The 56,371-nt window shown below is 72.7% G+C and carries 47 protein-coding genes and 1 pseudogene (1 of these 48 only partly in view); 28 read left to right on the top strand and 20 right to left on the bottom strand.

Annotated features, from left to right (window positions below):
* Positions 1-407: 407 nt before the first annotated feature.
* A complete protein-coding gene (locus ACFYWM_RS09165) occupies positions 408-995 on the bottom strand; it encodes a TetR/AcrR family transcriptional regulator C-terminal domain-containing protein (RefSeq protein ID WP_389911024.1) in 588 nt (195 codons plus the stop codon).
* 166 nt (positions 996-1,161) lie between these two features.
* On the opposite strand from ACFYWM_RS09165, the gene ACFYWM_RS09160 reads away from it, so the two are divergent.
* On the top strand, positions 1,162-1,563 hold the full coding sequence (locus tag ACFYWM_RS09160) for a hypothetical protein (RefSeq protein ID WP_389911021.1): 402 nt from the start codon (positions 1,162-1,164) through the stop codon (positions 1,561-1,563).
* A 109-nt stretch (positions 1,564-1,672) separates the two neighbouring features.
* Here the strand turns inward: ACFYWM_RS09160 and ACFYWM_RS09155 are convergent, their stop codons facing one another.
* The 3 genes from ACFYWM_RS09155 to ACFYWM_RS09145 all read right to left on the bottom strand — a co-directional run bounded on the left by ACFYWM_RS09155 (position 1,673) and on the right by ACFYWM_RS09145 (position 4,457).
* A complete protein-coding gene (locus ACFYWM_RS09155) occupies positions 1,673-2,332 on the bottom strand; it encodes an isochorismatase family protein (protein WP_389911018.1) in 660 nt (219 codons plus the stop codon).
* Between the two features lie 68 nt (positions 2,333-2,400).
* On the bottom strand, positions 2,401-3,675 hold the full coding sequence (locus tag ACFYWM_RS09150) for an isochorismate synthase (RefSeq protein ID WP_389911015.1): 1,275 nt from the start codon (positions 3,673-3,675) through the stop codon (positions 2,401-2,403).
* 20 nt (positions 3,676-3,695) lie between these two features.
* Positions 3,696-4,457 (bottom strand): 2,3-dihydro-2,3-dihydroxybenzoate dehydrogenase, encoded by a 762-nt coding sequence (locus tag ACFYWM_RS09145; RefSeq protein WP_389911012.1) that lies wholly within the window; start codon positions 4,455-4,457, stop codon positions 3,696-3,698.
* A 415-nt stretch (positions 4,458-4,872) separates the two neighbouring features.
* Here ACFYWM_RS09145 and ACFYWM_RS09140 point away from each other — a divergent pair, with 415 nt between their 5' ends.
* On the top strand, positions 4,873-5,076 hold the full coding sequence (locus ACFYWM_RS09140; RefSeq protein WP_389911010.1) for an MbtH family protein: 204 nt from the start codon (positions 4,873-4,875) through the stop codon (positions 5,074-5,076).
* Positions 5,077-5,308: 232 nt separating this feature from the next.
* Here ACFYWM_RS09140 and ACFYWM_RS09135 read toward each other — a convergent pair whose 3' ends face one another.
* The 3 genes from ACFYWM_RS09135 to ACFYWM_RS09125 all read right to left on the bottom strand — a co-directional run bounded on the left by ACFYWM_RS09135 (position 5,309) and on the right by ACFYWM_RS09125 (position 8,496).
* On the bottom strand, positions 5,309-6,724 hold the full coding sequence (locus ACFYWM_RS09135) for an RNA polymerase sigma factor (RefSeq protein WP_389911008.1): 1,416 nt from the start codon (positions 6,722-6,724) through the stop codon (positions 5,309-5,311).
* A gap of 195 nt (positions 6,725-6,919) precedes the next feature.
* A complete protein-coding gene (locus ACFYWM_RS09130; RefSeq protein WP_389911005.1) occupies positions 6,920-7,294 on the bottom strand; it encodes a hypothetical protein in 375 nt (124 codons plus the stop codon).
* 50 nt (positions 7,295-7,344) lie between these two features.
* The gene (locus ACFYWM_RS09125; protein ID WP_389911002.1) at positions 7,345-8,496 is read right to left on the bottom strand and encodes an AMP-binding protein; all 1,152 of its coding nucleotides are present in this window, start codon (positions 8,494-8,496) and stop codon (positions 7,345-7,347) included.
* 150 nt (positions 8,497-8,646) lie between these two features.
* Between ACFYWM_RS09125 and menB the strand changes: the two genes are divergently transcribed.
* Complete coding sequence (gene menB, locus ACFYWM_RS09120) at positions 8,647-9,498, top strand: 1,4-dihydroxy-2-naphthoyl-CoA synthase (RefSeq protein WP_389911131.1); 852 nt, start codon at positions 8,647-8,649, stop codon at positions 9,496-9,498.
* Between the two features lie 213 nt (positions 9,499-9,711).
* Positions 9,712-11,355, top strand: a pseudogene (gene menD / locus ACFYWM_RS09115) (2-succinyl-5-enolpyruvyl-6-hydroxy-3-cyclohexene-1-carboxylic-acid synthase); the annotation flags it as partial.
* A gap of 17 nt (positions 11,356-11,372) precedes the next feature.
* Here menD and ACFYWM_RS09110 read toward each other — a convergent pair.
* Both ACFYWM_RS09110 and ACFYWM_RS09105 read right to left on the bottom strand, forming a co-directional pair.
* Positions 11,373-12,107 carry an ABC transporter permease subunit gene (locus ACFYWM_RS09110; protein WP_389911000.1) on the bottom strand — a complete coding sequence of 245 codons (735 nt, stop codon included), beginning with the start codon at positions 12,105-12,107 and terminating at the stop codon, positions 11,373-11,375.
* Positions 12,104-12,790 (bottom strand): ABC transporter ATP-binding protein, encoded by a 687-nt coding sequence (locus tag ACFYWM_RS09105; protein ID WP_389910997.1) that lies wholly within the window; start codon positions 12,788-12,790, stop codon positions 12,104-12,106. The genes ACFYWM_RS09110 and ACFYWM_RS09105 overlap by 4 nt, the downstream gene beginning before the upstream one ends.
* Positions 12,791-12,945: 155 nt before the next feature.
* Between ACFYWM_RS09105 and ACFYWM_RS09100 the strand changes: the two genes are divergently transcribed.
* The 8 genes from ACFYWM_RS09100 (at position 12,946) to clpB (ending at position 22,218) form a co-directional block, all read left to right on the top strand.
* Positions 12,946-14,109 carry a sensor histidine kinase gene (locus ACFYWM_RS09100; RefSeq protein ID WP_389910995.1) on the top strand — a complete coding sequence of 388 codons (1,164 nt, stop codon included), beginning with the start codon at positions 12,946-12,948 and terminating at the stop codon, positions 14,107-14,109.
* A 242-nt stretch (positions 14,110-14,351) separates the two neighbouring features.
* Positions 14,352-14,993 (top strand): response regulator, encoded by a 642-nt coding sequence (locus ACFYWM_RS09095; protein ID WP_389910992.1) that lies wholly within the window; start codon positions 14,352-14,354, stop codon positions 14,991-14,993.
* Between the two features lie 111 nt (positions 14,994-15,104).
* Positions 15,105-15,587, top strand: coding sequence for a general stress protein (locus ACFYWM_RS09090; RefSeq protein WP_389910989.1), 483 nt, complete (start codon positions 15,105-15,107; stop codon positions 15,585-15,587).
* A 138-nt stretch (positions 15,588-15,725) separates the two neighbouring features.
* Positions 15,726-17,639 carry a molecular chaperone DnaK gene (gene dnaK / locus ACFYWM_RS09085; protein ID WP_389910987.1) on the top strand — a complete coding sequence of 638 codons (1,914 nt, stop codon included), beginning with the start codon at positions 15,726-15,728 and terminating at the stop codon, positions 17,637-17,639.
* Positions 17,632-18,315 (top strand): nucleotide exchange factor GrpE, encoded by a 684-nt coding sequence (locus ACFYWM_RS09080; RefSeq protein ID WP_389910984.1) that lies wholly within the window; start codon positions 17,632-17,634, stop codon positions 18,313-18,315. Before dnaK ends, ACFYWM_RS09080 begins: the two co-directional genes overlap by 8 nt.
* Complete coding sequence (locus tag ACFYWM_RS09075) at positions 18,315-19,238, top strand: DnaJ C-terminal domain-containing protein (RefSeq protein WP_389910982.1); 924 nt, start codon at positions 18,315-18,317, stop codon at positions 19,236-19,238. Before ACFYWM_RS09080 ends, ACFYWM_RS09075 begins: the two co-directional genes overlap by 1 nt.
* On the top strand, positions 19,238-19,609 hold the full coding sequence (locus ACFYWM_RS09070) for a chaperone modulator CbpM (RefSeq protein WP_389910978.1): 372 nt from the start codon (positions 19,238-19,240) through the stop codon (positions 19,607-19,609). The genes ACFYWM_RS09075 and ACFYWM_RS09070 overlap by 1 nt, the downstream gene beginning before the upstream one ends.
* Entirely contained in the window at positions 19,600-22,218 is a 2,619-nt protein-coding gene (gene clpB, locus ACFYWM_RS09065; protein ID WP_389910975.1) for an ATP-dependent chaperone ClpB, read from the top strand. The genes ACFYWM_RS09070 and clpB overlap by 10 nt, the downstream gene beginning before the upstream one ends.
* Before the next feature lie 16 nt (positions 22,219-22,234).
* Here the strand turns inward: clpB and ACFYWM_RS09060 are convergent, their stop codons facing one another.
* Positions 22,235-24,595, bottom strand: coding sequence for an AAA family ATPase (locus ACFYWM_RS09060; RefSeq protein ID WP_389910973.1), 2,361 nt, complete (start codon positions 24,593-24,595; stop codon positions 22,235-22,237).
* A 273-nt stretch (positions 24,596-24,868) separates the two neighbouring features.
* Positions 24,869-25,609, bottom strand: a complete 741-nt coding sequence (locus ACFYWM_RS09055; RefSeq protein WP_389910970.1) for a GntR family transcriptional regulator — start codon at positions 25,607-25,609, stop codon at positions 24,869-24,871.
* A gap of 196 nt (positions 25,610-25,805) precedes the next feature.
* On the opposite strand from ACFYWM_RS09055, the gene ACFYWM_RS09050 reads away from it, so the two are divergent.
* From ACFYWM_RS09050 to ACFYWM_RS09040, 3 genes are all read left to right on the top strand, one after another.
* Positions 25,806-26,609, top strand: coding sequence for an inositol monophosphatase family protein (locus ACFYWM_RS09050; RefSeq protein WP_389910967.1), 804 nt, complete (start codon positions 25,806-25,808; stop codon positions 26,607-26,609).
* A 274-nt stretch (positions 26,610-26,883) separates the two neighbouring features.
* Positions 26,884-28,206 carry a lanthionine synthetase LanC family protein gene (locus ACFYWM_RS09045; protein WP_389910964.1) on the top strand — a complete coding sequence of 441 codons (1,323 nt, stop codon included), beginning with the start codon at positions 26,884-26,886 and terminating at the stop codon, positions 28,204-28,206.
* A gap of 451 nt (positions 28,207-28,657) precedes the next feature.
* Positions 28,658-29,548 (top strand): hypothetical protein, encoded by an 891-nt coding sequence (locus ACFYWM_RS09040; protein ID WP_389910961.1) that lies wholly within the window; start codon positions 28,658-28,660, stop codon positions 29,546-29,548.
* A gap of 154 nt (positions 29,549-29,702) precedes the next feature.
* Here ACFYWM_RS09040 and ACFYWM_RS09035 read toward each other — a convergent pair whose 3' ends face one another.
* Positions 29,703-30,689 carry a sulfotransferase family protein gene (locus ACFYWM_RS09035; protein WP_389910958.1) on the bottom strand — a complete coding sequence of 329 codons (987 nt, stop codon included), beginning with the start codon at positions 30,687-30,689 and terminating at the stop codon, positions 29,703-29,705.
* A gap of 642 nt (positions 30,690-31,331) precedes the next feature.
* Between ACFYWM_RS09035 and ACFYWM_RS09030 the strand changes: the two genes are divergently transcribed.
* From ACFYWM_RS09030 to ACFYWM_RS09020, 3 genes are all read left to right on the top strand, one after another.
* Entirely contained in the window at positions 31,332-32,327 is a 996-nt protein-coding gene (locus ACFYWM_RS09030; protein WP_389910955.1) for a sugar ABC transporter substrate-binding protein, read from the top strand.
* Positions 32,324-33,352, top strand: a complete 1,029-nt coding sequence (locus ACFYWM_RS09025) for an ABC transporter permease (protein ID WP_389910952.1) — start codon at positions 32,324-32,326, stop codon at positions 33,350-33,352. The genes ACFYWM_RS09030 and ACFYWM_RS09025 overlap by 4 nt, the downstream gene beginning before the upstream one ends.
* A 155-nt stretch (positions 33,353-33,507) precedes the next feature.
* A complete protein-coding gene (locus ACFYWM_RS09020) occupies positions 33,508-34,338 on the top strand; it encodes an ATP-binding cassette domain-containing protein (RefSeq protein WP_389911128.1) in 831 nt (276 codons plus the stop codon).
* A gap of 72 nt (positions 34,339-34,410) precedes the next feature.
* On the opposite strand, the gene ACFYWM_RS09015 is transcribed toward ACFYWM_RS09020, so the two are convergent.
* Together ACFYWM_RS09015 and ACFYWM_RS09010 are read right to left on the bottom strand one after the other, a co-directional pair.
* The gene (locus tag ACFYWM_RS09015) at positions 34,411-35,976 is read right to left on the bottom strand and encodes a ferric reductase-like transmembrane domain-containing protein (protein ID WP_389910949.1); all 1,566 of its coding nucleotides are present in this window, start codon (positions 35,974-35,976) and stop codon (positions 34,411-34,413) included.
* On the bottom strand, positions 35,973-36,572 hold the full coding sequence (locus tag ACFYWM_RS09010) for a DUF305 domain-containing protein (RefSeq protein ID WP_389910946.1): 600 nt from the start codon (positions 36,570-36,572) through the stop codon (positions 35,973-35,975). Before ACFYWM_RS09010 ends, ACFYWM_RS09015 begins: the two co-directional genes overlap by 4 nt.
* A 565-nt stretch (positions 36,573-37,137) precedes the next feature.
* On the opposite strand from ACFYWM_RS09010, the gene ACFYWM_RS09005 reads away from it, so the two are divergent.
* The 3 genes from ACFYWM_RS09005 (at position 37,138) to ACFYWM_RS08995 (ending at position 40,694) form a co-directional block, all read left to right on the top strand.
* Positions 37,138-39,018: a sigma-70 family RNA polymerase sigma factor gene (locus ACFYWM_RS09005; RefSeq protein WP_389910943.1), complete on the top strand. Its 1,881-nt coding sequence runs from the start codon at positions 37,138-37,140 to the stop codon at positions 39,016-39,018.
* 43 nt (positions 39,019-39,061) lie between these two features.
* Positions 39,062-39,691, top strand: coding sequence for a YigZ family protein (locus ACFYWM_RS09000; protein WP_389910941.1), 630 nt, complete (start codon positions 39,062-39,064; stop codon positions 39,689-39,691).
* 367 nt (positions 39,692-40,058) lie between these two features.
* On the top strand, positions 40,059-40,694 hold the full coding sequence (locus tag ACFYWM_RS08995; RefSeq protein ID WP_389910938.1) for a DedA family protein: 636 nt from the start codon (positions 40,059-40,061) through the stop codon (positions 40,692-40,694).
* A 246-nt stretch (positions 40,695-40,940) separates the two neighbouring features.
* Here the strand turns inward: ACFYWM_RS08995 and ACFYWM_RS08990 are convergent, their stop codons facing one another.
* Complete coding sequence (locus ACFYWM_RS08990) at positions 40,941-41,777, bottom strand: NAD(P)H-binding protein (RefSeq protein ID WP_389910935.1); 837 nt, start codon at positions 41,775-41,777, stop codon at positions 40,941-40,943.
* Positions 41,774-42,061: an antibiotic biosynthesis monooxygenase family protein gene (locus tag ACFYWM_RS08985; RefSeq protein ID WP_389910932.1), complete on the bottom strand. Its 288-nt coding sequence runs from the start codon at positions 42,059-42,061 to the stop codon at positions 41,774-41,776. Before ACFYWM_RS08985 ends, ACFYWM_RS08990 begins: the two co-directional genes overlap by 4 nt.
* Positions 42,062-42,123: 62 nt before the next feature.
* On the opposite strand from ACFYWM_RS08985, the gene ACFYWM_RS08980 reads away from it, so the two are divergent.
* The 3 genes from ACFYWM_RS08980 (at position 42,124) to ACFYWM_RS08970 (ending at position 44,888) form a co-directional block, all read left to right on the top strand.
* On the top strand, positions 42,124-42,576 hold the full coding sequence (locus ACFYWM_RS08980; RefSeq protein WP_389910929.1) for a MarR family winged helix-turn-helix transcriptional regulator: 453 nt from the start codon (positions 42,124-42,126) through the stop codon (positions 42,574-42,576).
* A gap of 268 nt (positions 42,577-42,844) precedes the next feature.
* The gene (locus ACFYWM_RS08975) at positions 42,845-44,230 is read left to right on the top strand and encodes an FAD-binding protein (protein WP_389910926.1); all 1,386 of its coding nucleotides are present in this window, start codon (positions 42,845-42,847) and stop codon (positions 44,228-44,230) included.
* A gap of 97 nt (positions 44,231-44,327) precedes the next feature.
* The gene (locus ACFYWM_RS08970) at positions 44,328-44,888 is read left to right on the top strand and encodes a TetR/AcrR family transcriptional regulator (RefSeq protein WP_389910923.1); all 561 of its coding nucleotides are present in this window, start codon (positions 44,328-44,330) and stop codon (positions 44,886-44,888) included.
* Positions 44,889-44,976: 88 nt separating this feature from the next.
* Here the strand turns inward: ACFYWM_RS08970 and ACFYWM_RS08965 are convergent, their stop codons facing one another.
* On the bottom strand, positions 44,977-45,453 hold the full coding sequence (locus ACFYWM_RS08965; RefSeq protein ID WP_389910920.1) for a DUF6194 family protein: 477 nt from the start codon (positions 45,451-45,453) through the stop codon (positions 44,977-44,979).
* 63 nt (positions 45,454-45,516) lie between these two features.
* Between ACFYWM_RS08965 and ACFYWM_RS08960 the strand changes: the two genes are divergently transcribed.
* From ACFYWM_RS08960 to ACFYWM_RS08950, 3 genes are all read left to right on the top strand, one after another.
* The gene (locus ACFYWM_RS08960) at positions 45,517-46,278 is read left to right on the top strand and encodes a MerR family transcriptional regulator (RefSeq protein ID WP_389910917.1); all 762 of its coding nucleotides are present in this window, start codon (positions 45,517-45,519) and stop codon (positions 46,276-46,278) included.
* Between the two features lie 169 nt (positions 46,279-46,447).
* Complete coding sequence (locus tag ACFYWM_RS08955) at positions 46,448-47,620, top strand: sensor histidine kinase (protein ID WP_389910913.1); 1,173 nt, start codon at positions 46,448-46,450, stop codon at positions 47,618-47,620.
* Positions 47,611-48,255 carry a response regulator gene (locus ACFYWM_RS08950; RefSeq protein ID WP_389910910.1) on the top strand — a complete coding sequence of 215 codons (645 nt, stop codon included), beginning with the start codon at positions 47,611-47,613 and terminating at the stop codon, positions 48,253-48,255. Before ACFYWM_RS08955 ends, ACFYWM_RS08950 begins: the two co-directional genes overlap by 10 nt.
* A gap of 15 nt (positions 48,256-48,270) precedes the next feature.
* On the opposite strand, the gene ACFYWM_RS08945 is transcribed toward ACFYWM_RS08950, so the two are convergent.
* From ACFYWM_RS08945 to ACFYWM_RS08935, 3 genes are all read right to left on the bottom strand, one after another.
* Complete coding sequence (locus ACFYWM_RS08945; protein WP_389910908.1) at positions 48,271-48,975, bottom strand: L,D-transpeptidase; 705 nt, start codon at positions 48,973-48,975, stop codon at positions 48,271-48,273.
* A 304-nt stretch (positions 48,976-49,279) separates the two neighbouring features.
* Positions 49,280-49,972, bottom strand: coding sequence for a M15 family metallopeptidase (locus tag ACFYWM_RS08940; RefSeq protein ID WP_389910905.1), 693 nt, complete (start codon positions 49,970-49,972; stop codon positions 49,280-49,282).
* Positions 49,973-50,152: 180 nt separating this feature from the next.
* Complete coding sequence (locus tag ACFYWM_RS08935; RefSeq protein ID WP_389910902.1) at positions 50,153-51,052, bottom strand: phosphotransferase family protein; 900 nt, start codon at positions 51,050-51,052, stop codon at positions 50,153-50,155.
* A gap of 490 nt (positions 51,053-51,542) precedes the next feature.
* Between ACFYWM_RS08935 and ACFYWM_RS08930 the strand changes: the two genes are divergently transcribed.
* Positions 51,543-56,371 carry the 5' end (the start) of a hemopexin repeat-containing protein gene (locus ACFYWM_RS08930; RefSeq protein ID WP_389910899.1) on the top strand. It continues 9,367 nt past the right edge of the window, so the window shows 4,829 of its 14,196 coding nt (coding positions 1-4,829); the start codon lies at positions 51,543-51,545; the stop codon falls past the right edge of the window.

Below are 56,371 nucleotides of genomic sequence, written 5' to 3'. Positions count from 1 at the left end.
TCTCGTGTCGGCTCGCCCGGTCACACCGGGCACGGGTGGGCATCGGACATCCGGCGGCACCGTCACCGATGGGTCTCCGTTCCCACGTATGACGGGGACGAGCATCTTAATGTTGATATATGGCCATGCGGCCCCTAACAGAACGGGGGCCGCACATCAAGCAGATCAAGTGTGCGATCGATCGCACCTCGGCGACATAGCCCGTTAGGACTGTTTGAGAACTGGTAGAGGGTCAGTCCGACAGGGCTTTATCAGGGGATGTGACCTATAACACAGCATGCCTCATATAAGGACATTCGACCAAGTGCGACACGCCACCGAGCGGGTAAACGATCGGTTACAAGTTTCTGACGTGGGCCGACGCCGGTTGCCGGACCCGTGACCGTCCGTTACCCGGTCCGATGCGCTCACCGCGTGCCCAGGCCGGCCAGGAGGGCGTCCAGGCCGTGCTCGAAGTCGGCGTCGGCGGCCGGGCTGCCGCCTCCCCTGGACGGGGGGCGCCAGGGCTCGTCCTCGTCGCCGGAGGGGTCGGCCCAGCCCGACTGCTGCACCTCCACCGCCACCGCGCCGAAGACGTAGGCCCGCAGGGCCCGCACCGCCCCAGCGGGGTCGGCCAGGCCCGCGTCGGCCAGCTGGTCGGTCTGCTCCCTGATCGCGATCGCCGCCCTGCCCCTCGGCGGCTTGGTCAGGGCCAGGGCGAGCACCCCGGGATGCTCCCTCAGCGCGGCCCGGCTCGCCCGGCACCAGGCCCTCGCGCTCTCCTGCCAGCTCTCGCCGGGCTCGGCGTGGACGGTGGTGACGTGCTCGGCCAGCGCGTCCATCAGGGCGTCCTTGCCGCGCGGAAGGTGGTGGTAGATGGCCATCGCCTCCACCTGGAGCGCGTCGCCCAGCCGGCGCATCGTCAGGCGCCGGAGCCCCTGGCCGTCGGCGATGTGGAGGGCGGCGTCGATGATGCGCTCCCGGGAGAGCGGGACGGGTGGTCGCTTGGCAGGCATGGGAGGCATCCTGTCACCGTTCACCTTACTGCGTAAAGGACGGCGCGCCGGGTCGCGCGAAGCGGGTCCGGTCCCTTCCCTGAGTGTGTGAGGCGGGGACGGACCGCGTAGGCTACGAGCGGTGATCCGCCGGGGGAGACCCGGCGACGGCGAGAGAGGGAAGAAGATGGCGTTTTTCCGACCGCGCGTGAGCCGGGAGGCGGAGGTTCGTCACCACGCTGACCAGGAGGTCGGGAAGAGCTTCCCCGAGCTTCTGGAGAGGGCGCGCCAGGCGGAGGCCGAGGTGCGCCGGGCGCAGGCCGCAGCCGCCCCCGTGCAGGAGCTGCGGGCCGCCGGGCTCGCCTTCGACAGTGCGCTCACCGAGGCCCTGCGCGCCGCCGAGGCCAACCAGCGCGCGACGTTCGGGATCAGGTCGTACGACGACCGGATCCGCCGCCGCAAGGGCCGGGCCACCCCCAGGGGCGCCGAGTGGACCGCCGAGGTCAACCGCCTGCGCACCCTTCGCGAGCAGAACCGGCTCACCGGCATCCCCCGGGTGCCGCGACCGGTCACCGCCACCGCCCGCTGATCCTCGTCCCCGTTCCTGCTCCCCGGTCCGCGCCGGGGTTCTCGCTCGCGTACGCCCGTGCGCGGGGTCCCCGCCCGCGCGGTCCGGCCTCCGGGTAGGCCGGTCCGGCTCAGCGGGTGGCGTGCGCGGCCGAGGCGGACAGCAGCCGCCGTACGCGCACGGCGGGCAGGACCGCCGCGCACCGCTCCGCCGCGTAGGTCTGGGCCATCCTGTGGTGCTCGGCGGAGAAGTCGGCCACCCCGTCGGCCACGAAGAACACCTCCACGTCGCCCATGAAGGCGTCGCAGGCCGTCATCAGGCAGCCGATGTGGGCGTAGATCCCGGTGACGATGAGCTGGTCGCGGCCGTGCTCGGCGAGCAGGTCGCGCAGCGGGGTGCGGTGGAAGGCGCTGTAGCGCCACTTGGTCAGCCGGATGTCGTCCGGGCCGGGGGCGAGCGGGGCGATGATCTCCTGGGCGCTCGGCTCGGCGCCGACCCCGGCCCCCCAGAAGTCCTCCAGCAGGCCGCGCTGGGCCGAGGTCTGCCCGCCGGGCTGGGCCGAGTACACGACCGGGACTCCGGCCTCCCTGGCCGTCTCGCGGAGCTCGGCGATCGCCGAGACCAGTTCCACGATCGGCGAGGTTCCCGGCGCGAACGCGTTCACGAAGTGGTTCTGCATGTCGTGGACGAGGAGCACCGCGCGGCGGGCGTCCGGGGTCCAGGAGACGCGGTTGGCGGGCATCTCGTCCTCGCGGGGCATGGGGTAGGGAGTGATCGCGGGTAAGGCCACGGCTGCCTCTCTTTCTGCTTTCTCTGGTGTCCTGACGTGCCGGGGGTCACCGGGTGCGGGGACGCCCGTCACGCGTCTTCTCTCAGGGGCTGCTCGCCGGCGACCGCGGCGGCCGGGCCGGGAACGGCGTCCAGGGCGGGAACGGCGTCCAGGGCGGGAACGGCGTCCAGGGCGGGAACGGCGTCCGGGCCCGAGCCCAGGTCCACGTCGAGGTCCGGGGCCAGCCCGAGGGCCTGCAGGAGGGTGCGGAACTTCGCGGAGGTCTCGGCCAGCTCCTCCTCGGGGACCGAGCCCGTGACGATCCCGCCACCGGCGAACAGCCGGATGCCGCCGCCGGTCACCTCGGCGCAGCGGATCGCCACCGCCCACTCGCCGTCCCCCGAGGCGTCGCACCAGCCGACCATGCCGGTGTAGAAGCCACGGTCGAAGGGTTCGATGCCGGCGATCGCGGCGCGCGCCGCGACGGTGGGCGTCCCGCAGACCGCGGGGGTGGGGTGCAGGGCGACCGCCAGGTCGAGCGAGGTGGTGCGCGGGTCGGCGAGCCTGCCGGTGATCCTGCTGGACAGGTGCCACATGGTGGAGGTGCAGATCAGGGACGGCTCGGCCGGGACGCTCAGCGCCCGGCAGTGCGGGGCGAGCGCGGCGGCCACGGCCTCGACCACGACCGCGTGCTCGTGCTGCTCCTTGGCCGAGCAGAGCAGCGCCGCCGCGCGGCGGCGGTCCTCGGCGCGGTCGGCGCTGCGCGCGGCGGAACCGGCCAGCGGGTTGGCGACGACGGCGGGTCCGTCCCTGGAGACCAGCAGTTCGGGGCTGGCGCCCACCAGGGTCCGCCCGCCGGGCAGGTCGACGGCGAAGACGTGGCCGTGCGGGTCGCGGACCGCCAGGCGCCGGACCATCGTGGCGATGTCGGCCGGCTCCGGGCTCGTCAGCTCCAGCGACCTGGCCAGCACCACCTTCTCCACCGCGCCCGTGGCGAGCAGCTCCAGCACCCGCCGTACGCCCTCCAGGTGCTCGGAGGGGGTGGGGACGGGGGTGATCCGCCATGGTCGCGCGCCCTGCCGGGGAGGGGCCTCGCCGGGGACGAAGGGGTCGGCCCAGCGGGCCCGCACCGGGGTGATCAGCCGGGCCGAGGCGGGGTCGTCGAACGGGATCGCGCCGAGGACCAGGTCGCGGTGTTCTCGTACGCGTTCGGCCAGCTCCCGCATGGTCCAGGCGGGCGCCACCACGTCGGCGACGCCCCCGGCCAGGAGGGTGTGCCGGGGAGAGGAGAAGATCGACGAGGAGCCCGGCCGGTACTCGTCGAGAAGCTCGGTGGCGCTGACCGCCTCGTATGCGATTGTCAAGGCTGACCTTTCGGGGGAGCTCAGGCCCTGAGCGTGGCACCGCCGTCCACGTACAGGTCTTGCATGGTGATGTGCCGGGCACGGTCCGAGGCCAGGAAGAGCACGGCCTCGGCGACGTCCTCGGGGGCGGCCAGCCGGCCCAGCGGGATGCCCACGCGGTAGGAGGAGGGGTCTCCGTCGAGAACCGCGCGGGGGTCGAACCCCGCCTGCATGGCGGTGTCGGTCGATCCGGGCGAGACCACGTTGCAGCGGATGCCGTGGCGGGCGAGTTCCAGCCCGGCGCACCGGGTGAACATGACCGCGGCGGCCTTGGACGCCGCGTACGCCGCCATGCCGACGCGCGGCACGCCCGCGGCGTTGGAGGCCACGGTCACGATCGTCCCGCCGCCGCGGGGGATCATGCGGCGGGCGACGGCCCGGACGGTGTGGAAGACCCCGCCGGTGTTCACCGCGAACACCCGGGCCCAGTCGTCGGCGCCGATCTCGGTCACCGCGCCGGTGCGCAGCACGCCCGCGACGTTGACCAGGACCCCGATCGGTCCCAGCTCGTCCTCGACCCTCGCGACGACCGCGTCCACCTGTCCGGGGTCGGTGACGTCGGCGCGATGGCGCGTCACCGGCTCCCCGCGGTCGTCCCAGGGGCCGTCGCGTACGTCGGCTCCGGCCACGACCGCCCCGGCGCGGGCGAGGGCCGCCGCGACGGCGGCCCCGATGCCCCCGGCGGCGCCCGTGACGAGGGCCACCGTCCCGGAGAGCCCGGGATGGTCCTGCCGATCGATCACACTCACCTCACTGATTGCTTAGGTTAGCCTTGCCTCACTTACCCGGACTGTCGGGAGTGTGGCGGGTAAGAGTCAAAAGGTGGTCAGGCCCCTGATGATTGGGCATCTTGACATTGCCGTCAATGGGGTGGATCTTAGGTTAGGCTTTCCTAATAAGACACTCCGCCCCAGTGGCCTCTCCGGCCACTCGTCCAACGTCGTGACCAGGCACTTCGCTGAGGTACACGCAGTTATGCCATTTTCGTCTGCCTTTTTCTCATGTCCGGACGACCCTCTCGTGGCCGGGCGGGGAGACGGCGGCCGCCGCCCCCTGGGCGCCGGTGGGAGACCGCCGCGCCGCCCGTCCGGGGACCGGCGCCGGGCGAAACCACGGAGCCGGGTCCGCCGCCCGGCACACCCACGCTGGAGGTAACCGATGACCAACCCCTTCGACGACGAGAACGCGTCCTTCGTGGTGCTGGTGAACGCCGAGGGTCAGCACTCGCTGTGGCCCGCGTTCGCCGACGTCCCCCCGGGTTGGGAGATCGTCCACGGCGAGGACTCCCGCGCGGCCTGCCTGGCCTACGTCGAGGGCGCCTGGACCGACATGCGCCCCAGGAGCCTCGTCGCCGAGATGTGAACCCAAGGATTTCCCAGACCTTCGAGGGCCGTACGGGGACCGTCGCCCCGGTTTCCGTACCGGACCCTCGGGGAGGGGCGCTCCGCGCTCCCGCCGGTCCCTCCGGGGGGCTCTCCCCGCCGGGGCCGGAACACGCGAAGGGCGCCACCGCGGACCGGGAGGTCTCGCGGTGGCGCCCTTCGGAATCTCAGGACCTACAGGACCTACAGGACTTCGGGACCGCCGGACGGGGTCAGCTGGCCCAGTCGAGCAGCGGGCGGGTGTTGCTGGGGTGGCGGAGCTTGGAGAGCGACTCCTTCTCCAGCTGGCGGATGCGCTCGCGCGTCAGGCCGAGATACTTGCCGATCTCGTCGAGTGTGTGGGGCTTGCCGTCGACGAGGCCGAAGCGCAGGGCCATGATCTTGGCCTCCCTGGGGGAGAGGTTGCCGAGCACGCCGCGCAGCTGCTCGCCCAGCAGCTGGCGGTCGACGACCTCCGACGCCTCGGGCGAGTCGACGTCCTCGATGAGGTCGCCGATGGTGGTCTCGCCGTCCTCGCCGATGGTGGCGTTGAGGCTGATCGGCTGGCGGCTGGTGCGCAGCAGCTCCTCGATCTGGTCGGGGGTCTTGTCCAGCTCGACGCCCAGCTCCTCCGGCGTGGGCTCGCGGCCCAGACGCTGGTGCATGTCGCGCTCGACGCGCGACAGCTTGGAGAGCATCTCCAGCACGTGCACCGGCAGCCTGATGGTGCGGGCCGAGTCGGCGAAGCCGCGCTGGATGGCCTGGCGGATCCACCACATGGCGTAGGTGGAGAACTTGTAACCCTTGGTGTAGTCGAACTTCTCCACCGCGCGGATCAGGCCCAGGTTGCCCTCCTGGACCACGTCGAGCAGGGCCATGCCCCGGTCGGTGTACTTCTTCGCCACGGAGACGACCAGGCGGAGGTTGGCCTCCAGCATGTGGTCCTTGGCCCGGCGGCCGTCCTCGGCGATCCACTCCAGGTCGTCGCGCGCGACCGCGGACAGGCCGGGCTCGGCCTCCAGCTTGGACTCGGCGTACAGGCCGGCCTCGATGCGCTTGGCCAGCTCGACCTCCTGCGCGGCGGTGAGCAGGGTGCGGCGGCCGATCGACTTCAGGTAGGTGTGCACCGAGTCGCCCATGACCGAGGACTGGTCGTCGAGGTCGAGGGTCGGCTCGGCCTCGACCTCGGCGACCTCGGCCTCCTCCGGCGGGTTCCACTCGTCGTCGAGCTCCGCCTGGGCGTCCTTGGCGTTCTTGACGTCCTTGGCGGTCGTGGTCTTCTTCGCGGCCCCGGCGGTCCTGAGACCGCCCGCGGGCTCGGTCTTGCTCGTGGCGGCGCCCTGGACGTCGGCGGCGGCCTCGGTCCTGGCCGTGCCCTTCCTCGCGGGCGCGGCCTTGGTCTTGCGGGCGGGGGTCTTGCGGGTGCTCTTGGCGCCGGACAGCGCGGGCTCGTTCTCGGCCGCCAGGCTGACGCCCGCCTCGGTCAGCTCTCGCAGGATCGACCTGCCCTCGGTGGGGCTGATGCCCGCCTCGGCGAAGGCGTGGCGCAGCTCCGCGAGGGAAAGGTGGCCCTGGACTCGCCCTCGGTCAAGGAGCTGGTCGAGGGTCGTCGGGGCCTCAGATGAGGTCGCCACGGCGGTTGGGGGCATGAGGACACCTCCTCCATCACGGAGTCTTCTGAATTTACGGTCTGCTGGTCTTGGGGTGGCGCGGTCTGGGGGCCGCTCGGCGCACCAGTACCAATAACCCCAGTCAAGAACTTTCTGTTCCCGAACCGGCTCGGAAAATATGAAGGGCGGACCGCCTTCCCGGCGATCCACCCACGTCCGGGCGCCCTGGAGGGCCTATTCGATCACTTCCGCGGGGCCCTCTTCCGCCGGGCCGGAGGAGCCGTCGACCAGGGGGCCGTCGACCATGGGCATCGGGAAGGGCTCGGCCTTCTCCAGGCGGTTCTCGCTCCAGTAGCCGATGACCTTCTCGGGGTCGGGGTTGACCTCCCTGGAGACCACGTAGTCCTCGGCGGGAGGGGTGGGCGCGGTCGGGGACGGCTCGTGCGAGGGCGGGCCCGGCTCGTTCGGGGCGACCGGCACCGGCTCGGCCGACGGTTTCTCCGACCTGCCGATCCCGCCCGACGCGGCGGCCGCCGTGACGGAGATGCCGCCGGCGAGGACCAGACTCACGATTCCAGCCGAGACCCATGTCTTCCGGGTGACGTTCATCGGGCTTGTCCTTCCTGCTTCGGCTGTCTCTTGGACGTTCCTCGGCACCTTCACGGTTCCCGATCACGACCATAACGGAGAGTTTCAAGATCTGGCTTGCCGTTGGCCAGAAGTGGTATTTCGGGCACAACGACCAGTTCGGCGGGGGCCGCGTAGGCGGGCAGCCGCTCCTTGGCGAAGGCGCGCAGCTCCGCCAGCGACGGCGGGCCTGGCGAGACGACGACGGCCACCACCCGCTCGCCCCACTCGGGGTCGGGACGGCCGACCACGACGGCGTCGGCGACCGCGGGATGCTCGGCCACCACGGCGGCCACCGCCGCGGCGACGACCTTCTCGCCCCCGGTGTTGATGACGTCGTCGGCCCGCCCCAGCACGCGCAGCCGCCCGCCCTCCAGGACGCCCAGGTCCGAGGTGAGGAACCGGTCGCCGTCGCGGGCGGCCTCGGTGAGGTCGGGGCGCAGCCGGTAGCCGGAGAACAGCACGGGCCCGCCCAGGCGGATCCGGCCGTCGCCGCCGACGCCGACCTCCACCCCGTCGAGGGGCTCGCCGTCGTAGACGCACCCGCCGCAGGTCTCGCTCATGCCGTACGTGGTGACCACCCGGGCCCCGGCCTCGCGAGCCGCGGCGAGCAGGCCGGGGGGAGCGGCGGCGCCGCCGAGCAGGATCGTCCTGAACGCCGGCAGACGGGCCGGATCCGCCTGGAGCAGCCGGCGCAGCTGGGTCGGCACCAGCGAGACGTGGTCCGCGCCGGAGGAGAGCACGGCCTCGGGGGAGAACCCGTCGTGCACGATCGGCTCGGTCCCGCCCAGCAGCGACCTCACCAGGACCTGCAGGCCGGACACGTGAGAGGGTGGCAGGCAGCACAGCCAGCGCTCGCCCGCCCCGGCGCCCAGGCGCCGCAGCGAGGCCGACGCCGAGGCGAACAGGGCCCCGGCCGACAGCTGCGCGCCCTTGGGGACACCGGTCGAGCCGCTGGTGGCGATCACCACCGCGACCCCGGGGGGCACGCCGACGCCGCCCTCGCGGCGGACCCCGTCGACGTGGGTCGGGCGCAGCGCGTCGAGCGTCGCCCGCAGCGCGGCGGCGGGCAGGGCGGGGGAGAGGGGCAGCACGGCGGGACCGCGGCCGTCCAGTGCCGAGCCGACGGCCCGGAACAGCTCCGGGCCCGGCGCCGAGACCACGGCGTGCAATTCCCGTTGCACGGAAAGCCACTCCTCATGCACAGGAATGGTCATCACAGTCGTAAGGTTAGTGCCGAATGCCGGACAACGGCCGGGCTGGTCCCGGCAAAGGGGAAGGGTGAGGCCATCGTGGGCACGGAGCGGGTCGAGCCGGGCGTGGGCGAGCAGGTGGTGTCGGAGGCGGCCTCCGAGCGCGACGACGCGGTCGACTGGAAGAGGTCCGGGCAGTACGAGGACATCATCTACGAGACCGGCGAGGGGATCGCCAAGATCACGATCAACCGTCCCGAGCGGCACAACGCGTTCCGCCCGACGACGCTCTTCGAGCTCAAGGACGCCTTCAACGTCGCCCAGGAGGACGCCGAGGTCGGTGTGATCATCTTCACCGGCGCGGGCGACCGGGCCTTCTGCTCCGGGGGCGACCAGAAGATCCGCGGCGACGACGGCTACGTCGACAAGTCCACCCCGCACGTCGGGCGGCTCAACGTGCTCGACTTGCAGGTCCAGATCCGCCGCTGTCCCAAGCCGGTCATCGCGATGATCGCCGGTTACGCCATCGGCGGCGGCCACGTGCTGCACGTGTGCTGCGACCTGTCCATCGCCGCCGACAACGCGGTCTTCGGCCAGACCGGCCCCAAGGTCGGCTCCTTCGACGGCGGCTACGGCTCCTGGCTGCTGGCCGAGACCGTCGGCCTCAAGCGGGCCCGCGAGATCTGGTACCTCTGCCGTCAGTACGACGCGCAGAAGGCCCTCGACTGGGGCCTGGTCAACGCGGTCGTGCCGCTCGCCGAGCTGGAGGCCGAGACGGTCAGGTGGGCCAGGGAGATGCTGGACAAGTCGCCGCTCGCCCTGCGCATGCTCAAGGGCGCGCTGAACGCGGTGACCGACGGCGCCGCGGGGATGCAGCAGTTCGCCGGTGACGCCACCCTGCTCTATTACATGAGCGAGGAGGCGCAGGAGGGCCGCAACGCCTTCAAGGAGAAGCGCGCCCCCGACTTCGGTAAGTTCCCGCGCCGCCCCTAGGGCGGCCAGGACAGGCCGCCGTCCTCAAGGGCGGCCGGAGAGAGGTTTCAGCGCGGTCGTGGGCGGCGAGGGCGGGTTCCCCCGCCGCTCCCGGGGGCAGCGGGGATCCGGACGGATCGGTCCCGAGGCGCGCGGTCCCGCGTAGGCGAGGTCGCTTCCGCGCGCCTCGAGACGGACTCACCCCCGGGGTGCGGAGATGAAGGAGGCGGTGCGGTGAATCCCGCGACCGCGCTCGCGACGGTGCTGGTCGACGAGCTCGCCCGCTGCGGTCTCACGGACGTGGTGCTCGCGCCCGGTTCGCGCTCGGCGCCGCTCGCCCTGGCCGTGCACGCCGACAGCCGCATCCGGCTGCACGTGCGGGTGGACGAGCGCTCGGCCTCCTACCTGGCGGTGGGCCTGGCCCGCCGCAGCGAGCGGCCGGTCGTGCTGATCTGCACCTCCGGCACCGCGGCGGCCAACTTCCACCCGGCCGTCATCGAGGCGCACGAGTCGGGGGTGCCGCTGCTGGTGCTCACCGCCGACCGCCCGCCCGAGCTGCGCGACACCGGCGCCAGCCAGACCGTCGACCAGGTCAAGCTGTACGGCACGTCCGTCCGCTGGTTCAGCGAGGTCGGCGTGCCCGAGGACCGCCCCGGCCAGGTCGCCTACTGGCGCTCGACGGCCTGCCGCGCCTACCAGCGCGCGATGGGCCCCCACGACCCGGGCCCGGTGCACCTCAACGTGGCCTTCCGCGAGCCGCTGATCCCCGACGACGACCCGTCCTGGTGCGAGTCCCTCGACGGTGGCACCGCGGGCCCGTGGGTCCGCGCCAGGGTGGCCTCCCCGTCGGTGGCGCTGCACCTGCCGCCGACCCGGCGGGGCGTGCTGGTCGTCGGCGAGGGCGCGACCAACACGCGCAGGTACGTCGCGGCGGCGGGCATGGCCGGGTGGCCGGTCCTGTCGGAGCCCAACGGCGGCGCCCGCTACGGCGACCACGCGATGTCGGCCTACCACTTCCTGCTCGGCACCCCGGAGTTCGCCGACCGGCACCGCCCCGACGTCGTGGTCACCCTGGGCCGCCCCGGCCTGTCCAAACCGCTGCTCAACTGGCTGAGGCACGCGGGCGAGCACATCGTGGTCGCCTCCGACATGACCCGCTGGCCCGACCCGACCCGCTCGGCCACCCAGGTCGCCCAGGTGGTGGAGATCCCGGTCGCCGCGGGCGACGACGCGTGGCTGCACTCCTGGCGCCGCGCCGACGCGGCGGCCAGGACCGCGATCGACGAGGTGCTGGACGGGGCCGGGCTCAGCGAGCCGCGCCTGGCCCGCGACCTGGTGGAGGCGCTGCCCAACGGGTCGCTGCTGTTCTCCGGGTCCTCCATGCCGATCCGCGACCTCGACCAGGCCATGCGCCCCCGGAGGGGCCTGCGGATCATGGCCAACCGGGGGGCGGCGGGGATCGACGGGGTGGTGTCGTCCGCGATGGGCGCCGCCCTCGCCCACAACGGCCCCGCCTACGCCCTGATGGGCGACCTCACCTTCCTGCACGACCAGAACGGGTTGCTCCTCGGCTCCCGCGAGCCGCGCCCCGACCTGTGCCTGGTCGTGGTGAACAACGACGGCGGCGGGATCTTCTCGCTGCTTCCCCAGGCCGCGCTGCGCGACCCCTTCGAGCGGGTCTTCGGCACCTCGCACGGGGTGGACCTGGGCTACGTGGCCGCGGCCACCGGCACGCCGTACACCTTCGTGGACGAGCCGGGCCAGCTGGTCAAGGCGCTGCGCGGCGACGGGCTGCGCGTGGTCGAGGTGCGCACCGACCGGGAGTCCAACGCGGTGCTGCACGCCATGATGCGCGACGCGGCCCAGGACGCCGTCCGCGACGCCGTGCGGCGAGGTCAGGTGACGTCGCGGCGGAGCGTCAGTGCGCGGGCGGCGAGCACGGTCACCGCGACGTAGCCCGCGAACAGCAGCCCGCCGCCCCAGACGGGCAGCAGCTCGCCGCCCAGGGGCATGCCGCCCAGAGCGCGGGCCGCCCCGGTCGGCAGCCACCTGCCCAGGTCGGGCAGGAAACTGACGAGCAGGTAGTCGGCGTACATGAACCAGGCCAGTGCCACCGCCACCGCCGCGACCTGGTTGCGGATCAGGGCCCCCAGTCCCACCCCGAGCAGGCCGTACAGGGCGACCGCGAGCGCCGAGCCGAGCAGGACCGCGGGCACCTCGGGGGTCCAGGTGGGATAACCGCCCAGGCCGAGCATGACCAGGCCCGCCACCATCGTGACCAGCGCCGAGACCGTGCCGACCAGCAGGCCGACGATCCCGTACGCGACCAGCTTCGCCCGCACCACCCGGTCCCGCCGGGGGGTGACCAGGAACTGCCAGGTGATCGTCTGGTGGCGGTTCTCCCCGGCCATGCCGAGCACGCCGAGCAGGAGGGTGAAGACGTAGGCCTGCTGGGTCATGCTGTAGACGTTCGCGATCTGCGCGTCGATCGGGATGCCGCCGCCCTGGCCCATCAGGAAGACCATCAGCCCCGCCCAGGCCACGCACAGCGGGGGCGCGAGGGCGGCCAGGATCCAGGTGGTGCGATTCGCGCGCGCCTTGAGCAGTTCGGCGCGGATCAGGTTGTTCATCGGGTCACCTCCAGGTAGAGCTCCTCCAGGTCGGTCTCCGGGCTGAGCGGGCCCTGCCAGGCGAGGCCTCCCGCCCGTACGACGACCGCCTGGTCGGCGATCTGCTGGATCTCGGCGAGGACGTGCGTGGAGACCAGGACCGTGCGTCCCTGGTGGGTGTAGGCCCGCAGGAAGCCCCGCAGCCAGCGCATGCCCTCCGGGTCCAGGCCGTTGGCGGGCTCGTCGAGGATGAGGATCTCCGGGTCCCCCAGCAGGGCGGAGGCCAGGGCGAGCCGCTGGCGCATGCCCAGGGAGAAGCCTCCGACCTTGCGGCCGGCGGCGGCGGTGAGGTCGACCTGTTCCAGCACGTGCTCCACGCGCCCGGCCTCCAGCCCGGCGGCGAGGCGGAGCGCCTCCAGGTGCGTGCGGGCGCTCAGGCCCGGGTGGAAGGCCGTGGCCTCCAGCACCGCGCCGACCGTGGAGACCGGGCGCTCCAGGTCGCGGTAGGGGCCGCCGCCGATGGTCGCGGTGCCCTCGGTGGGCGTGACCAGGCCGAGGATCATGCGCAGGGTGGTGGTCTTGCCCGCCCCGTTGGGGCCGATGAAGGCCGTGAGTGTTCCCCGTTCCACCGTGAACGACAGGTCGTCGACGGCTCGTACCCCGCCGAACGACTTGCCGAGGTGGCTGACGCTGATTGCTGACATGCCTCGACGATGGCCCCCGGGTGGGTGGGAGGGCACGGTCCCGGAGGTGGAACCCGCGAGGTCCACCCGGGGGGAGGCGGTGGTGGCCGGAGGTGGAGACGATCTCCACCCCGGGGCCCATGGTCCGCGGCCGGAGGCACGGATAATTTGTGGGCGTGACGTTCCTCCGCCGTCCCTCGGTGCGCTGCTTCCTTGTTGTCACGCTGGCGGTGTACCTGCTCTTCAGCCCATTGCTCGCCGTCTTCGAGATGGGCTGGCCGAACGTGCTCGCGCTGCTTCCCTTGAGCGTCACGGCCTTCGGCTGTTGCGTGTGGGTGCTGCGGGGCCGGGACGAGCGGCGCAACGCCTGGCTGCTCGCGGCCGTCCTGACCGGCGGGCTCGTCCTGCACGTGATCAGTCGCTACAGCGGCATGGGGTTCTTGTACTTCGTCGTCTTCGCCGCGCCGTTCAGGACCCGTTTCTGGCCGGCGGTGCTCCTGGTCACGGCCGACCTCGCCGGGACGGCCCTGTCCTCCCTGATGATCGGGATGCAGGGCTGGGAGGTGGGCGGCAACCTTCTGGGCCTCACCTACATCGCCGTCCTCGTCTTCCTGGTACGGCACGCGAGGACGACCAGGGAGCACGCCGCGGCGCTCGCCGAGGCGCGGGCGGGCGAGGCCGTGCTGGCCGAGCGGGCGCGGCTGGCCAGGGAGGTCCACGACATCCTGGCGCACTCGCAGTCGGCGCAGATCGTCCACCTGGAGGGGGCGCGGCTGCTGCTGGAGCGGGGCGAGGACCCGGCGGCGGCCCTCGACCGGGTCAACCGCGCCGTGCGGCTGGCGCGTGCCGGGCTGGAGGAGACCCGCCGGGCGCTCGACGCGCTGCGCGGCCAGGAGCTTCCGCTGGCCGAGCGGCTGGAGCTGCTGGCGGTGGAGTTCCGGTCGGTGACCGGCTCGTCCTGCGCGGTCTCGGTCACGGGGGATCTCGGCTCGCTGGAGGCGGGGGCCCGGCTGGCGGTGGCCAGGACCGCCCAGGAGGCGCTGACGAACGCGCGCAGGCACGCGCCGGGCGCCTCGGTGTCGGTGGTGCTGCGCCGGGTCGGCCGCTGGTGCGAGCTGGAGGTGCGCGACACGGGCGGCCCGCCGGGCCCGGCGATGTCAGCGGTGTCGCCAGTGTCGCCAGTGTCGCCAGTGTCGCCGGGGTCGCCGGGGTCGCCGGGATCGTCGGCAGGGGGGTACGGGCTGGTGGGGATGCGTGAGCGGGCCGAGCTGATCGGCGGTTCGCTGGCCGCCCGGCCGGGCGCGGAGGGCTTCGAGGTCCTGCTGCGGGTCCCGGCGTGAGCCGCCCGCGACGTCGTTCCGCCGCGGGGGCGGGAACGGCGCCGCGGCCCGGGGCCGGGTTTCGGGGGACTCCGGGACCCCGGGAGGGACCACGAAGGACTTCGAGGAACCGCGAAGGGCCGCGCGGGACCACGCGAGACTGCGGAAGACTTCAGGAAACTTCGGGGAGCTTCGAAGGGCTTCGGGAGTCTGTGAGGGACTTCGCGAAACTGTGAGGGCTTCGCGGGACGAGGAGGGCCGGTGTGACCGTGCGGGTGCTGGTGGCCGACGACCAGACGGTGGTGCGCGAGGGGCTGGTGCTGCTGCTGGGGCTGCTGCCCGGCATCGAGGTCGTGGGGGCCGCGGCCGACGGGCGGGAGGCTGTCGAGCTCACCGGTTCCCTGCGGCCCGACGTGGTCCTGATGGACCTGCGGATGCCCCGCATGGACGGGGTGGAGGCGACCCGCAGGATCAGGGCGGCCCACCCGGAGATCCACGTGGTGGTCCTGACGACGTACTCCGACGACGAGTCGGTCTTCGCCGCGCTGGGCGCGGGCGCGCGGGGCTACCTGACCAAGGACTCCGGCGCCGAGTCCCTGGCCTCGGCCATCGCCACCGTGGTCGGGGGCGAGGCCCAGTTCGACCCCGCCGTCCAGCGGCGGCTGGCCGAGGCGGTGGCCGGGGGCCGTCGCACACCCGAACCGCCGGACGGGCTCACCCGCCGCGAGAGCGAGGTGCTGCGGCTGATAGCGGCGGGCCGCTCGAACGCGGAGATCGCCGGGGAGCTGTTCATCTCCGAGGCGACGGTCAAGACGCACATCAACAACCTCTTCGCCAAGGCGGGACTGCGTGACCGGGCCCAGGCGGTGACCTACGCCTTCCGGCACGGCCTGGTCCCCGACTGACCTCGGCGCAACGGCGAGGACTGTCAGGTCTGGGGATGTGGGGACGCCCTCACGGGGTCAGGGTGGATCGGGTACGGATTCACCTCGCGGTGCCCGTTGGAGGGAAGTGCCATGCGACCTGACATCAGTTTGACCGGCCACGAGACGGTGGCGGGTTTCGGCAACTACGCCGAGGCCCAGCGCGCCGTGGACCAGCTGTCGGACCAGAAGTTCCCGGTCGAGCACACGATGATCGTCGGAGTGGGCCTCCGGCTCGTCGAGCAGGTGCTCGGGCGGCTGACCTATCTTCGCGCCGCCGGGATGGGCGCGGCGACCGGAGCCTGGTTCGGACTGCTGATCGGCCTGTTCTTCGCGATCTTCACGCCCGGACGGTTCCCCTTCATCCTGGTCCTGTGGGGCCTGATCTGGGGTGCCATCGCCGGAGCGATCTTCGGTCTGGTCGGCCACGCGCTCACCGGGGGCAAGCGCGACTTCCTCTCGTCGAGCGCGATCGTCGCCGACCGCTACGAGGTCCTGGTCGCCGCCCCGCACGCCGCCGAGGCGCGCAGGCTGCTCAACGTGGGCACGTCCCAGCAGATGCATCAGCAGATCTGACCGGCGCCTCCCGGGACGGAGCCCGCACGGACACGCGGCCCGGCCGGTCCCGCGCTGTCGCGCTGTCCGGCGGGCGCCGGGGCCGCGGTTCGGCTCGGGCCACAGCGCAGTTCGGGCCACAGCGCATAGGAGGGCAGCATGCCGAAAACAGTCGGAATCGACCTGGGTACCACCAACTCGGTGATCGCCACGATGGAGGGCGACAAGCCCACGGTGATCCCCAACGCAGAGGGGGCGCGGACGACACCCTCGGTCGTGGCGTTCACCGACAGCGGTGAGCGCCTGGTCGGCCAGCTGGCCCGCCGCCAGGCGATCCTGAACCCCAAGGGGACGATCTACTCGGCCAAGCGCTTCATCGGCCGCCGCCACGACGAGGTCGCCAGCGAGCTGACCGCCGTGTCGTTCGACGTCGTCCCCGGCCCCGACGGTGCCGTCCGCTTCAAGATCAATGAAAAGTTGTACGCGCCGGAGGAGATCGCCGCGGCCGTCCTGCGCAAGCTCGTGGACGACGCCTCGAAGTTCCTGGGGGAGAAGGTCACCGAGGCGGTCATCACCGTGCCCGCGTACTTCAACGACTCCCAGCGCCAGGCCACCAAGGACGCCGGGAAGATCGCCGGTCTGGAGGTCCTGCGGATAATCAACGAGCCGACCGCGGCGGCCCTCGCCTACGGGCTCGACCGCCAGGAGAGCGAGACCGTGCTCGTCTTCGACCTGGGCGGCGGCACCTTCGACGTCAGCGTCCTCGCCATCGGGGACGGCGTGGTGGAGGTACGGTCGACCGCGGGCGACACCCATCTGGGCGGCGACGACTTCGACCGGCGCATCGTCGACCACCTCGCCGACGAGTTCCAGCGGGACAACGGCATCGACCTGCGCGGGGACCCGCAGGCCCTGCAGCGGCTGTTCGAGGCCGCGGAGAAGGCCAAGGTCGAGCTGTCGGCGGTCACCCAGACGCAGGTCAGCCTGCCCTTCATCACCGCGGACGCCTCGGGCCCCAAGCACCTGAACACCACGCTCAGGCGCTCGACCTTCGAGGAGATCACCGCCGACCTGCTCGAACGGTGCCAGGGGCCCGTCCGGCAGGCCATGGCCGACGCCAAGCTCACCGCCGACGACATCGACGAGGTGATCCTGGTGGGCGGCTCGACCAGGATGCCCGCCGTGCAGAACCTGGTACGCCGCATGACGGGCGGCAAGGAACCGAACATGACGGTCAACCCGGACGAGGTCGTGGCGCTGGGGGCCGCGATCCAGGCCGCCGTCATCAAGGGAGAGCTGAAGGACGTCGTACTGCTCGACGTGATCCCGCTCTCCCTCGGCATCGAGACGCTCGGCGGGGTGATGACGAAGGTCATCGAGCGGAACACGACCATCCCGGCCCGCCGTTCCGAGACGTTCAGCACCGCCGAGGACAACCAGAGCGCCGTGGACGTCGTCGTGCTGCAGGGCGAGCGCGAGCGCGCCGCCGACAACCGTCCCCTGGGCCGGTTCCGGCTGGAGAACATCCGGCCCGCCCCGCGCGGCGTGCCGCAGGTCGAGGTGACCTTCGACGTGGACGCCAACGGGATCCTGAACGTCTCGGCCAAGGACAAGGACACCGGCGCCGAGCAGCGCATCACGATCAGCGAGAGCTCGAACCTGGACACGAGCGAGGTCGAGCGGATGGTCGCAGACTCCGAGCGGCACCGCGAGGAGGACCGGCGGATGCGGCAGGTGGTGGACGCGCGCAACGAGCTCGACAGTGCCGCCTACCAGGTGGAGCACCGCCTGGCGGAGCTGGGCGACTCGGTGCCCGTCCACGAGAGGGCGCGGGCCGACATGCTGGCGCACGACGCCCGCGACGCGATCAAGCAGGAGGCGACGCTCGACCGGGTCCGCTCGCTCACCGCCGAGCTCCAGCAGGTCTTCCACAGCCTCGGCGCGGCGGGCTCCGGCGCTCCCGGAGCCGGGGCGGGTGCCGGAGCCGGGGCCGCGAGTGGTCAGGGAGCGGCCGGCTCCCCGGGCGGCCGGGACGACGACGTCATCGACGCGGAGTTCACGACCGATGAGTGAGACACCCGGGCGTGACCGGCACGTCCCGCGCCGTGACGGGGATCCTCGCGGTGGGTACGACCCGCCCGGCCGGGAGCCGTACGACCAGGAGCGGGGCGAGGGCAGGGAGCGGGACACCGGCCGGGAGGGGCGGGCGGGCACCTCGGATGCCTCGATCACCCGTGACACCCCGGACGCTTCGGACACCTCGAACACCCCGGACGCTTCGGGTGTCTCGGACGGTCTCCAGGATCGCGTGCGGGAGCTCCAGGACCAGGTGGCCGATCTCCAGGACCGCTGGCGCCGTGCCCTCGCCGACCTCGACAACCTGCGCAAACGCGTCGGCAGGGACGCGGAGCGGACGCGGTCGGAGGAGCGGGCGCGGGCGGCGGGGGAGTGGCTGCCCGTGCTGGACAACCTGGACCGCGCGCTGGAGCACGCGGGGACCGATCCCGGCTCCATCGTCGACGGGATGCGGGCGATCCGCGACCAGGCGCAGGAGGTGCTGTCCCGCCTCGGCTACACGCGCCGCGACGACGAGGGGGCCGTGTTCGACCCGGCCAGGCACGAGGCGGTGGGCGTGCTCTCGCAGGAGGGCGTTCCCGACGGCACGGTCCTGCAGGTGGTGCGCCCCGGCTACGGGGACGGCGAACGGCAGCTGCGGCCCGCGCTGGTCGTGGTGGCCAAGGGGGCATGATGCCCCCCGACCGGGACTTCTACGAGATCCTCGGCGTGAGGCGGGGGGCGAGCCAGGAGGACGTCCAGCGCGCCTACCGCAAGCTGGCGCGGGCCAACCACCCCGACGTCAACAAGGACCCGTCCGCCGAGGACCGCTTCAAGGAGGTCTCCGAGGCCTACAGCGTGCTGTCCGACCCCGAGACCCGGCGCCGCTACGACGCGTTCGGGCCGGAGTTCCGCCAGGTGCCCGAGGACGTGGACCCGGAGACGTGGGCGCGAGCCGGGAGCCGGGGCAGGGCCGGTCCTCGGGGTGGGGGCGGGGGTTTCGGCGGCTTCCAGGAGGGGGTCGACCTCGACGACCTCTTCGAGGGGCTGTTCTCCGGCAGGCGGGGCCGGTCCGGCGCGAGCTGGGGGCCGATCCCCGGTGCCGACCAGGAGGCCGAGATCGTCCTGACCGTCGAGGAGGCCTACCGGGGCGGGCGCCGCTCCATCACCGTCGGCTCGCGCGGGCTGCGGGTCGACATCCCGCCGGGCGTCACCGACGGGCAGCGCGTCAGGCTGGCCGGGCAGGGCGGCAGGGGCGGCGACGGGGCGGCGGCGGGCGACCTCTACCTGATCGTCAGGATCGCCCCGCACCCCCGCTACCGGATCGAGGGGCGCGACATCCACGTCCTGCTCCCGGTCACCCCGTGGGAGGCGGCGCTCGGCGCCTCCGTCGTGGTCGACACCCCCGGGGGCGACACCAAGGTGAAGGTGCCGCCGGGGACGTCCGGCGGCAGGCGGCTGCGGCTGCGCGGCCGGGGGATGCCGAGCCGCGCGGACAGGCCGGGCGACCTGTACGCCGAGGTGCGGATCATGGTCCCGGAGCGGTTGTCGGAGGAGGAGCGGCGGCTGTTCGAGCAGCTCGCCGCGGTCTCGGCGTTCGACCCGAGGAGGCGGTGATGAACCACCCGTACCAGGAACGCGGGACACCCGGCCCGGAGGCTCCGCGGAGGACGGCCAGGGCCTACCAGCTGGTCAGGCCCGAGCGTCTGGATCTGGAGACGTTCGCCAGGGAGACGGGGACCCACCCCGAGCTGGTGCGGCGCCTCGTCGCGCTGGGGGTGCTCGACGCGTGGGCCGACGCCGCCGGGCGGCTGTGGTTCCCGCCCTCCCAGCTGCTCACCATGGCGCGGATCCGGCGGCTGCGGGCCGCGTTCTCGATCAACTACGCGGCGCTCGGCCTCGTACTGGACCTGCTGGACCGCATCGCCGACCTGGAGGCCGCCCAGCGCGGCCGTCCCCGACCCACCGGAGGCCCGCCGTGGACATGAACCGGCTGACGCAGAAGTCGCAGGAGGCGCTGCACGACGCGCAGACCAAGGCCCTGCGTTTCGGGCACACCGAGGTGGACGGCGAGCACCTGCTGCTGGCGCTGCTCGACCAGCCCGAGGGGCTGACACCTCGCCTGCTCTCGTACGCGAACGTCGACACCGACCGGCTCAGGAGCGACCTGGAGGCCGAGCTGGGCCGCCGCCCGCGGGTGAGCGGCCCCGGCGCCGCGCCCGGACAGGTCTACGTGACGCAGCGGCTCTCGCGCCTGCTGGAGACGGCCAAGCGGGAGGCCGACCGGCTGAAGGACGAGTACGTGTCGGTGGAGCACCTGATCGTCGCCCTGATCGAGGAGGGCAGCGCGTCCTCCGCCGGGCGGCTGCTGCACGAGCAGGGGCTGGTCAGGGACGGCTTCCTCAAGGCGCTCACCGCGATCCGCGGCAACCAGCGGGTGACGTCCGCGATGCCCGAGGTGGCGTACGAGGCGCTGGAGAAGTACGGGCGCGATCTGGTGGCGGACGCCGTGTCGGGCAGGCTCGACCCGGTCGTCGGGCGCGACGCCGAGATCCGCCGCGTCGTGCAGATCCTGTCCCGCAAGACGAAGAACAACCCGGTCCTCGTCGGCGACCCCGGCGTGGGCAAGACCGCCATCGTGGAGGGGCTCGCCCTGCGGATCAGCCACGGGGACGTGCCGGAGGGGCTCAAGGGCAAGACGGTCTTCAGCCTCGACATGGGCTCGCTGGTGGCCGGGGCCAAGTACCGGGGCGAGTTCGAGGAGCGGCTCAAGGCGGTGCTCAACGAGGTCAAAGCCGCCGAGGGGCGCATCCTGCTCTTCGTCGACGAGATGCACACCGTGGTGGGCGCCGGGGCCGCCGAGGGCGCGATGGACGCGGGCAACATGCTCAAGCCCATGCTGGCCCGGGGCGAACTGCACATGATCGGGGCCACGACCCTCGTCGAGTACCGCAAGCACGTCGAGAAGGACGCCGCCCTGGAGCGCCGCTTCCAGCCGGTGATGGTCGACGAGCCGTCGGTCGAGGACGCCGTGTCCATCCTGCGCGGCCTGCGCGAGCGCCTGGAGATCTTCCACGGGGTGAAGATCCAGGACAGCGCGCTGGTGGCGGCCGTCGTGCTGAGCCACCGCTACATCTCCGACCGTTTCCTGCCGGACAAGGCCATCGACCTGGTGGACGAGGCGTGCGCGATGCTCCGTACGGAGATCGACTCGATGCCCGCCGAGCTCGACGAGCTCACCCGCAGGGTGATGCGCCTGGAGATCGAGGAGGCCGCGCTCGCCAGGGAACTCACCAGGGAGGAGGACTCCGCGAGCGGGGCCCGGCTGGAGGAACTGCGCAGGGAGCTCGCCGACCTGCACGCCGAGGCCGACGCCATGCGGGCGCAGTGGGAGGCCGAGCGGCACGCCCTGCGCGCCGTCCAGGCCCTGCGCGCGGAGATCGAGCAGGTACGCGCGGACGCCGAGCGGGCCGAGCGCGACTACGACCTCAACCGCGCCGCGGAGCTGCGGCACGGCAGGCTGCCGGACCTGCTGCGGCGGCTGGAGTCCGAGGAGGAACGGCTGTCGGCCAAGCAGGGTACGTCGCGCCTGCTGCGCGAGGTCGTCACCGACGAGGAGATCTCGATGATCGTCTCCCGGTGGACGGGCATCCCGGTGAGCCGGCTGCGCGAGGGAGAGCGCGAGAAGCTCCTGCGGCTCGACCAGATCCTGCACGAGCGGGTGATCGGCCAGGACGAGGCGGTACGGCTGGTGGCCGACGCCGTCATCCGGGCCCGCTCCGGCATCAAGGACCCGCGCCGCCCGATCGGGTCGTTCGTCTTCCTGGGGCCCACGGGCGTCGGCAAGACGGAGCTGGCCAAGGCGCTCGCGGAGGCGCTCTTCGACACCGAGGACAACATGATCCGCATCGACATGAGCGAGTACCAGGAGCGGCACACGGTCAGCCGCCTCGTCGGCGCGCCCCCCGGCTACGTCGGGTACGAGGAGGGCGGCCAGCTGACCGAGGCGGTGCGGCGCAGGCCGTACTCCGTGGTGCTCTTCGACGAGGTGGAGAAGGCGCACGCCGACGTCTTCAACACGCTGCTGCAGGTGCTCGACGACGGGCGGCTCACCGACGCGCAGGGCAGGACCGTCGACTTCCGCAACACCGTCCTGATCATGACCTCCAACCTCGGGTCGGTGTACCTCCTCGACGGCGTCACGTCGAGCGGGGAGATCGAGCCCGAGGCGCAGCAGCGGGTGATGGCCGAGCTGCGCTCGCACTTCCGTCCCGAGTTCCTCAACCGCGTCGACGACATCGTGATCTTCAAGCCGCTCACCCCCGAGGAGATCGAGCGCATCGTCGGCCTGATGTTCGTCGAGCTGCGGACCCGCCTCGACCATCGGGGCATCCGGCTGGAGGTCACCGAGGCGGCGCTGCGGCACATCGCCGAGCGGGGCTACGACCCCGTGTACGGGGCCCGCCCGCTGCGCCGGTTCATCGCCAGGGAGGTCGAGACGCGCATCGGCCGCGCACTCCTGTCGGGGGAGGCGGACGAGGGAGCCGTGGTCCGGGTGGACCTGGCCGGGGACGAGCTCGCCGTCACCTACGGATGAGCCGCCATCGGTTGTCTCAGCGGAGGCGGGGGCGGTCCCTGCCGCCGTTCTCCTCCACCGCGAGCCTGGCCAGCTCGACCCGCGAGTGGATGCCCAGCTTGCGGAAGACCTGCCGCAGGTGGAAGGCGACGGTGTGCTCGCTGATGAACATCTGCTCGGCGGCGTGCCGGTTCGTCAGCCCTTTGGAGACCAGGTCGCAGACGGCCTGCTCGGTACCGGTCAGGCTGGCCCACCCCGACACGGGACGGTCGGTCCTGGCCCAGTGGCGGCACCGCTCGCCCAGGAGCCGCAGCCTGCCCCGTACCCGTGCCGCGTCCCGGGTGGCCTCCACGGCCCCGTAGCAGGTCAGCGCGGTCTTCAGGCTCTCCACGGCCAGGTCCCGGCGGTCGCCGTCCGCGCCGAGCAGCACGCCGAGGTCCTCCGCGGCCGATCCCCTGGCCCAGGGGTCGGCGTGCCCGGCCGCCGCGCGGCCCAGCGCCTCGGGATCGCCCTCCCGCAGGCCCCGCGCGTGGTCGGCGGACGCCGACGGGCCGGACAGGGCGGGGTTGCGCCGGGCGATGTCCTCGGCCGCGCCGATCACGGCGTCGGCCCTGTGCCGGTCCTCCGCCGCCATCGCCATCCGTACCAGCCACGCCGCGGCGGTGGGCTCGCCTGCCAGCGCCCCGAGGTGGCGGGGCAGCGCGTCGCAGATCCCGCCGAGCGAGCCCATGCCGCCCGCCGCGCCGTCGCGCGCCTCGCTGATCCGCCCGGCCACCAGTTCCGACCGCAGCCACGCGCGGGGCGGTACGCCGGGTGCCGACCTGACCGGGTCCCTCTCCATGTAACCGATGGCCCCCGGCAGGTCGCCCGCGCGCAGCGACGCGGTGCCGAGCACCGACAGGGCGGAGGAGGCCAGGAGCGGGGCGTCCAGGGTCCCGGCGGCGGTGAGGCCCGCCTCCCCGTGCTCGATCGCGCCGCCGAGCCGGCCCGCCGCCAGGTCCAGCCGGGCGCGCAGGACGGGGATCTCGGCGGCCCACCCGGGCTCGCCCTCGGCGTCGGCCTCCTCGGCGGCGCTCTCCGTCGTCAGTCTCGCCTCGTCCAGCAGCCACAGGTCGATCAGCATCGAGGCCAGCACCGCCCTCGGCTGCCGTCGCGGGCGCCGCCCTCGTTTTCTTTGCTCCACGGCCTCGCGCGCCAGGTCCAGCCCTTGTGAGAGCCCGCCCTCGTCCCACGCGAGCAGGGCCAGGTCCACGAGCCTGCCCGCCTCGCAGCCCTGGGACGAGGGGGACCGCGGGGCTCCGGAGGCGCGCTCGACCTGCTCGCGCAGCGCCCGCCGCACCGGTGACGGCACCTCCTCGACGATCGACCGCCACACCAGCTCGTGCCGGAACGTCAGCTCGTCGTGGTCGGTCACGAGCACCCCGGCCGCCAGCGCCTCCTCCAGCGGGGGAAGCAGCGCGGCGGGGGTCTCGCCGAGCATCTCGGCCACGTACGCCGGTGTGAAAGAGCGTCCCAGCACCGCGACGGCCTCCAGCAGGTACCTGGTCCTGACGCCGAGCTCGTCCAGGCGCCGCCGGACGGCGGTGTGCAGGCGCGGGGGCAGTGCCGTTTCGGTGGATGCGGTCCCGGCGGGCGCGGTCCCGGCCGGTGCGGTCCCGGTCAGCGCGGTCCCGGCCAGTCGGGCGACGCCGTCCTCGACCAGGACGGCGCCCTCCTCGCGCAGCCCGGTGAGAAGCTCGGCGAGCAGGAGCGGGTTGCCCCCGGCCTGGGCGGCCAGCGCCGCCAGGTCCTCCCCGGGGACCGCGCCCAGGATGTCGGCGGAGATCTCGGTCACCGCCCCCTCGTCGAGGGGGCCCAGCGCGATCCGTACGGCCCCCTCCCGCTCCAGCAGGTCGAACAGCCGCCCCGCCTCGCCGGGTGCCGGGGTGTCGCGGCGGGCCAGCAGCCACGCCACGGGGTACGAGGCCAGCCGCGAGGGCATCGTCCGCAGGGCCATGACCGTGGCGGGGTCGGCCCACTGGAGATCGTCCAGAACCACCAGCAACGGCCCCGAGGCCAGCCTTCTCTCCAGCGAGGTCCTGACCTGCTCGGCGAGCCACAGCAGCAGTCCCGGCCCGTCGGGGGAGGTGCTCCTGGTCATGGGGATCGGAAGCGTCGGCGAGTCCCCGAGCGCGGCCAGCAGCGGTCCCAGCGGGGTCAGCCGCCCCAGCTCGTCGGCCCGCCCGCTCGCCACCGCCGTCCCCCGCGCGGTCGCCGCGCTCGCGGCCTCGGCGAGCAGCAGCGACTTCCCCGTCCCGGGTTCGCCCTCGACGAGCACGACGTTCCCGGTCGCGGACGTGACACCTCCCAGCAGGGCGAGAACCGCCGCCCACTCATCTTTCCGGCCGCGCATAGTCATGTCTCGGATCTGGGGTCATACGGCGGGCTTCCTGAGGAGTGATTACGCATATGACATCCCCAGGGGACGAATCATCACGCGTCGGGCACCGCTGCACACCGGTGGTTTGGCACAGATTTGACCTCAGGGCCCCACCAGCCGGGCGATCCGTCCGGTCAGTGTCCGGGCAGTGCCCGATGGCGCCCGATCGGCGCTCGACGAGCGTGATCCTTGGCCCGACCGGCCGGATCGGGCGTCCGGCCGGTGCCCGTTCGGCCTCCGGCCGACGCCCGGTCAGCGCTCGATGAGCGTGACCTCCAGGGAGTAGTGGGAGGCGCGGTAGACGTGGGAGCCGTGCTCGACGGCCCTGCCCTGGTCGTCGTAGGTGGTGCGGACCATCGTGAGCAGCGGCGCCCCGCGCCGCTCGCCGAGCAGCCTGGCCTCGGCCGCCGTGGCGGCCCGCGCCCCCATGCGCTGGTTCGCCACGCGCATCCGCACCCCCGCGGCGCGGAGCATCTCGTACAGCCCACGCTCCTGGAGGCCGTCGGCGGTCAGCGGGGCGAGACCGGAGGGCAGCCAGTTGTGCAGCAGGGCCAGCGGCTCCCCGGCGGCGTAGCGGATCCGCTCCAGGCGGAGCATCTCGGTGCCGGGCGCGACCCCGAGGATCGTGGCGACCGACTCCTCCACCGGGGCCGGTCCCAGGACGAGCACCCTGGTGGCCGGCTCCTGGCCGGCCCTGCGCAGGTCGTCGTAGAGGCTGGTCAGCTCGACGGAACGCTTGACCTGGCCGTGCACCACCTGGGTGCCGACGCCCCGCTTGCGTACCAGCAGGCCCTTGTCGACCAGATACTGGATCGCCTGGCGGACGGTCGGGCGCGACAGGCCCAGCCGGTCGGCGAGCAGGATCTCGTTGTCGAGCCGCGATCCGGGGGGCAGGTCGCCGCGGCGGATGGCCTCGGAGATCTGCTCGGCCACCTGGAAGTAGAGCGGGACCGGGCTGGACCGGTCGAGATCGATGGCGAGCTGCGCCGTCATTCGCCCTCCCGGTTGACACGCCGCGCCGTCAGGCTAGCGGACATCAGAATGTCTTGACAAAAACCGGCCGGGACCCGTGGGAGGTGCGGGCCGGGCGCGTACGGGGCAGGCGTCCTCGTACAGGATGGAAGGCGGTTCGCGTCACCGGGCCCGCGTCACCGAGTTCGCGCCACGGGTTCGCGTCAATGGAGGAAGCATGGATCAGGGCACCGCAGCAGAGCTCTCCGCCATCGCGGTCGAGGCCGCCCGCGCGGTGGGCGACCGGCTCCGGGGGGCGTTCAGGTCGCGTCCCGCGGTCGAGACCAAGAAAGACTTCCACGATCCGGTGACCGAGCACGACCACGCCGCGGAGGAGACCATCCGGGAGATCATCGGCAGGCGCGTCCCGGGCAGCACGATCATCGGCGAGGAGGGCGGCAGCAGGGGCTCCGGCGAGATCCGCTGGTACGTCGACCCGATCGACGGGACCGCGAACTTCGCCGCCGGGCTGCCGTTCTTCTGCGTGTCGATCGCCGCCGCCGTCGGGGACGAGGTGGTCGCCGGGGTGGTGTACGACCCGGTGCGCGACGACGAGTTCCGGGCCGACCTGGGCGGGGCCTGGTGCAACGGCGTGCCGCTGCGCAGTTCCGGCGCCGCGAGTGACCGGGAGGGGGTGCTGCTGACCAGCTATCCCACCCCCTGGGAGCTGGCCGAGGTCGGCGAGGAGGCGTTGCGCCGGTTCGGCAGGATGGTGGAGGCGTTCGCCTCCACGCGCCGTCCCGGCAGCACCGCGCTCAAGCTGGCGCACGTCGCGGGAGGGTGGGCGGACGTCGCCTACGGCAGCGGGGTCAGCCCGTGGGACATGGCGGCAGGGTCGCTGCTGGTCCGCCAGGCGGGCGGCGTCTTCATCCCGCTGGACGGGTCGATCTTCGAGCCCGGCGGTTACCTCGCCCACGTCGGGGGCTTCGACCTGGCGGGGTCGGTCATGAGCGACCTGCTCCTCCGCGACCGCCCGGCCTGAGCGCCGGTGAGCCGGGCAGGGACGAGCGGGGCCTGGACGAGGTCCGGACGGGGTCTGGACAGGGCCGGGCGGGCATGGGCAGGCGGGGACGGGTGCGGGCGGGTGCGGGCGGGCACGGATCCGGGAAGAGGCTCGGGCCGGTTCGTGCGAGACGGCGCCGGTCCGTGTGGAAGACTCTCGCACAGGCGGACCCAGCGTGTCGGCCACCGCATTACCTATTGATCCTGTAGGAAATACAGGTAAAATGATTGTCTCGCCGTACGAAGGAGCCGCCATGAGCCTGGAGCCGGAGGCCGAGAGCCCGCTGGCCGCCGCTGTCGGGGCCGCGCGCTGGATCCGTTCGGCGGCGGTGGACGACGAGCGGGGGCGCCACTGGCAGGCGAACCCCGATCCCCGGGGCCGGGCCGCGATGCCCGACCACCCCCTGTCGCTGTACTCGGGGGCGGCCGGGATCATCCTGTTCTTCCTGGAGCTCGCCGCCGCCACCGGAGACGACGGCTACCTCGACGACGCCAGGGCCGGGGCCCGCTACCTCAGCGCCACCTGGCGCGAGCAGGCCGACCTCTCCCTCCACCACGGCCTGGCCGGGGTGATGTTCGCCCTGGCCGAGGCCGGGTGGGCCACCGGGGAGGGGGCCTTCGAGGTCGAGGCGGGCGCCGTCGCCGACCGCATCGTGCGCAGCGCCCGTCCCATCGACGGCGGGCTGGGCTGGACCGGCGACCCCGCGCAGCGGGGCGACGGCGGGATCATCCTCGGCCTGCTGCACGCCGCGGGCATCCTGGGGGTGCCCGCCTACCAGGAGGTCGCGGTCGAGGCCGGTGCCCGCATCGCCACCCTCGTCGTCCCCGGCCACCGCTTCGGCGAGGGCGCCTGCGCGGACCTGCCGCTGGACGCGGTCACCCCGGGCTTCCTGTCGGGGACCGCCGGGACCGCCTTCCTGCTCGCCCGCCTGTACGGCGTGACCGGCGAGAGCAACTTCCTCGGCGCCTCCCGCAGGGGAGCCGACTTCGTCCGCGCGGTCAGCGCGGTGACCGAGCGGTGCGCGCTGGTGCCGCACCACATCCCGCAGGGCCGCGACCTGCACTACCTGGGCTTCTGCTCCGGCTCCGCCGGGGTCGCCCGGATGTTCTACGAGCTGCACCGGGTCTCGGGCGACGCCGGGGACCTCGACTGGGCCGAGCGGCTGGCCAGGGGCATCGTCCGCAGCGGCGCCCCCGCCAGCCAGAGCGGCGGGTTCTGGAACTCCGCCTGCCAGTGCTGCGGCACCGCCGGTCTGGTGGAGCTGTTCGTCGGGCTCTGGGCGGCGACCGGCCATCGCCGGCACCTGGAGTTCGCCCGCACGCTGGGGGAGAACCTGACCGGCCGGGCCACCGCCCACGACGGCAGGGGAACCCGCTGGTACCAGGCCTACCGCAGGCTGCGCCCCTGGGAGGTCACCGCCGACACCGGCTACATGGTCGGCGCGGCGGGGGTCGGGGCCGCTCTCCTGCACCTGGACGCCACCGCCCGCCCGCAGGAGGCCCGGCGGCTCGTCCTGCCCCCCGACAACCCGTTCCCGGCCATCCCGCTGCCGAGTGCGACGCTCCGCCGGTCCTGACGGTCCCGGACGATCGTGAAAGGCACGTCGCCGGTGGGCCGGCCGGTCGTCACCGGCGAGCGTGACGGGTGTGGCGCGAGGGCCGCGCCGTCCCGTACGGGAGCGGTACGAGCCGCCGTGATCCGGCGGCGCGGGAGAGCGCGACGCGAGGGCCGCGGAGGCCCGCCGCGCCCGTGCACGTTCCCGCAGCGTGTACGGTCGGGCATCGAGGCCTCCACCGGGCCCGGTGCCACGGACACGTCCCCGGCGCCGACCCGGCACCCCGGACCGTGTCACCCCCGGTACGCCCGCTCGTGCCGATCCGGTCGTGGAGAGTGGCGGCCACCGGTGCCCCTCGCGCCGGAGAAACCAAGGACGATATGCCCTTTGGCCGTCAAGGGGTGACAAAGCTCGTGATGACGATTGGTGATTCTCCGTGAGTGCTACCCAAGGCTTACCTAATCTCGGTGTCGTGACAATCGAGGATTTCCTTCCCGACCCCAACCGTTCCACCGTCGCGATCGAACCGGCTCAGCCGGGTGCCGGCCACTGGGCCGGTGCCCCGAGCGCCGTGGCGAGCGACGGCCTGATCTACCTCGCCTACCGGCTGCGCCGCCCCGTCGGCGAGGGCCGGGGTTACGCCGTCGCCGTCGCCCGCTCCACCGACGGTGAGCGGTTCGAGACCCTGCTCACGATCGGCAGGGAGGAGATGGACACCGAGTCGCTGGAGCGCCCCACCCTGGTCCGTACGCCGGAGGGGCGCTGGAGGCTCTACCTCAGCTGCGCCACCTACGACACCAAGCACTGGCGGGTCGAGGTGCTGGAGGCCGACGACCCGTCCGGCTTCCGGGCCTCGCAGCGCCGGGTCGTGCTGCCCGGCGACCCGAAGACCGGTGTCAAGGACCCGGTGATCGTGGTGCGCGAGGGCGTGTGGCACCTGTGGGCCTCCTGCCACCCGCTGGACGAGGCCGACGAGGCCGACCAGATGGTGACCGACTACGCCACCAGCGCCGACGGCATCGAGTGGACCTGGCAGGGCACCGCGCTCAGCGGCCGTCCCGGCGTCTGGGACGCCCGGGGCGCGCGGGTGGCGGCGGTCCGCTTCCTCGACGACAAGGTGGTGGCCTTCTACGACGGCCGGGCCACCGCGTCGGAGAACTACGAGGAGAAGACCGGCGTCGCGGTCGGCGCCGACCCCGCCGAGCTCACCCCGCTCGGCACCGAGCCCGTCGGGGTCTCGCCGTACGAGGGTGGCGGCCTGCGTTACCTGGACATCGTGGACCTGCCGGGCGGCGGGCGGCGGCTCTACTACGAGTACACCCGCGCGGACGGGGCGCACGAGCTCCGCACCGAACTGCGCTGATCACGGGCCCCCGGCGCGCACGAATCCCGCGCCGGGGCGGCCGAGGTCCCGGGTGCGCGCCGTCGTGCCCGGGACCGGCTCGGCCGGGCCCGGGATCGTCCGGTTCGCGGTCGCGCCGGGGACCGCTCCCGGCCAGGTCCCGGCCAGGTCCCGGTTAGGCCTGGGGGCGGCCGTTGCGGGCCTGGCGCTGGCCGTCGGGGCGGACGCCCACCAGGCCGCCGGAGCGCTCACGGGGCAGGAGCCAGTCGCTGAAGTCCTCCCCGGTCATCCTCTGCAGCAGCGCCACGTCCTCGGTGAAGTAGGAGATCAGCTTCTCCCGCTGGTCCCAGGTCAGCGGCTGGCGGGAGCGGGCCCGCTCCTGCAGCCTGCGCTCCAGCGGGTCGGTCAGCGCCACGCTCACCCGCGAGGGCAGGAACCGGCCCACGGACGACCCCACGCGCAGCGCCCGCGACAGCACCCGGTGCCCCCGGGTGGGCTCGGGGTGGGCGGTCACGTTCTCCCGGGGGACCTCGGTGACCACGCCGGTCTCCACCCCGAGGAAGCGGCAGATCCGGTCGAGGGTCTCGGCGGGGCGGTCGACCAGGTCGCGGTAGCGGTAGACGAGCACCTGCTCGCGGGGGAAGAGGGTGAACAGGTGCCGGAGCTGCTCACCGTACTTGCCGAGCCCGCGGTAGTGCCAGAACGGGGCCCAGCCCGCCTTGATCCGCCGCTCCTCCTCGGCGCAGGCCCGCACCACGTCGCCGATCGGTTCGAGCCCGGCCGACCACAGGTGCGTCCAGTTGGAGTGGGCGCGCTCCACCGGGTCGCGCAGCACCACGATGAGCCTGGCATCGGGGATGGCCTCCCTGATCCGCCGCTGCGCCGCCAGATCGTAGAGATAGAACGGGGTGGACTCGCCGGTGAGCGTTCCCGGCGGTGCCGCGTCGAACAGGGCCTCGTAGTCCTCGCGTCTCCAGACGTGTTCGCGGTAGGTCTGCGCGTCGCCCGGTCCTCCCCTGGTCGGCGGAGGGCCGTCGCTGAGGAAGAACTTCGGCTCCTTCACCGGGGACATGAACAGTCCCGGGTGCCGGGCCAGCGCGGCGTGCAGAGCGGTGGTCCCGGACTTGGGGGCACCGATCGTGAGGAAATTCGGCAGGGGCATCGTTACTACCCTTAATCCCTACTATGATTATTGGTAAATATAGCCCCTTCTCCGGCGAAGGCAAGCGCCAGGCTGTGCGATCGCCGTGATCCAAAGGGCTTCCCGGGGGCTTCCCGGGTACGGGGATTCCAGTCGTCGGCGCCTATCTCCAGGTCGTGGACGTGAAGGGTGTTGTCCCGTTCAGTGAACGCTGAGTTCTTTTCCTCTATTTCATGGCCGAGGATGAGTTTTGTCGCGTTGTGAATAAATATGGTACTCGTGCCGTATTTCGGATGCGGTGCCGCTCGCAGATCGTCGTCCGCGCGTCCCCGTGCCCCGGAGCGGCCGGTCTCCTCTCCCCACGTCCCCGCGACGCCGTGACGTGCCCGGTCGTGCGCGTCTTTTCGCGCCGCGCCGAGAACGCCCGGGTGGGCGGCGCCGATGTGGCGGCGGGCCGTATCGTCGCGGCGCGCCGACGATCGGTGAAAGTCCCGATGACGGCGTACGCGAATGTCATGGTGCGAAGGCGGACCCGGGCGGGTGTGGAACGTTACCGCGATTGCATAAGTCTTAATGTCACGACAAATCATTGACATGTAGGTAATGCGTTGGTTACAAACCAGGGGCGAGGGAGATCCGGCGAGGCGACGCGCGGAGGTACCGATGAAGTGGACGACAGGGCTGGTCGCGGTGGCCGTGCTGGGCCTTTCCGCACTGACCGGCTGTTCGGCGGGACAGGCCGGGGGGCAGTCCTCGGGAGAGCCCGCCCCCGCGGCGAGCGGCCCCGCCCCGGCGGCCGGTGGCGGCACCTTCGCCGTCGTCACCCACGCGAGCGCGGGGGACGCCTTCTGGGACGTGGTCAAGAACGGCGCCGAGGCGGCAGGGAAACGCTACGGCGTCACCGTGACCTACCAGGGCGACGGCGACCCGGCCAGGCAGTCCCAGCTCATCGACCAGGCCGTCAGCCAGAAGGTCGACGGCCTGGTGGTCTCCATGGCCAACCCGGACGCCCTGAAGGAGTCCGTCGGCAAGGCCGTGACCGCCGGGATCCCGGTGATCACCATCAACTCCGGCGGCGACGTCTCCCGGGAGTTCGGCGCGGTCACCCACGTCGGCCAGTCGGAGGACGTGGCGGGCCGGGGCGCGGGGGAGAAGCTCAAGGCCGAGGGGGTCACCAAGCTGCTCTGCGTGATCCACGAGGCCGGGAACGTCGGTCTCGACCAGCGCTGCAACGGCGCGACCCAGGGGCTGGGCGGCACCGTCGAACGGCTCCAGGTGGACGTGAGCAACCTCGCCGACGCCACCTCCAAGATCAAGGCGAGGCTCCAGTCGGACACCTCGCTCGACGGCGTGCTCACCCTGAACCCCTCGGTGGCCGTCGCCGCCCGCGACGCCATCGCCGACGGCGGCTCGAAGGCGAGACTGGGCACCTTCGACCTGTCGGCCGACGTGGTCGCCGCCATCGAGGACGGCGAGATCCTGTTCGCGGTCGACCAGCAGCAGTACCTGCAGGGCTGGCTGCCGATCACGTTCCTCACCCTCCACAAGGAGAACCTGAACACCGTCGGAGGGGGGCTCCCGGTCAACACCGGCCCCGGCTTCGTCACCAAGGACAACGCCGCGAAGGTGGCGCAGCTGGCCGAGAGCGGAACCCGGTGACGGTGGCGGACGAGCGGCTGGCCGGGACCGGGGTCGCCCGCAGGCTGCTGATCAGGCCGGAACTCGGCGCCGTCGTCGGCGCCCTCGTGGTCTTCGCGTTCTTCGCGGGCCAGTCGGAGGTCTTCCGCTCGGTCGAGGGCGTGGCCAACTGGCTGGACCCGGCCTCCACCCTCGGGATCATGGCGGTGGCGATCGCGCTGCTGATGATCGGCGGCGAGTTCGACCTGTCGGCCGGGGTGCTCACCGGCACCGTCGGCCTGGTGACGGTGATCCTCGCCACCCGCTACGACCTGCCGGTGTGGGGCGCCATGCTCGCGGCCCTGGCCGTGGCGCTACTCGTCGGCTTCCTCAACGGGCTGGTCGTGGTCCGCACCGGGTTGCCCAGCTTCATCGTCACCCTCGCCACGTTCCTGATGCTCCAGGGCGTCAACCTGGGCGTCACCAAGGCCCTCACCGGGACCGTGCAGGTCGGCGGCCTGCGCAGGGCCGAGGGGTACGAGGAGGTGAGGGCGGTGCTGGCCGGGACGATCCCGGTCGGCGGGACCGACTTCCGGGTGGCGATCCTGTGGTGGCTCGCCGTCACCGCGCTGGCCACCTGGGTGCTCACCAGGACCAGGGCCGGAAACTGGATCTTCGCGGTCGGCGGCGACGAGCGGGCCGCCCGCGCGGTCGGGGTTCCCGCCGAACGAACGAAGATCGCGCTTTTCATGACCACCGCCGTCGCCGCCTGGCTGGTCGGCTCGATCATGGCGCTGCGCTTCACCTCGGTGCAGGCGGGCTCCGGCGTCGGCCAGGAGTTCGTCTACATCATCGCGGCGGTCATCGGGGGCTGCCTGCTGACCGGCGGCTACGGCTCCGCGATCGGCGCCTCCGTCGGCGCGGTGATCTTCGGCATGGCGGACAAGGGCATCGTCTTCGCCGGTTGGGACGCCGACTGGTTCACGTTCTTCCTCGGCGCGATGCTGCTGCTGGCCACGCTCGCCAACCGGTTCGTCCGGCGGTACGCGGAGGAGGTGAAGCGGTGAGAGGAGGTGAAGCGGTGACGGGAGACGAGACCGGGGACGAGACCGCAACGGGCCGTGACGCCGTGACCGGAGACAAGGCCGGGACGGGTCGCGAGGCGGTGACCGGGGACGAGACCGTGAAGGGCCGCGAGGAAGCGGTGGCGGAGGGCGGGACGGTGGCGGGGGGCGGGACGGACGTCCCGCCCCTGCTGGAGGTTCGCGACGTGGGCAAGACGTTCGGCGGCGTGATCGCGCTGCGCGACGTCTCCATGCGGGTGCGCGCGGGGGAGGTGAGCTGCGTCCTCGGCGACAACGGCGCGGGCAAGTCCACGCTGATCAAGATCCTCTCGGGCATGCACGCCCCCGACTCCGGCTCGTACCTGGTGGACGGCGCCCCGGCCGCCTTCGCCAGCCCCCGTGACGCCCTCGACAGGGGCATCGCCACCGTCTACCAGGACCTGGCGATGATCCCGCTGATGTCGGTGTGGCGGAACTTCTTCCTCGGCTCCGAGCCGGTGCTCGGGCGCGGGCCGCTGCGCCGCTTCGACGTGGCGGGCGCGAAGCGGACGGTCCGCGAGGAGTTGCGCTCCATGGGCATCGACATCCGCGACGTCGACCAGCCCGTCGGCACCCTGTCCGGCGGCGAGCGCCAGTCCGTGGCCATCGCCCGCGCGGTCCACTTCGGCGCCCGCGTCCTCATCCTGGACGAGCCCACCTCCGCCCTGGGCGTCAAGCAGGCCGGTGTCGTCCTGCGCTACATCGCCCAGGCACGCGACCGGGGCCTGGGGGTCGTCTTCATCACCCACAACCCGCACCACGCCCACCCGATCGGCGACCGCTTCCTGCTGCTGAACCGGGGGGCGAGCCTCGGCGAGTACGCCAAGGCGGACATCACCCCCGAGGAGCTCACCTCCCTGATGGCGGGGGGCGCCGAGCTGGAGCAGCTCGCCCACGAGCTGAGCCGGGGCGGCCCTCCGGCCGGACAGGCGCCGCCGCCACCCCAGTGAACCGGGCGTACCGGATGAAGAACACCGCCACCCCCGTGAGCCGGACGAGCCGTTCAGAACCGGCCGGGCCGCTCAGAAGTCGAAGGACTCCACGTGGATGCGGCGGCCGGGGACGCCCGCGCGGCGCAGGGCGTGGCGTGCCGCGACCGTCATCCCGGCGGGACCGCACAGGTAGACGTCGTGGACGGCCAGGCCGGGGATCAGCGTCCGCAGGGCACGCCCGGTCAGCGGCACGTTCCGCTTGCCGGACGACCCGGTCAGCTCGTCCACGGTGTAGTGGATCGTGGCGCCGCGCGCGGCGGCGATGGCGTCCAGCTCGTGGCGGAGGATCAGCTCCTCGTCGCGGCGCGCCATGTAGACCAGCGTCACCTCGCCGGGCAGCGTCTCGAAGAGCGCGCGCAGCGGGCTGATGCCCACGCCGCCGCCCACCAGCAGCACCTGGGGCCTGCGGCGCCGCGCGGCGGTGAGGGCCCCGTAGGGACCCTCGGCCCACACGCGGGTGCCGGGCCGCAGTCCGGCCAGCGCGCGGCTGTGGTCGCCGACGCCCTTGACGGTGATCCGCAGGAAGCGGGCGTTGGCGGGCGCCGACAGCGAGTAGGGGTTGGCCGTCCACCACATGCCGGGGGCCAGGAACCGCCACCGGAAGAACTGGCCGGGTTCGGCGCCCAGCTCGTTCAGGTGCTCGCCGGTCAGGTAGACCGACACCACGGCGGACGACTCCCGGCGGACCTCGGCGACCCGGAGGTCGTGGCGCAGGGCGCGGTGGACGGGGGTGAGGAAGCGGTACCAGACCAGCAGGACGGCGACGGACACGTACAGCGCGTACCAGAACACGCTCATCACGGCGTCGCCGGCGAAGTCCGGCCCGGTGAGCTGGTGGCCGAACCCGAGGAAGACGGCCCCGTAGGTGACGAAGTGCAGATAATGCCAGGTCTCGTACCCCATCCGGCGCCGCACCTCGCGCACCGAGATGACCGCGACGCCGATCAGCACCAGGAGGGCGACCAGCGCCTCCATCATGGCCGGGCCGTCCAGGATCAGTCCCGCGACCGCCTCCGGCACGCCCGCGCCGGACCTTCCCACGTGGGCCGCGACGGCGAACAGCATGTGGGCCACCGACAGGACGACGGTGGCGCGGCCGCCCGCCGCGTGCCAGCGGGCCAGCCGGTCGGTCCCCACCCCGCGGTCCAGCGCGGGAACGCGGGCCATCAGCCCCAGCAGGACCGCGCAGGCGTAGCCCGCGAGCAGGCCGGTGAGCCTGCCCGCCCAGGCCAGCGCGTCGGTGAACCCGGAGACCGAGGCCAGGTCCGCCCAGCACGTCGCGGTCGCCGCGACGGTTCCGGCGTAGATCAGGGCGAGGACGAGGGACGGCCGCGCCCGGCGCGCGGGCGGGCGGACCGGGACCCTGCGCCGCCGCGTGCGCGTGCCCGTGCCGGAACGTGCACGCGTGTCGGAGCGGGTGTGTGCGCGCGTACCGGAGTGCGGGGGCGGGCCGGAGCTCGGGTGCGCGCCGGGATGCGTGCCGGGCTGAGGGGGCGGGCCGGAGCTCGGGTGCGCGCCGGGGTGCGTACCGGAGTGCGGGGGCGTGCCGGGGCGCGGATGCGTGCCGGAGTCGGGGGCGGGGGCGGCGCCTCTCACGGCTCCAGCCGGGTGAGCTGGTCGCCGTGGGTTCTCTCCAGGGCGACGGCGAACGCCTTGGTCTCCTGGTCGGCGCCCGCCTTCTGCTCGCTCTTCGCGACCAGGACGGACTGCGTGAGGTACTCGCGCGCGTCCTTGGTGAAGAGCTTGTCGAACGCGGCGCCGTCGGCCCGCTCCAGGGCCGCGAAGTCGTCGGGAATCACCATGCCCGGTATGTCATGCCCCTCGTGCTCGTTGCTCTCCGGCACCCCGGACCGCCGCAGCAGGTCGCGCAGCTTCCGGAGCGTCGTACGGCGATCGGCGACGTTCTCCGTGGCGAATCGCGTTATCTCCGGGTTCGAGGTCTTGCCGGGGGCCAGTTCCAGCAGGCGTACCGCCTGCTCGGTCATCGGGATCATCAGTTGCAGCCACGCGATGTCGGTCCTGTTGAAGGAGCCCGACGCGCTTCCGGTCGGTGTGGGGAGCGCGGCGGGAGCGCTTCGCGACGGCGGGTGGTTCGCGGCCGAATGGGTCTGGGGCTCGGCCGCGACACATCGCGAGACCAGCAGGACGGTGAGCACGACGAGTACCGAAGCCCCGATCGTGGACGCCTTCATGCCGTTCCTCCGCTCGCCGTTCCGTGGTGAGGCGAGGCCCGGTATGCCGGGCCTCGCCCCGTTCAGGTCAGACGGTACGCTTCCGCCCGAAGGCGGTCACCTGCCGTCTCAAAGGGCGTCGCCGGCGCCCACCCGGCGATCGGGCGGGATACGGGGGCGGGAGCGCGAACACCGTCGCCGTGCACGGCGGAACCCCGTTGAACAGGACATATAGTCCTGTAACGGTGTCACCGCGCGCGTTCCCGATGCCATCGTCGCGAGCCTCCTTCGCCGTACGCCCGGCGCCGGGCGTGTTCTGCTCCTGCACAGGAGACGGGCGGGGGAACGGGCGACAACAGAAACCCGGAAAAAGAGCCGAGAAAATTTTCGTTGTCGATCTGACCTGCCGCCGGTCTCCGTGGAGGGGGCTCGTTGGTCTTCCGCTATGTGGAGTTATGGAGAGAATCGTCCCTGCCCGGCGCATGGTGCGGCCCGGGGGAAGACGGACCGGGGGCGACGGACCGTGGACGACGACAGGAAGCGGAGTGCGATGCTCGGAACCGGTAGGGGCGGACCCGATACGGCGATGGTGACCGCCGCGCGTGACGGGGACCAGCGGGCGCTGGACGCCCTGGTGGCCGACTCCCTCCCGCTCGTCTACAACATCGTCGGCCGGGCGCTGAACGGTCACACAGACGTCGACGACGTGGTCCAGGAGACCTTCCTGCGGGTCGTCCGCGCCCTGCCCGACCTGCGGGACCCGCAGGCGTACCGGTCCTGGCTGGTGGCCATCGCCGTCCGCCAGGTGCGTGACCACGAGCAGGACCGCAGGACCACCCAGCACCGCAGGGCCGACCTCGACAGCGCCGAGGAGGTGCCCGACCCCGCCTCCGACTTCGCCGCCGTGACCATCCTGCGGCTCGGGCTCACCGACCAGCGCCGCGAGGTCGCCGAGGCCACCCGCTGGCTGGACGGCGACGACCAGGCGCTGCTCGCCCTGTGGTGGCTGGAGGAGACCGGCGAGCTCGACCGCTCCGACCTCGCCGGAGCCCTCGGCCTGTCGGGACGCCACGCCGCCGTACGCGTCCAGCGGATGAAGGAGCAGGTCCAGACGGGACGCGCCATCGTGCGGGCGTTGCGCTCCGGCTCCGGCTGCGCCGAGCTGAGCGCCCTCACCGCGAACTGGAACGGCGTCCCCAGCCCGCTGTGGCGCAAGCGCTTCGCCCGGCACATCCGCGACTGCGCCGTCTGCCAGGGGCGCACGGCGGGCATGCTGCCCATCGACCGCCTGCTCAGCGGGCTGCCGCTGCTGCCGCTGCCGATCGGCTTCGCCCTGCACCACCTGCACGCCGTTCCCCCCGCCGTCGAGGCGGTGGCGCACGCCACCTCCTGGGGCGCCTCCCACGGTGCCCACGCCCTGGAGACGACGCGGCCGGGCCTGCTGGCCTCGCTGCCCCCCGCCCCGGTCACGATCGGCGGCGCGGCGGCCGTCGTCGTCACGGGCGTGCTGATCTTCGGTCAGCTCACGGCCCCCGCTCCCGCCCCCGAGCCCGCCCCGCCGCTGGCCGTGCCCACGCGGACGGCCGAGCCCGCACCGGTACGGACGCCGTCGGCGAGCGCCACGCCCGAGCCGTCCCGGTCCCCGTCCCCCACCCCCAGCCGCAAGAAGGCCACCCCCACCCCCACGCCGACCCGGACGAGGACGACGCCGCCCCCCGCCTCCGTCGTGAGCTCCCCCAGGAAGGGGGTGGGCGTGTGGAAGATGCCCGGTCTCAGCAGCGCCTTCGCGAAGTCCGGCGCGAGCTGGTACTACACCTGGTCCACGCGTCGCGAGGGCGTCACCGGCCCCAGGGCGGACGGGTTCGTCCCGATGATCTGGGGCTCGGGCAGCGTCACCCCGGAGAACCTCGCCCAGGCCAGGAGCGCCGGGCCCTACCTGCTCGCCTTCAACGAGCCCGACCTGCCCCAGCAGGCCAACATGAGCGTGGAGGAGGCGCTGACGCACTGGCCGAAACTCATGTCCGCGGGCCGCGTGCTCAGCAGCCCCTCCGTCGCGTTCGGCGCCGACACCCCGGGCGGCTGGCTGGACCGCTTCATGACCGGGGCGAAGGAACGGGACTACCGCGTCGACTTCATCGCGCTGCACTGGTACGGGGCCGACTTCCGCACCCAGCCCGCGGTGAGCCAGCTCAAGTCGTACGTCCAGAACGTGTACAAGCGCTACCGCAAGCCGATCTGGCTCACCGAGTACGCCCTGATCGACTTCTCCAACGGCACCCGATACGCCAGCGACGCCCAGCAGGCCGCGTTCGTCACCGCCTCCACCAGGATGCTGGCCACCCTGCCGTACGTGCGGCGCTACGCCTGGTTCGGCCTGCCGTCCTCGCAGACCGAGCCCAACAGCGGGCTGTTCCGCCACGACGGGACCGTCACCCGCGCGGGCCGCGCCTTCCAGGCGGCCCGCTGACCGTGCCGTCCCGGGGCGGCCGGCGGGTGGATAGCCTTGCTGGGTGCCCGACCCGTACCTGACTCCGCAGGACACCATGGAACACGAGATCGAGATCAGGCGCTCCCGGTTCCTGTGCGCGGTCGGCCCGGCCTCCTCCGAGGAGGCGGCGCGGGAGTTCGTCGCCACGCGCAGGCGGCTGTACGGCGACGCCACCCACAACTGCTCGGCGTACGTGATCGGCGGCGACCGCCTGGTCCAGCGGGCCGACGACGACGGCGAGCCCGGCGGCACCGCCGGGACCCCGATGCTGGAGACCCTGCTGCGCCGGGGCGTCGCCGACGCGGTGGCGGTGGTCACCCGCTACTTCGGCGGGGTGAAGCTCGGCGCCGGGGGCCTGGTCCGCGCGTACGGCTCCTCGGTCGGCAAGACGCTGGACCTCACGCCGCTGGTCGAGATGGTCCCCGCCAGGATCATGACCGTGACCGTGGACCACGTCAGGGCCGGGCGGCTGGAGAACGACCTGCGCGCCTCGCCGTACGAGGTCAGGGAGGTCGTCTACGGCGAGGAGGTCGGCTTCCGCGTCGCGGTGCGCGACCGGGACCTGCCCGGCTTCCCCGGCTGGGTCGCCACGCTGACCGCGGGACAGGCCGGGATCGAGCCGGGCGAGGCTGTCCACCTCAGGGGAGCCTGACCCGCGCCCGGTCCGCGCCGGCTTCGGGGGGAAGCCGGAGGCCTTTCCCCGGGAAGGTCTCGGGCAAGCCCTGCCCCCGGGAACGAAAAATGTGGGATGGGTCACACTCGTCGCGGGACGGCGGTCCCGATCGGCGGTCATGGACACTCGCCCCCGGGCCGCGACGGGTCCTCTCCACGCTCCCGCCGCCCTCGCCCTGACCGCCAGATGCCCTCCTGACGTGCGGGAACATCGGAAAACGTCCGGCCGTCACGGCCGCGCGGCGGGTGGCTGCGGTTTTCCGCAGCCACGCCCTGCGGCGCTCGCCAGGCGAGGCGGGGAGCGTTCCGCATCCACACCGTACGCAGCCCTCCGTAGCCTTGTCCCTATGAGTTCACCGAATGTCGACGGGATCGCCGGATGGGCGATCAACCTTATGGAAACCCTGGGTGCGCCCGGGGCGGGGCTGGCGATCGCACTCGAGAACCTGTTCCCGCCCCTGCCCAGCGAGGTAATCCTGCCGCTGGCCGGGTTCACCGCGAGCAAGGGGAACATGGGGCTGTTCGACGCCGTGCTCTGGACGACCATCGGATCGGTGGTCGGCGCGCTGGCGCTGTACGCGGTCGGCGCCCTGCTGGGCCGGGAGCGCGTGGTGTTCGTCGCCTCCAAACTGCCGCTGGTCAGCGTCTCCGACATCGAGAAGACCGAGGCCTGGTTCGCCAGGCACGGCAGGAAGACCGTCTTCTTCGGGCGGATGATCCCCATCTTCCGCAGCCTCATCTCGATCCCCGCGGGGGTCGAGCGCATGCCGATCATGGTCTTCACGCTCCTCACCACCCTGGGCAGCCTCATCTGGAACACGGCCTTCGTGATGGCGGGGTTCCTGCTCGGTGAGCAGTGGGACCTGGTTGAGAGATACATGGGCGTGGTGTCGAAGGCGGTGCTGGTCGTCGTGGCCCTCGCCGTGGTGGTCTTCATCGTGGTCAGGCTGTCCGACCGGCGCAAGGGCAAGCACCACGCGTAGTCGTGGAGGCGCCGTCAGGGCCCGCCGGGTGCCGGTGGGGTCCGTGCCCGGGTCTCTCGTCCGGGCCGTTCCCCTTCGCTCTCCCGGCGGGCCCTGTCGCGTACCGGCACCCGTGGGCCCGCCGTGCTCCCGCGTTTCCCGGCGGGTCCTCCCGCGTTCGCGACATGGCCGCCGGCGCCCGGAGACGGGGCGGGCCGGTGGGGCCGGGAGGACCGGTGCGGCGGTGCGGCCTCGCCGGTCGACGCCTCAGCCGCCGATCCGGTCGGCGTAGTCGCGGGCGAACCGGGCGAACGTCCGGCCCGGGCGGCCCGTCACGGCGGTGTACGTGGGCGTGGTGTAGTCGCCCCAGCCCGCGTCGTAGGCCCTCATGTACTCCTGGGTGACCTCCGCGTCCCACTCCTTCATCCCGGCCTTCAGCAGCACGGGGTAGGCGTCGTCCGGGTCCATCGGCCGGTAGGTGAGCGGCCTGCCGTACACCTCCGACAGGGTGTCCGTCATGTCCCGCAGCCTGATCGACTTTGGTCCGGTGAGCGTGTAGGTCTCCCCGTGGTGGCGTGCGGGGTCACGGAGCACGACGGCGGCGAAGTCGGCGATGTCCCGCACGTCGATCATGCCGACCCGGCCCTCTCCGGGAGCGCCGTGGAAGGTGTCGCCGTCGACCGAGCCGAGAATGTTCTGCATGAAGTACGCCGGGCGGATGACGGTCCAGCCGAGGCCCGAGGCCGCGAGCTCGATGTCCGACAGGACGTGCAGCCGGCCGTTGCGGGTCGGGGCGTCGTGCCCCGCGCCGATGGCCGACATGCGGACGACGTGCCGCACGCCCGCCCTCTTCGCCGCCGCGAGCGCGTTGCCGCTGGCGTGCGTGGAGTCCGGTCCCATCGCGGTCAGCAGCCACACCGTGTCCACGCCCGCGAAGGCCTGGTCCAGCGTGTCCGGGTGGTGGAGGTCGCCGACCGCCACCTCGACGCCTGACGGGGCCTTGGCCCTGTCGCGTACCAGCACCCGAAGGTCCGCCGTGCCCCGCAGCGAGCGCAGCACCTCTGTGGAGACGGTGCCGTTGGCACCGGTGATCAGGATGGTCATCGTGATGTCCCCTCCTCCATGGAGACGAGTTCGTCGATCAGGGCGAAGAAGGCCTGGATTCCCGGCAGGTTGCCGCCCTTGGCGCGGGAGGCCGCGAAGTCGGCCGGCGAGCGCCACTCCACGATGTCCAGCCATTCGCCGCCGGGCAGCTGGACGAGCCTGGCGCCCAGGAATCCTTCCCGGTCGGCCTGGAAGTCCGCGACCATCCCGCCGCGGGCGGCCAGGAGGTCCGTCGCGTGCTCCGGGGAGACGCGGAACCTGGTGATTTCCACTGTCGTCGTCACACCGCGACGATATGGTCAAAAATATTGATAGTCAAAATCAGTGACTAAATGGGAGGCGTGCGGTGTTGAGGAGCGAGCGCAAGCGGGAGCTGCCCGACCTGGGGATCCTGTCCAGCCGGACGCTGTTCGGCCTGCAGAAGGAGCTGTTCTCCCGGTTGTCGGAGATGGGGCACGCGCGGGTCAGGCCGCGGCACGGGGCCGTGCTGGCCTACCTGGACGTGGAGGGCAGCCGGGCCTCCGACCTGGCCATGCAGTCGGGCCAGCACAAGCAGGTGATCGGCAACCTGGTGGACGAGCTGGTGGCGCTCGGGTACGTGGAGCGGCGTCCGGACCCTGCCGACCGCAGGGCCAAGCTCGTCGTGCCCACCGAACTGGGCCTCGACCACATGGTGAGGTCGGACGCCATCCTCGTCGAGATGGAGGCCGAGCACGCGCGGGCGGTCGGCGAGGAGGCGTACGCGGAGTTCAAGCGGGTCTTCCGGCTGGTCGCCGAGCGGCAGACCGGGACGAGGTGACCGCCGCCCCCGTGGAGCGACGGGCGGTGCCCGGACCGTGGCGGGGCTCCCGGATGTGCACAAATCGGTATCATGGTACCGTAACTCCATGCCGACCGCGTGACGGTCGGCTCGAACCGGAACGCGGGCGGCCGGCAGGGGCCGCGGATCGCACACCGGGCAGTCCCCACACATCCGCCGGGCGCCAGGCGAGCGCCTCCGGCGCGCCCGCGGTCATCGGCACCCGGCTCGCACCGGCTGCGCACAACAAGATCAGGAAGACATTCCCATGCCCCTCCGTTCAAGCTCCCCGCTGCTCTCGTCCGTCAAAGGGCCCGTCCTCTTCCCCGAGGACGACGGTTTCGCCGACGAGGCGTCGGTGTTCAACATGGCCGTCACCCATCGTCCCCACGTGATCATCGGCGCCACCGGCGTCGCGGACGTCCAGGCGGCGGTGAACTTCGCCGCGGAGCGCGACCTCCCCGTCGCGGTCCTCAACACCGGGCACGGCCCCTCCGTGTCCGTCCCCGGAGACGCCGTCATGATCACCACGCGTCGCATGACGGAGGTGAGCATCGACGGCGAGGCGAGGACCGCCCGGGTCGGGGCCGGCGTCCGCTGGGGCCAGGTGGTGCGGGAGGCCGCCAAGGCCGGGCTCGCGCCCCTCGCCGGTTCCTCGCCGCAGGTCGGGGTCGTCGGCTACACGCTCGGCGGCGGGGTGAGCGTCGCGCTGGGACGGGCCTTCGGCTACGCGGCCGACCACGTCCTGGCGATCGACGTCGTGACCGCGGACGGCCTGCTCCGCCACGTCACCCCGGACTCCGACCCGGAGCTGTTCTTCGCCCTGCGCGGCGGGAGGGGCAACTTCGGCGTCGTCACCGCGATGGAGTTCAGCCTGTTCCCGGTCACGGAGCTGTACGCCGGAGCGCTGCAGTTCCCGGGGGAGAGCGCGAGCGCCGTGCTGGGGGCCTACCAGCGGTTCACCGCCACGGCGCCCGACGAGGTGACCTCGTCGATCGTCTTCCTGCGCGCGCCCGACCTGCCGTTCGTCCCCGAGTTCATGCGCGGGAAGCTCACCGTCACCATACGGATCTCCTACGTGGGCCCGGCGCGCGACGGTGAGGCCCTGGTCGCCCCGTTGCGGGCGGCCGCGCCGGTGCTCGTCGACACCGTGACCACGATGCCTGTCGAGGACATCGCCACCATCACCAACGACCCGGCCGAACCGGGCGCCGCCGTGGAGCATTTCACCGTGCTCGACACGTTGCCCCCGGCAGCCGTGGAAGCGATCCTGGAGGTCGCCGGACCGGATTCCGGCACGCGCATCACCATGGTCAACCTGACCCACCTCGGCGGCGCGTTCGCGAAGGCCCCGGAGCGGGCCAACGCGGTGGGACGGCGCGACGCCGCCTTCGCCGCGTTCACACTGACGGCGGTCGCGCCCGGCGACGCCGACGGTCACGAGAACGTGGGCCTGGAACTGATCGACAGGCTCAGCGCGTCCGGAGGCGGCCGCAAGCACCCCGTCTACCTCTCGCCGGCCGACGCCTCCGTCGAGAGCGTGCGCCTGGCGTACGACGAGCCGACCTACGAGCGGCTGCGGGCGGCGAAGACCACCTACGACCCGCGCAACGTGTTCCGCCACAACCACAACATCCCGCCCCTCGAGGTTTGAACCTCGCCAGGCATGAAAGTATGGTACGGCCATGCCTATAGCGAACCGGAAAAGGCGTGCGGGCGGGGAGAAAAGAACTCTCGTCCTGGACGCGGTGATGAACGTGCTCGCCGAACGCGGCTATGAGAACACCCGCTTCGCCGACGTGTCGGCCGCCAGTGGTGTCGCGATCAGCACGCTGCAGAATTACTTCGGTTCGCGTGAGGACATGGTCATCGAGGCCATGGGGCTTTCCGTCGACCGGGAGGTGGCGGCCCTGGAGGCGGTGGCCGTCGCCGAAGGTGATCCATGGGAGCGACTGGTCGCCATGATCGATCGGAGCCTGAACAACTCCGACCGCACGCGGCGGATGCTCGTCGAGTTCTGGCGGTCCGCCATGCGGGACGACGAACTCAACGCGTACAGCACGGAAGTGCAACAGCGCTATCGGGCGCCCTTTCTGGCCGCCGTGCGGGAAGGCGGTGCGCAGGGTGAGTTCACCCTCGCGCATGAGCCCGACGACGTGACGGACCTCCTGATCTCCGCCCTGATCGGGGCCACCGTCTTCCGGGCCCTGCGCCATTCCTCACCGGCTCCCGCCGACCTCCGTGGCGTGCTGCTGGCCCAGCTCCGCCTGATGCTGGGCCTCCACGGCGCGAGCCCCGCGGCTCACCGGTGAGGAGTTCCGCGCGGGTCTCGGCCGCCTGCGGCGGGGAGGAGATTCTCCGCGTACGCCTGACGAACCGCTACGGCCGCCCCCCTGGGGATCAGGGCGAGGCCGACCCGGCGCGCCGCAGGTGACGTGAGCGGGCCAGGTCGTGGGCCGTGCGAAGCAGCTCCCGGACCGCCGGTTCCGTCCGCGGCCCCGGGTTCACCACGGCGAGCCAGCCCAGCGTGCCGTAGACGGGGTGCGCGATCACGGAGTCGGCCGCGCTCGGGTCGGCCTCGCCGACGGCCTCGTCGCGCGGCTGCCGCCCCGTCCAGGTGACGAAGGCGTCCTTCCCCGCGAAGAGGTTCAGGCGGAAGGTGTCCGGACGGTCGAGACGTGAGCGCTCGTCATCCGGGTAGTCCTTCGTCACGATCGTCGCGAAGGGCTGGGTCGTCTTCGGGACCTCGCCGTCGGGCGCGTAGTAGAAGAACGAGTCGCCCCAGCTGATCTCCGGCGAACCGTCGCCGCGTACCGGCCGCAGGAGCAGGACCCCGTCGAGGCCGGCGAGGAATTCGGTGATCTCGTCGATACTCATGTGTTGTAGCGTGTCATTCAGGTGGTTGTGGAGGCTTTGCCGCCCAAACTCCGAGGTGGGCGGGTGCGAAGTCTCAAGTCAGGAAATCTGCGGACGGTCGACGTCGCGCGGCACGCCGGGTGCTCCGTCCAGCAGGTGCGCAATCTGGAGCGCGACGGCGTGCTGCCCCCGGTGGCGCGCACCGGCACCGGATACCGGATCTACGGCGAGGCGCATCTGCGTTCCGTGCTGGCCTACCGGGCTCTCGCGGCCGGCGCGGGACCGGTCGAGGCCAGGAGGATCATGCGTGCGGCGCACGCGTACCCCGCCTCCGACCTGCTCGCCCTGCTCGACGCGGCGCACGCCCGGCTCGACGCGGAGCGGCGGGAGCTCGGGCTCGCCCGGGAGGCCGCCGCGACGATCTCCGGGGAGTCGATCGGCGACGTGCGGCCCTCGGACGTGATGAGCGTCTCCGAGCTCGCCGTCGCGCTCGGCGTGCGCCCCTCGACGTTGCGGCACTGGGACGCGGAAGGTCTCGTCGTGCCCCGGCGGGCCGCGCCGGGAGGGCCGCGACGATACTTCCCGGACGACGTCCGCGACGCGCGGATCGTCCAGCAGCTGCGCCTGGCCGGCTACCGCGTCGCCCCGCTCAGGGCCCTCATGCCCGAGCTGCGGCGCACCCGCCGCTGGGAGGAGGTGACGGCCGCGCTGGCCGCCCGCGACGAGAGCGTCGCCGACCGGTCCAGAGCCCTCCTCGACGGGGCCGCCGCGCTCAGCGCGTTGATCGCGCCGGCGACGGGGGCTTCCCGGGAGGCCGCCGTGGACGTACGGGCGCTACGGGCCTGAGTCCCGGCTTCCCGGCTTCCCGCCTTCCCGGCTTCCCGCCTTCCCGGCTTCCCGCCTTCCCGGCTTCCAGGCGGGATGTGGTTTTCCGGGAGGGTGTGGTTTTCCGCAGCCCCGAAGCGGCCATGTGCCGCATTCCGCTCAGGTCCCGGTCGTTTGTAGCCTCTGGAGCATGTCGGATGGTCTGACCGGACTGATGGAAGGCCCCGGGGCGCCGAGCCGGCCGGGCGGTGAGGGCGGCGCGCGTCCCGTCGCCGAGGGGCTGCGGCTGCTGCGCGCGGTGGTCCTCGGGGCGGTCACCGCCCTGCTCGGAGCCGTGTTCCTGCTGCTCACGCTGCCGTTCGCCCGTCGTCCGGCCGTGCGGAGGGCGGCCCGGCGGCTCGCGATCCTCGAGGCCCGCCGCCTGCGTCTCGATCCCGCCGCCCTCCACCTCGACGCGGGTCGCCCGGACGGGTGGGAGTCGCGCTACCTGGCGGCCAGGGTGCCGGTGGGCGTGCTCGGCGGCCTGGTGGTCCTCCTGCTCGTCCTCGGTGCCGGGACGGCCGCCGTCATCGCCTGGTCCTGGGGGAGGGGCCTGCCGTTCGACGGCATGGCGCCGAGCCTGCCGCTGTTCGCCTACCTTCTCCTGGTGGGCGTCGTCCTGCTGTTCCTGGACCTGTCGGGCCTGGTGGGAGTGCACGCGCTGGAGCGGCGGCTGGCCGTGCGCATGCTCGGGCCCGACCCCACCGAGGCGCTGCGGCGCCGCATCGCCGAGCTGGCCGAGAGCCGCGCGGGCGCGCTGGCGGCCGTCGACTCCGAGCGGCGCAGGATCGAGCGGGACCTGCACGACGGGCTGCAGCAGCGGCTGGTGGCGCTGTCGATGCTGGTCGGGCGGGCGCGCAGGGGACGCTCCGAACTGCTCGCGCAGGCGCACGAGGAGGCGCAGCAGGCGCTGGCCGAGCTTCGCGAGGTGGCCTGGCGGGTCTACCCGTCGGGACTGGACTCCCTCGGGCTCGCCAACGCGCTGGCCGGGGTGGCCGAGCGCTCCGGCGTCCCGGTCAAGGTCGTCTGCGAGCTGTCCGGACGGCCGCCGACGGCGGTGGAGACGGCGTCGTACTTCGTGGTCAGCGAGGCGGTGACCAACGCGGCCAAGCACGCCCACGCCACCGCGATCACCGTCGAGGTCCGCGAACGCGGCACAATGGTCGTCGTGTGCGTACGGGACGACGGTGTGGGCGGGGCGAGCGCGGCGGGCGGGGGCCTGTCGGGCCTGGCCAGGAGGGTGGCCGCGCTGGACGGCCGCTTCGGCGTCGACAGCCCGCCCGGCGGGCCCACCACGATCACCGCGGAGCTCCCGTGCGCGTGATCCTCGCCGAGGACTCGACCCTGCTGCGCGAGGGGCTGGTCCGGCTGCTGCTGGAGGAGGGCCACGAGGTCCCGGCCGCGGTCGGCGACGGCGAGGCGCTCGTCGCCGCGGTCGCCGAGCACCGGCCCGACGTCGTGGTCGCCGACGTGCGGATGCCGCCGACCCACACCGACGAGGGGCTGCGGGCGGTGCTGGAGATCCGGCGCCGCCACCCGGGCACGCGCGTGCTGGTCCTGTCGCAGTACGTCGAGAAGCGCTACGCCACCGAGCTGATGACCGGCGACGTGGACGGGGTGGGCTACCTGCTCAAGGACCGGGTGGCCCAGGTCGCCGACTTCCTCGACGCGCTCGACCGCGTCGGCGCCGGGGGAGCGGCCTTCGACCCCGAGGTGGTACGCCAGCTCCTGGCCAGGACCACCCACGCCGACCCGCTGAGCCGCCTCACCCCCCGCGAGCGCGAGGTCCTCGACCACATGGCCCAGGGCCTCACCAACGCCTCCACCGCCGAGCGGCTGCACGTCTCCCAGAGCGCCGTCGAGAAACACGTCAACGCCATCTTCGACAAGCTCGGCCTGCTGCACGTCACCGGCTACAGCCGCCGGGTCCTGGCGGTACTGCGCTACCTCGGCTCCTGAGCCCGGGGTCCGGTCTCAGGCGACCCTGATGTCTATTTGCGGGGAGTGCTTCGGATCCATCCAGCGCAGCACCCGCAGCAGTTTGTCGACCGGCAGGCTGACGCAGCCACTGGTGGGCCCGCCGTTGCTGACGTGGAGGAAGATCGCGCTACCCAGGTGGGGTGTGCGCTTCTCGGTGTTGTAGGCGATCACGGCGCCGTAGTCGTAGGCCGGGGGGTTCATCATGTCCTCGGGAGTGACCCCCGGATCGGCGTGGCGGGCGTCCACCCAGGTGTTGTAGAGGGGACTGGCGGAATCGTCGTTCCATTTGTCGTGGGAGAGCGCCTGGCGGTAGGGGAACTTCACACCGGGATCGGGCTTGGCCCCGAACATGAAGTCGAACCCGTACGTACCGGACGGGGTGCGCCCGTCGCCCTCCCGCTTCTGGCCCGGCGGGGCGATGCCACTCTCGCCGACGTTCGCCGTCCATGGCCCGTACGTCTTCACCCAGCGGCCGTTCTTCGCGGTGTAGGCCACCAGCGTGGCGGTGCTCTTCTCGTAGGCGTCGGCCGTCACGGTGATGAGCTGCCGTCCCGGCGAGGGGGGTGGCAGGGCGGTGGAGGCGGAGGCGGCACGGGCACCGAAGGACCCGCTGAGAGCCATGACGAGTGCGAGCAGGGCGGCGCTCACGAGGGAGGCCGTTCTCAGGTCCGCGGGCGATCTCCGGTCAACGTTGTCCATACGTGCAGGTTAACCAGGTCGGAGGCGTGCTCGGTGTGGCTGATGGCCAGGTCAGAGCCTTGATCATGTTGGATGCGCCGCTCGCGCCGGACGTTCTCGGCCGCGTCGTGCGCATGGCCGCGGCGTGTTTTTTGCCGTGTCGCGCGGTGACGCCGGCCCCGGTTCGTGCCCGGCCGGGGCTCACCGGCCGGCGGTCCCGTGCCGCTGAAACGGCCGCCGGTGGCTTCCGCCGTGGGCACGGCGCCGGGAGATCTCAGCCGGCTTCCGCTATGGCACGGCGCCGGGAGATCTCGGCGCGAAGGCGTCACTTTCCGTTCTGGGAGAAGTGCTGGTAGTCCTTCGAGGTCGACCATGATCCGCCCCAGCTCCAGCCGATCTTCCTGAACGCGCGAACCACGTCGTCACCGGGGTTGATGACCCCTGGCCGGTCCAGGGGGCGCCGGACGTAGCCCTTCGCGTTCGGGGGATCGACGGTGCCGCCCGGATAGGGATGGATGTAGGGGTTCTCCCGGGTGTTGACATCGATCGCCAGGCCGTAGGCGTGTTGCGACCAGCTGCCGCTGGTCCCGACGCGCCGGCAGTTGAAGCCCGAGGTGTTGTCCGCCGCCATGGAGGCGTCGTCGCTGCCCTTGTAGGCTTCCACCGGCTGCATCCGCCGGATGGGAAAGCGCTGACCGTACAGCTCCCTGAAGACCGAGACGACCTGGCCGGCCACCGATTTGTTGATCACCATCTTTCCCGTATGGGGCCTGCCGTCGAAGCCCCAGTGGGTCATGCTGATCATCCTGAGGTCGTCGGGTCCCACCGGGCATCCCCGACGCCAGGAATGGCGGAGCTGGCCCGGGGAGACCGGCGTCACCGTGGCGGTGAACGCCTGTGGCGTGCCCGGGGAAGGGGTCACCGGCGGGGACGCCGCGACCGTCACCGCGGCGATGCCCGTCACGCAGAGCAGGGTGAGTGCCGCCGCAGCCGACGTGTGGCGTTGAATGAATGCCATCTCCCCAGACTAGGACCCTCCGTCTGCCTGCTCTCATCGCTACCCCGCCCTGACGAGATGCCGGGAACCGGGCGGTAACGGGAGTACGTGGCCGGCTCGTGCCGGTGGCGATCTCGCCGAGCGTGCGGCACGCGACCGCCGCTGTGGGGCCGGCGGGCTCGCGTTCGACGGTGCCCGTGGTTAAGCCGGGTGTAGCCAGTTCAGGGCGGTGAGGCTTTTGGTGAGGTATTTGTCCTGTCCTGTCTCGATCCCGTAGGCCATGTCCTCCAGGACGCCGCACCTGGCGTAGAAGGCGGCGCGGGCACTGATCTCCTCGGCCCGGTGGGCGTCCGTCCGGTAGTTCCGCAGGGCGCTGTGGAGCGCGGCGGGGCCGAGGTCGCGGTAGAGGAGACCGAAGTCACGGGCCGGATCGCAGATCGCGGCGTCGCTCCAGTCGATGACGCCGGTCACCGTCCACGAGGCGGGGTCGACAAGAACGTGTTCGATCCCCAGGTCGTTGTGGGAGAACGCCAGGGCGTGTTCGTCGGCGGGCGGCGGTGCGTCGAGGAACGCCTCGACGGCGGGGCGGTGCGCCGCAGGAACCTGTGCGGCGATCGTGGCGTAGGTCTGGGCGGCCTCCTCGAGCCAGAGCGCGGCCGGCTGGTCGTCGACGTCCACCAGCTCGGCCATCCGGCCGGCCGGGGTCCTGTGCAGGGCGGTCAGCACCTCGCCGAGCCTGCCGCCGATCGGGGCGCCGTGCGCCGATCGCCGCGAGAGCGGCAGGTCGATCAGCGGCAGGCCGGGGAGTTTGAGATAGGCCAGGCAGCCCTGCTCGGCGGCGGTGAAGCTCGGGCGCGGGACGGGCAGCGGCGAGATGCCGGCGACGGCGGCGAGCAGGCGGACCTCGCAGCCGACGCGGGCCGCCCGCGTCGCCGGATCGGGATGTTTGCCGAAGCGGACGATCAGCTCCTCGTTCACCTCGAACGCGATGTTGTCCTCGCCCTCGCCGAGCGGCACCACTGAGTCGATCCGGTAGCCGGGCAGGTGCGAGGCCACGACGCCGCGTACGACCTCAGCATGATCATCACTCTGGCTGTCCATGGCAGGACTGTAGGGCGCGGTCCCCGCCGCGTCCACGGCTCTCCCGGAGGCCCGGTCCGCCTGCTTTTCGGTTGTGGTGGTGTGACTTCTGGGGCGCAGGTTACGGATGTCCCTTACATCCCGCTGTTGCGGCGGCTTCCCCGGCGTCCGCTCGGTCGAAAAGGGGCTGACCGAAAAGTGACATTAACCCAAAAGTGCAATTCGCGACCGTTGGGCGATTTGAATAGACCATCCAGGTGAGAGGCTATAGCCAACCTCTTATGAGGTTGATACTATTCGTCCGCTTAGCTTACGCATGCATGATCTTTTGCCCCGGGGACCTGAGGTCGGCTGCGTTTTTTCGCGTGACGGGGCATTGGCGGCGGTACCCACCAAGGACGGCGCGTCGATACGTCCTGCCCGAAACACCAGGCGATTCCCCTGCCTGTTTTCATGCCCGTTCGGAATTGTGCGCGCCCGCGGTCTCGTCGCGGCCCGTCCAGGAGGATCTATGCAGCCGGCCGACTCCCTTCCGAGCTACGAGCAGCTGTTCGGCGATCTCGACTTCCGCGAGCGGGACGAGTCCCGCTCCGTGTACTCACCCGCCGCCTATCTCGCCGAACTGCTCCAGCTCCTCGGCGACGACGCCCCGTCCGGCCTGCTCGGCGACCTCCTCTCCCGCCGACCCGCTCTTGGGAACGTTCCACTGGACGGCGCGAACACCTACACCGAGCTGCCCTACCTCGACGTGGTCAACGAGGTCCTGGAGCAGGAGCTGACCCGGGGCCGCACGATCGGTGCCGACCAGGTGCTGCGGGCGCTGCGGCACCCGTTCACCATGCCGTTCTCGCTGCGGCACGCGCGGCTGCGCCGGCTGCTGCACCACCTGGAGGTCGAGCCCGCCGAGCTCTACCGCCACCTCGCCGACGCCCCCGACGCCGACATCGTCGCCCGCGAGTACCTGGGGCTCACCCGGGACGACGTCGAGGTGCTCACCACCCCGCTCGGCGACGGCCCCGTGCTGCGCGGCCACTGGGGGCTGGACCCCGAGGCGGGGGAGACCACCCTGCGCGTCCTGGAGGCGGTCCCCCGGTTCCGGCAGGCCGCGTCGATCACCGGCACCGAGCTGCGGGAGCTGCTGTACGGCGGCCTCGGCGCGGCCTCGACCGGCGGGGCGCGCCCCGAGCGCACGGCCGCGTCCGCGTTCTTCGTCCACCACGGCGGCCCGGTGGTCGGCCTGGACGCCGAGGAGGAGCGGCTCGTCTGCGTCGACGACCCCGCCGACCCCTACGACGGCGGCGAGCAGGTCCCCGCGGCCTGGTTCGACCGGGCCTCCCGGTTCGTCCGGCTGGCCCGCCGCACCGGGCTCACCTTCACCGACCTCGACCTGGTGCTGCGCGACTGCTGCGGCAACCGGATCGACGCCGCGGCGCTGCGGCACCTCGCCGTGCTGCTCCACCTGAGCCGCGGCCTGGACGTGCCGATCGACGTCGCCGTCAGCCTGGTCGCCCCGCTGAACACGCTCGGCGCGGGCGACGGCGAGGTGCCGCGGGACCTGTTCGACCGGGTGTTCAACGTGCCCTTCGCCGCGGCGGGCGCCCCGGTGATCCTCGGGTCGGCGCGGGTGCCGCACGGCTACGCCGATCGGCCGGTGCTCGCCTGCGCCGGCGACATCCTCGCCACCCGCAACAGGGAGTACCGGCGGCGGGTCACCGCGGCGCTGTCCCTGACCGAGGGCGAGCTGGCCGCCCTCGTCACCCGCTTCCGGGAACGTCCCGCCTCGGACGACACGGCGGCGCCGCCCCCGTTCGACCGCGCGACCGGCCCGGCCGAGCTGTCGCTGCTGCACCGGATCCACCGGCTCTCCGCCGCGCTCGGCGTCTCGGTCACCGAACTGCTCGACGTGCTCGACGCGCTGGAGGGCGACCCGGCGCTGCGGCGGCACACCACCTTCCCGCTGCTGATCGACACCGGGGCGAGCACCGGCGACTACCACGCGGTACTGGCCGGCGGGGACGTCGCCTCCGGCCTGTGGCTGGTACAGACCCTGCTGGCCGTGGTGCCGTGGATGCTGTCGGCCGACCTGAACGGCCGGGAGCTGGCCACGGTGCTGGGCCTCGCGGCGGCGCGGGCGGGAGCCGGAACCGGAACCGGAACCGGAACCGGCGGGCAGGCTGCCTTGAACGGACAGGTTGCCTTGAACGGGCAGGCTGCTTTGAACGGGCAGGCCGTCCCGAGAGAACCGGGGGAGCCCGAGGAGCCGGACGCCGACGCGGCCCTGCTGGCGGAGCTGCGCCGGCGGTTCGAGGAGCTCGCGCCCTCTCCCGAGCTGTTCGCCTCCCGACGCTTCGGCCCGCGCGCCGCCTCGGTGATCCACGACATCGCCGTCGCCCACCCGGACGGCGTGGTGTCCCGCAGGGACGCCCGGCTGCTGCGCGTCGACCCGGTCCGCGCCGCGGCCGCCGCCTACGCCGCCCTCACCGAGCTGGACATGGTGGTGGGCGGTGACCTGGAGGGGATCGGGCTCGGCGACCGCCTCGCCGTCAAGGTCTACACCAACCTGGTCCTCGCCGGGCACCTGGAGCCGGGCGGCGCCCTGGTGGCGGACCGGCTGCCGGAGACGCCCGCCGGGCTGCGGCTGGCCCGCGACTTCGGCGGGCACCGCGACGCGCTGTTCGACCTGGTACGCAGCCTGTGCCCGGTGCCGGACCCCAGGGAGCCGCTGCCGGAGCCGGCCGTCTTCTTCCCCTCCGACCTGGCGAAGCTGGCGGACCTGGACGAGGGGCAGCGCGCCGAGCTGTACGACAACCTGATCTTCAACGGCTACCTCGACGACGAGGGGACCGTGCTGCGGCCCGGCTTCTTCGCCCTCCGGGAGAACCGCGCCGCGTTCGCGGTGAACGCCGACCTGGGCGGGGTCGCGGCCGGCGTGCACGCCCGGCTGCGCGAGCTGGCCACCCGGTTCACCGGCGGCGCCGTCGCCTTCGACCCGGCGGTCCTCGCCGCGCTGCCGCTGTCGCCGCGGCAGGTCACCGCCCTGGTGGAGAGCCTGCGGTTCAACGGCCACATCGACGCCGACGGCTTCTTCGCCGACCCGGCCGCGCTGCTCGACCCCGGTCTCGGCGAGCCGGCGCTCGCCCTGGAGTTCTACCCGTACCGCAGGCACGTCCTGGGCGCCCTGCGCGGCCTGCTCACCAGGGCGCGGGCCGAGCTGCTCGCCGTCACCCCGGCGGACTTCCTGGACCTCACCGACCCGGCCGCCGCGCAGCGGGCGGTCGACCTGCTGGACGGCATCCACCTGGCCGACGACCGCATCCTGCGGGGCAGCCGGGCGTTCTTCGCCGACCCGGCGAACCGGCTGGAGCTGGCCGGGTTCACCGCGGCCGAGAACTCCGCGATCTTCCAGCGGATCGCCACCGCCCTGGCCGACCACCTCCCCTACCGGGTCGACCCGGCGGCGTCGGCCGAGTTCGGCTTCGACGCGGCCGAGCGGGAGCGGCTCGTGGTCAGGCTGGTCAACGCCGGGCACCTCACCCCGGAGCTGGGCATCCCCGAGCACCGGCTCGACTACTTCGCCGAGATGTACAACGCGCTGGACTTCGCCCTGCCCGGCCTGGAGGACTTCGCCAAGGACGTCTTCTTCCTGCTGCACGCCGTCGCGGTGCGGACGAAGGAGGCGATCGCCGAGATCACCGCCAGGCTGGAGGCGCTGGCCGCCCGGCAGCGCGCCGCGCTGCTCGCCGTGCTCCAGGACGAGCTGGGGGTGAGCGCGCCGATCGCCGCCGCGGCCTGCGCGGCGGTCACCGGCGGCCCGGCCGAGGCGGTGGAACTGCTCGTCGCCCCCGCGCTGGCCGATCCCGCACCGGTCGTCCCCGCACCCGCGGCCTCCGCGCCGGCCACCTCCGGGTCGGCCGCCCCCGCGCTGATCGCCCCCGCGCCGGCCGGAGCCGGGCGTGGCGCCGGCCTGCCCCCCGACTCGCGCGCCGCCCTGCGGCGGATCCGCGCCGTCGCCCTGCTCGCCGGGAAGTTCGGCCTCGACGCGAACCAGATCGTCCTCGCCTTCCGCGACCAGGACCTGGCAGGCAAGTTCCCCGAGCCGCTGGCCGCGCCGCGCGGCGTCGACCGGATCGACGCCCTGCTGGAGAGCTCCGACGGCAACGTCTACCTGTTCCGGGACCGGGAGTGCTGGGTGTACGGCCCCGGCTACGCCCGCACCGGCGACGAGCCGGTGCCGCTCACCGGCCTGTCCAGCCGGTTCGTCGACCTCACCCGCGTCGACGCCGCGTTCGGCGACGTCAACGGCACCGACTGGATCATCGGCCGGGACACCGGCGGCCTCACCCGTACCTTCACCCGGCAGCGTGGCGGCGCCCGGTGGGCCCCGAACACGCAGGAGTGGGGCGTGGTGGAGAACGCGTTCGACGCCCCCGCGGCGATCGACGCGGCGTTCACCGACGAGGAGGGCCGGGTCTACCTGTTCTGCGGAGACCAGTACGTCCGCTACTCCGGGACCGGGCGCGAGTACGTCGACCCCGGCCACCCCCGCCGGATCGGCGAGTGGTGGCAGGACGGGCAGCGCCACGCCGAGCTGCCCGACCGGTTCCGCCGCTCGCTGGACGCGGCCTTCCGCGGCACCGACGGCGTCACCTATCTGTTCTCCGGCGACCGGTTCCTCGCCGTGGACGGCGCCGCCGCCGAGCGGCCGGTCGCCGACGCCTGGGGGCGGGTCCGCAACGCGTTCGCCGAGACCGGCCGGATCGACGCCGCCTGCGCAGACGGGGCCGCCTACCTGGTGTTCTCCGGCGACCAGGTGTTCCGCTACTCCGGCGACGTCGAGAGCGGCGAGCTGCGGGTGGACGCGGGCTTCCCGCAGCTGATCGAGGCGTTCCTGCCGGGCGTCCCCGCCGAGTTCGCCGGCGGGCTGGAGGCCGCGTTCCGCGACCCCGCCGGGGTGCTGCACCTGTTCAGGAACGGCAGGACCGTCGCGCTGCGCCAGGGCGGGCCGGAGATCGCGACCACCGCGCAGCGCTGGGGGAGCATCGGCGCGGCCCTGCCCGGCGGCAGGGTCGACGCGGCCTTCGTCGGCCTGGACGGCCGCACCTACCTGTTCTCCGGCGACCGCTACCTGCGCTACTCCGGCGCCGACTACTCGACGGCGGACCCCGGCTACCCGAGGCGCATCGCCGACGACTGGGGCGGGCTGCTGCGGGTGGACGCCGCGTTCACCCTGGGCGGCGCCACCCACCTGTTCGGCACGGCCGGGCTGATCACCTGCCTGCCGCTGGAGCACGCCGGCGACCTGGACGCCGGACGGCTGCCGCACCCGGTGCGCAGGCTGCT

It is taken from the genome of Streptosporangium sp. NPDC002721, from assembly GCF_042888905.1.
Classification (GTDB): Bacteria; Actinomycetota; Actinomycetes; order Streptosporangiales; family Streptosporangiaceae; genus Streptosporangium.
This window is presented reverse-complemented; position numbering and strand designations above follow the sequence as displayed.

Bases quoted from the DNA above. Each gene is read 5' to 3' on its own strand.
- ACFYWM_RS08990 (WP_389910935.1), bottom strand. From the start codon at position 41,777: ATGACCATCCTGATCACCGGTGCCAACGGCACCGTCTCCACAGAGGTG.
- ACFYWM_RS09035 (WP_389910958.1), bottom strand. From the start codon at position 30,689: ATGCCCCTGCCGAATTTCCTCACGATCGGTGCCCCCAAGTCCGGGACC.
- ACFYWM_RS09060 (WP_389910973.1), bottom strand. From the start codon at position 24,595: ATGACTATGCGCGGCCGGAAAGATGAGTGGGCGGCGGTTCTCGCCCTG.
- ACFYWM_RS09005 (WP_389910943.1), top strand. From the start codon at position 37,138: ATGGTGACCGCCGCGCGTGACGGGGACCAGCGGGCGCTGGACGCCCTG.
- ACFYWM_RS08995 (WP_389910938.1), top strand. From the start codon at position 40,059: ATGAGTTCACCGAATGTCGACGGGATCGCCGGATGGGCGATCAACCTT.
- ACFYWM_RS08940 (WP_389910905.1), bottom strand. From the start codon at position 49,972: ATGGCATTCATTCAACGCCACACGTCGGCTGCGGCGGCACTCACCCTG.
- ACFYWM_RS09075 (WP_389910982.1), top strand. From the start codon at position 18,315: ATGCCCCCCGACCGGGACTTCTACGAGATCCTCGGCGTGAGGCGGGGG.
- ACFYWM_RS09050 (WP_389910967.1), top strand. From the start codon at position 25,806: ATGGATCAGGGCACCGCAGCAGAGCTCTCCGCCATCGCGGTCGAGGCC.
- ACFYWM_RS08935 (WP_389910902.1), bottom strand. From the start codon at position 51,052: ATGGACAGCCAGAGTGATGATCATGCTGAGGTCGTACGCGGCGTCGTG.
- ACFYWM_RS09055 (WP_389910970.1), bottom strand. From the start codon at position 25,609: ATGACGGCGCAGCTCGCCATCGATCTCGACCGGTCCAGCCCGGTCCCG.
- ACFYWM_RS09140 (WP_389911010.1), top strand. From the start codon at position 4,873: ATGACCAACCCCTTCGACGACGAGAACGCGTCCTTCGTGGTGCTGGTG.
- ACFYWM_RS08955 (WP_389910913.1), top strand. From the start codon at position 46,448: ATGTCGGATGGTCTGACCGGACTGATGGAAGGCCCCGGGGCGCCGAGC.
- ACFYWM_RS08970 (WP_389910923.1), top strand. From the start codon at position 44,328: ATGAACGTGCTCGCCGAACGCGGCTATGAGAACACCCGCTTCGCCGAC.
- ACFYWM_RS09090 (WP_389910989.1), top strand. From the start codon at position 15,105: ATGCGACCTGACATCAGTTTGACCGGCCACGAGACGGTGGCGGGTTTC.
- ACFYWM_RS08945 (WP_389910908.1), bottom strand. From the start codon at position 48,975: ATGGACAACGTTGACCGGAGATCGCCCGCGGACCTGAGAACGGCCTCC.
- ACFYWM_RS09110 (WP_389911000.1), bottom strand. From the start codon at position 12,107: ATGAACAACCTGATCCGCGCCGAACTGCTCAAGGCGCGCGCGAATCGC.
- ACFYWM_RS09070 (WP_389910978.1), top strand. From the start codon at position 19,238: ATGAACCACCCGTACCAGGAACGCGGGACACCCGGCCCGGAGGCTCCG.
- ACFYWM_RS08975 (WP_389910926.1), top strand. From the start codon at position 42,845: ATGCCCCTCCGTTCAAGCTCCCCGCTGCTCTCGTCCGTCAAAGGGCCC.
- ACFYWM_RS09030 (WP_389910955.1), top strand. From the start codon at position 31,332: ATGAAGTGGACGACAGGGCTGGTCGCGGTGGCCGTGCTGGGCCTTTCC.
- ACFYWM_RS09165 (WP_389911024.1), bottom strand. From the start codon at position 995: ATGCCTGCCAAGCGACCACCCGTCCCGCTCTCCCGGGAGCGCATCATC.
- ACFYWM_RS08965 (WP_389910920.1), bottom strand. From the start codon at position 45,453: ATGAGTATCGACGAGATCACCGAATTCCTCGCCGGCCTCGACGGGGTC.
- ACFYWM_RS09160 (WP_389911021.1), top strand. From the start codon at position 1,162: ATGGCGTTTTTCCGACCGCGCGTGAGCCGGGAGGCGGAGGTTCGTCAC.
- ACFYWM_RS09045 (WP_389910964.1), top strand. From the start codon at position 26,884: ATGAGCCTGGAGCCGGAGGCCGAGAGCCCGCTGGCCGCCGCTGTCGGG.
- ACFYWM_RS09130 (WP_389911005.1), bottom strand. From the start codon at position 7,294: ATGAACGTCACCCGGAAGACATGGGTCTCGGCTGGAATCGTGAGTCTG.
- dnaK (WP_389910987.1), top strand. From the start codon at position 15,726: ATGCCGAAAACAGTCGGAATCGACCTGGGTACCACCAACTCGGTGATC.
- ACFYWM_RS09135 (WP_389911008.1), bottom strand. From the start codon at position 6,724: ATGCCCCCAACCGCCGTGGCGACCTCATCTGAGGCCCCGACGACCCTC.
- ACFYWM_RS09010 (WP_389910946.1), bottom strand. From the start codon at position 36,572: ATGAAGGCGTCCACGATCGGGGCTTCGGTACTCGTCGTGCTCACCGTC.
- ACFYWM_RS09105 (WP_389910997.1), bottom strand. From the start codon at position 12,790: ATGTCAGCAATCAGCGTCAGCCACCTCGGCAAGTCGTTCGGCGGGGTA.
- ACFYWM_RS09080 (WP_389910984.1), top strand. From the start codon at position 17,632: ATGAGTGAGACACCCGGGCGTGACCGGCACGTCCCGCGCCGTGACGGG.